The sequence below is a fragment of the Allocoprococcus similis genome, from assembly GCF_054660775.1.
In genome coordinates, this window is sequence record NZ_BAAHSG010000002.1 from 1 (window position 1) to 57,671 (window position 57,671).

55 protein-coding genes and 2 pseudogenes (1 of these 57 running past the window's edge) are annotated in these 57,671 nt (G+C 45.6%); all 57 read right to left on the minus strand.

The genetic code is table 11. The features are described from left to right. Positions 1 to 310, minus strand: a pseudogene (locus ACYQ5K_RS00840) (sugar transferase); the annotation flags it as partial. 282 nt (positions 311 to 592) lie between these two features. After that, positions 593 to 1,249: a (d)CMP kinase gene (cmk, locus tag ACYQ5K_RS00845; RefSeq protein ID WP_173688433.1), complete on the minus strand. Its 657-nt coding sequence runs from the start codon at positions 1,247 to 1,249 to the stop codon at positions 593 to 595. A 171-nt stretch (positions 1,250 to 1,420) separates the two neighbouring features. Then, complete coding sequence (locus tag ACYQ5K_RS00850; RefSeq protein ID WP_173688434.1) at positions 1,421 to 2,653, minus strand: BaiN/RdsA family NAD(P)/FAD-dependent oxidoreductase; 1,233 nt, start codon at positions 2,651 to 2,653, stop codon at positions 1,421 to 1,423. Continuing rightward, positions 2,650 to 3,549, minus strand: a complete 900-nt coding sequence (locus tag ACYQ5K_RS00855) for a MurR/RpiR family transcriptional regulator (protein WP_008369203.1) — start codon at positions 3,547 to 3,549, stop codon at positions 2,650 to 2,652. The genes ACYQ5K_RS00850 and ACYQ5K_RS00855 overlap by 4 nt, the downstream gene beginning before the upstream one ends. 183 nt (positions 3,550 to 3,732) lie before the next feature. Next, complete coding sequence (locus ACYQ5K_RS00860; RefSeq protein ID WP_022219914.1) at positions 3,733 to 5,142, minus strand: oxaloacetate decarboxylase subunit alpha; 1,410 nt, start codon at positions 5,140 to 5,142, stop codon at positions 3,733 to 3,735. A gap of 182 nt (positions 5,143 to 5,324) precedes the next feature. After that, entirely contained in the window at positions 5,325 to 6,476 is a 1,152-nt protein-coding gene (locus tag ACYQ5K_RS00865; RefSeq protein WP_173688435.1) for a sodium ion-translocating decarboxylase subunit beta, read from the minus strand. A 36-nt stretch (positions 6,477 to 6,512) separates the two neighbouring features. Then, positions 6,513 to 6,878 (minus strand): biotin/lipoyl-containing protein, encoded by a 366-nt coding sequence (locus ACYQ5K_RS00870; protein ID WP_173688436.1) that lies wholly within the window; start codon positions 6,876 to 6,878, stop codon positions 6,513 to 6,515. A gap of 27 nt (positions 6,879 to 6,905) precedes the next feature. Continuing rightward, entirely contained in the window at positions 6,906 to 7,685 is a 780-nt protein-coding gene (locus ACYQ5K_RS00875) for an OadG family transporter subunit (protein WP_459777171.1), read from the minus strand. 14 nt (positions 7,686 to 7,699) lie between these two features. Beyond that, on the minus strand, positions 7,700 to 9,136 hold the full coding sequence (locus tag ACYQ5K_RS00880) for an acyl-CoA carboxylase subunit beta (protein WP_459777172.1): 1,437 nt from the start codon (positions 9,134 to 9,136) through the stop codon (positions 7,700 to 7,702). A gap of 177 nt (positions 9,137 to 9,313) precedes the next feature. Then, entirely contained in the window at positions 9,314 to 10,552 is a 1,239-nt protein-coding gene (locus tag ACYQ5K_RS00885; protein ID WP_459777173.1) for a metal-dependent hydrolase family protein, read from the minus strand. Between the two features lie 396 nt (positions 10,553 to 10,948). Next, the gene (locus tag ACYQ5K_RS00890) at positions 10,949 to 12,028 is read right to left on the minus strand and encodes a M24 family metallopeptidase (protein WP_178025851.1); all 1,080 of its coding nucleotides are present in this window, start codon (positions 12,026 to 12,028) and stop codon (positions 10,949 to 10,951) included. Positions 12,029 to 12,039: 11 nt separating this feature from the next. Then, entirely contained in the window at positions 12,040 to 13,143 is a 1,104-nt protein-coding gene (locus ACYQ5K_RS00895; protein WP_022219910.1) for a hypothetical protein, read from the minus strand. A 43-nt stretch (positions 13,144 to 13,186) separates the two neighbouring features. After that, positions 13,187 to 14,674, minus strand: a complete 1,488-nt coding sequence (locus ACYQ5K_RS00900) for a peptide MFS transporter (RefSeq protein WP_178025850.1) — start codon at positions 14,672 to 14,674, stop codon at positions 13,187 to 13,189. Positions 14,675 to 14,961: 287 nt separating this feature from the next. Further along, complete coding sequence (locus tag ACYQ5K_RS00905) at positions 14,962 to 16,950, minus strand: 2-isopropylmalate synthase (protein ID WP_195231451.1); 1,989 nt, start codon at positions 16,948 to 16,950, stop codon at positions 14,962 to 14,964. A gap of 239 nt (positions 16,951 to 17,189) precedes the next feature. Next, a complete protein-coding gene (locus tag ACYQ5K_RS00910; RefSeq protein ID WP_459777174.1) occupies positions 17,190 to 18,590 on the minus strand; it encodes a D-alanyl-D-alanine carboxypeptidase family protein in 1,401 nt (466 codons plus the stop codon). 76 nt (positions 18,591 to 18,666) lie between these two features. Next, entirely contained in the window at positions 18,667 to 19,236 is a 570-nt protein-coding gene (gene scpB / locus ACYQ5K_RS00915; protein WP_173688444.1) for an SMC-Scp complex subunit ScpB, read from the minus strand. Positions 19,237 to 19,242: 6 nt separating this feature from the next. Then, complete coding sequence (locus ACYQ5K_RS00920) at positions 19,243 to 20,010, minus strand: segregation and condensation protein A (RefSeq protein ID WP_459777175.1); 768 nt, start codon at positions 20,008 to 20,010, stop codon at positions 19,243 to 19,245. Between the two features lie 32 nt (positions 20,011 to 20,042). After that, on the minus strand, positions 20,043 to 20,936 hold the full coding sequence (locus ACYQ5K_RS00925) for a metallophosphoesterase (RefSeq protein ID WP_173688446.1): 894 nt from the start codon (positions 20,934 to 20,936) through the stop codon (positions 20,043 to 20,045). A gap of 15 nt (positions 20,937 to 20,951) precedes the next feature. Next, entirely contained in the window at positions 20,952 to 22,208 is a 1,257-nt protein-coding gene (locus ACYQ5K_RS00930; protein WP_173688504.1) for a D-alanyl-D-alanine carboxypeptidase family protein, read from the minus strand. Between the two features lie 70 nt (positions 22,209 to 22,278). Continuing rightward, positions 22,279 to 22,563 (minus strand): hypothetical protein, encoded by a 285-nt coding sequence (locus ACYQ5K_RS00935; RefSeq protein ID WP_022219906.1) that lies wholly within the window; start codon positions 22,561 to 22,563, stop codon positions 22,279 to 22,281. A gap of 98 nt (positions 22,564 to 22,661) precedes the next feature. Next, positions 22,662 to 23,903: an aspartate aminotransferase family protein gene (locus ACYQ5K_RS00940; RefSeq protein ID WP_173688447.1), complete on the minus strand. Its 1,242-nt coding sequence runs from the start codon at positions 23,901 to 23,903 to the stop codon at positions 22,662 to 22,664. A gap of 220 nt (positions 23,904 to 24,123) precedes the next feature. Next, a complete protein-coding gene (locus tag ACYQ5K_RS00945) occupies positions 24,124 to 24,738 on the minus strand; it encodes a putative ABC transporter permease (RefSeq protein ID WP_173688448.1) in 615 nt (204 codons plus the stop codon). A 64-nt stretch (positions 24,739 to 24,802) separates the two neighbouring features. Then, a complete protein-coding gene (gene rpsU, locus ACYQ5K_RS00950) occupies positions 24,803 to 24,979 on the minus strand; it encodes a 30S ribosomal protein S21 (protein WP_004054229.1) in 177 nt (58 codons plus the stop codon). Between the two features lie 158 nt (positions 24,980 to 25,137). After that, a complete protein-coding gene (alaS, locus tag ACYQ5K_RS00955) occupies positions 25,138 to 27,777 on the minus strand; it encodes an alanine--tRNA ligase (RefSeq protein ID WP_173688449.1) in 2,640 nt (879 codons plus the stop codon). Between the two features lie 118 nt (positions 27,778 to 27,895). Beyond that, a complete protein-coding gene (locus tag ACYQ5K_RS00960) occupies positions 27,896 to 28,027 on the minus strand; it encodes a vanadium nitrogenase (protein ID WP_195231449.1) in 132 nt (43 codons plus the stop codon). 134 nt (positions 28,028 to 28,161) lie between these two features. Further along, positions 28,162 to 30,588, minus strand: a complete 2,427-nt coding sequence (locus ACYQ5K_RS00965; protein WP_173688450.1) for a homocysteine S-methyltransferase family protein — start codon at positions 30,586 to 30,588, stop codon at positions 28,162 to 28,164. 12 nt (positions 30,589 to 30,600) lie between these two features. Continuing rightward, complete coding sequence (locus ACYQ5K_RS00970) at positions 30,601 to 31,248, minus strand: vitamin B12 dependent-methionine synthase activation domain-containing protein (RefSeq protein ID WP_173688451.1); 648 nt, start codon at positions 31,246 to 31,248, stop codon at positions 30,601 to 30,603. A 15-nt stretch (positions 31,249 to 31,263) separates the two neighbouring features. Continuing rightward, the gene (metF, locus tag ACYQ5K_RS00975) at positions 31,264 to 32,130 is read right to left on the minus strand and encodes a methylenetetrahydrofolate reductase [NAD(P)H] (protein ID WP_173688452.1); all 867 of its coding nucleotides are present in this window, start codon (positions 32,128 to 32,130) and stop codon (positions 31,264 to 31,266) included. 73 nt (positions 32,131 to 32,203) lie between these two features. After that, complete coding sequence (gene glgA / locus ACYQ5K_RS00980) at positions 32,204 to 33,640, minus strand: glycogen synthase GlgA (RefSeq protein ID WP_173688453.1); 1,437 nt, start codon at positions 33,638 to 33,640, stop codon at positions 32,204 to 32,206. Positions 33,641 to 33,706: 66 nt separating this feature from the next. Further along, the gene (gene spo0A / locus ACYQ5K_RS00985) at positions 33,707 to 34,492 is read right to left on the minus strand and encodes a sporulation transcription factor Spo0A (protein ID WP_173688454.1); all 786 of its coding nucleotides are present in this window, start codon (positions 34,490 to 34,492) and stop codon (positions 33,707 to 33,709) included. Between the two features lie 117 nt (positions 34,493 to 34,609). After that, entirely contained in the window at positions 34,610 to 35,680 is a 1,071-nt protein-coding gene (spoIVB, locus tag ACYQ5K_RS00990; RefSeq protein ID WP_459777176.1) for a SpoIVB peptidase, read from the minus strand. An 80-nt stretch (positions 35,681 to 35,760) separates the two neighbouring features. Then, positions 35,761 to 37,437 (minus strand): DNA repair protein RecN, encoded by a 1,677-nt coding sequence (recN, locus tag ACYQ5K_RS00995; protein ID WP_459777177.1) that lies wholly within the window; start codon positions 37,435 to 37,437, stop codon positions 35,761 to 35,763. A gap of 12 nt (positions 37,438 to 37,449) precedes the next feature. After that, entirely contained in the window at positions 37,450 to 37,902 is a 453-nt protein-coding gene (gene argR, locus ACYQ5K_RS01000) for an arginine repressor (protein ID WP_173688457.1), read from the minus strand. Positions 37,903 to 37,905: 3 nt separating this feature from the next. Beyond that, entirely contained in the window at positions 37,906 to 38,742 is an 837-nt protein-coding gene (locus tag ACYQ5K_RS01005; RefSeq protein WP_173688458.1) for an NAD(+)/NADH kinase, read from the minus strand. A 6-nt stretch (positions 38,743 to 38,748) separates the two neighbouring features. After that, on the minus strand, positions 38,749 to 39,582 hold the full coding sequence (locus tag ACYQ5K_RS01010) for a TlyA family RNA methyltransferase (protein ID WP_173688459.1): 834 nt from the start codon (positions 39,580 to 39,582) through the stop codon (positions 38,749 to 38,751). 6 nt (positions 39,583 to 39,588) lie between these two features. Then, positions 39,589 to 41,469, minus strand: coding sequence for a 1-deoxy-D-xylulose-5-phosphate synthase (gene dxs, locus ACYQ5K_RS01015; RefSeq protein WP_459777178.1), 1,881 nt, complete (start codon positions 41,467 to 41,469; stop codon positions 39,589 to 39,591). Positions 41,470 to 41,483: 14 nt separating this feature from the next. Continuing rightward, positions 41,484 to 42,374, minus strand: coding sequence for a polyprenyl synthetase family protein (locus ACYQ5K_RS01020; RefSeq protein ID WP_173688460.1), 891 nt, complete (start codon positions 42,372 to 42,374; stop codon positions 41,484 to 41,486). Continuing rightward, positions 42,364 to 42,600, minus strand: coding sequence for an exodeoxyribonuclease VII small subunit (xseB, locus tag ACYQ5K_RS01025; RefSeq protein WP_173688461.1), 237 nt, complete (start codon positions 42,598 to 42,600; stop codon positions 42,364 to 42,366). The genes ACYQ5K_RS01020 and xseB overlap by 11 nt, the downstream gene beginning before the upstream one ends. Positions 42,601 to 42,604: 4 nt before the next feature. Then, the gene (xseA, locus tag ACYQ5K_RS01030) at positions 42,605 to 43,867 is read right to left on the minus strand and encodes an exodeoxyribonuclease VII large subunit (RefSeq protein ID WP_173688462.1); all 1,263 of its coding nucleotides are present in this window, start codon (positions 43,865 to 43,867) and stop codon (positions 42,605 to 42,607) included. Between the two features lie 12 nt (positions 43,868 to 43,879). Further along, positions 43,880 to 44,272 (minus strand): transcription antitermination factor NusB, encoded by a 393-nt coding sequence (gene nusB / locus ACYQ5K_RS01035; RefSeq protein ID WP_173688463.1) that lies wholly within the window; start codon positions 44,270 to 44,272, stop codon positions 43,880 to 43,882. Positions 44,273 to 44,285: 13 nt separating this feature from the next. Continuing rightward, the gene (locus tag ACYQ5K_RS01040) at positions 44,286 to 44,669 is read right to left on the minus strand and encodes an Asp23/Gls24 family envelope stress response protein (protein WP_008369274.1); all 384 of its coding nucleotides are present in this window, start codon (positions 44,667 to 44,669) and stop codon (positions 44,286 to 44,288) included. A 194-nt stretch (positions 44,670 to 44,863) separates the two neighbouring features. Next, positions 44,864 to 46,456, minus strand: a complete 1,593-nt coding sequence (locus tag ACYQ5K_RS01045; protein WP_195231290.1) for a peptide chain release factor 3 — start codon at positions 46,454 to 46,456, stop codon at positions 44,864 to 44,866. Positions 46,457 to 46,524: 68 nt separating this feature from the next. After that, on the minus strand, positions 46,525 to 47,160 hold the full coding sequence (locus tag ACYQ5K_RS01050; RefSeq protein WP_195231292.1) for a SpoIIIAH-like family protein: 636 nt from the start codon (positions 47,158 to 47,160) through the stop codon (positions 46,525 to 46,527). 26 nt (positions 47,161 to 47,186) lie between these two features. After that, positions 47,187 to 47,717: a stage III sporulation protein AG gene (locus ACYQ5K_RS01055; RefSeq protein WP_179963128.1), complete on the minus strand. Its 531-nt coding sequence runs from the start codon at positions 47,715 to 47,717 to the stop codon at positions 47,187 to 47,189. Between the two features lie 2 nt (positions 47,718 to 47,719). Continuing rightward, positions 47,720 to 47,989 carry a stage III sporulation protein AF gene (locus tag ACYQ5K_RS01060; protein ID WP_179963124.1) on the minus strand — a complete coding sequence of 90 codons (270 nt, stop codon included), beginning with the start codon at positions 47,987 to 47,989 and terminating at the stop codon, positions 47,720 to 47,722. A gap of 10 nt (positions 47,990 to 47,999) precedes the next feature. Continuing rightward, positions 48,000 to 49,214: pseudogene (locus ACYQ5K_RS01065) on the minus strand (stage III sporulation protein AE). A gap of 12 nt (positions 49,215 to 49,226) precedes the next feature. Continuing rightward, entirely contained in the window at positions 49,227 to 49,613 is a 387-nt protein-coding gene (locus ACYQ5K_RS01070; protein ID WP_173688468.1) for a SpoIIIAC/SpoIIIAD family protein, read from the minus strand. A 12-nt stretch (positions 49,614 to 49,625) separates the two neighbouring features. Further along, on the minus strand, positions 49,626 to 49,820 hold the full coding sequence (gene spoIIIAC / locus ACYQ5K_RS01075; RefSeq protein ID WP_008369289.1) for a stage III sporulation protein AC: 195 nt from the start codon (positions 49,818 to 49,820) through the stop codon (positions 49,626 to 49,628). A 13-nt stretch (positions 49,821 to 49,833) separates the two neighbouring features. Continuing rightward, entirely contained in the window at positions 49,834 to 50,352 is a 519-nt protein-coding gene (locus ACYQ5K_RS01080) for a stage III sporulation protein AB (RefSeq protein ID WP_173688469.1), read from the minus strand. Next, complete coding sequence (gene spoIIIAA, locus ACYQ5K_RS01085) at positions 50,343 to 51,260, minus strand: stage III sporulation protein AA (protein WP_173688470.1); 918 nt, start codon at positions 51,258 to 51,260, stop codon at positions 50,343 to 50,345. The genes ACYQ5K_RS01080 and spoIIIAA overlap by 10 nt, the downstream gene beginning before the upstream one ends. Positions 51,261 to 51,364: 104 nt before the next feature. Further along, positions 51,365 to 53,452, minus strand: a complete 2,088-nt coding sequence (locus tag ACYQ5K_RS01090) for a polyribonucleotide nucleotidyltransferase (RefSeq protein ID WP_195231296.1) — start codon at positions 53,450 to 53,452, stop codon at positions 51,365 to 51,367. A 331-nt stretch (positions 53,453 to 53,783) separates the two neighbouring features. Then, complete coding sequence (gene rpsO / locus ACYQ5K_RS01095) at positions 53,784 to 54,050, minus strand: 30S ribosomal protein S15 (protein ID WP_008369295.1); 267 nt, start codon at positions 54,048 to 54,050, stop codon at positions 53,784 to 53,786. 254 nt (positions 54,051 to 54,304) lie between these two features. Further along, on the minus strand, positions 54,305 to 55,237 hold the full coding sequence (locus ACYQ5K_RS01100) for a bifunctional riboflavin kinase/FAD synthetase (RefSeq protein WP_173688472.1): 933 nt from the start codon (positions 55,235 to 55,237) through the stop codon (positions 54,305 to 54,307). A 12-nt stretch (positions 55,238 to 55,249) separates the two neighbouring features. After that, positions 55,250 to 56,179: a tRNA pseudouridine(55) synthase TruB gene (truB, locus tag ACYQ5K_RS01105; RefSeq protein ID WP_173688473.1), complete on the minus strand. Its 930-nt coding sequence runs from the start codon at positions 56,177 to 56,179 to the stop codon at positions 55,250 to 55,252. Continuing rightward, complete coding sequence (locus ACYQ5K_RS01110) at positions 56,176 to 57,138, minus strand: DHH family phosphoesterase (RefSeq protein WP_173688474.1); 963 nt, start codon at positions 57,136 to 57,138, stop codon at positions 56,176 to 56,178. The genes truB and ACYQ5K_RS01110 overlap by 4 nt, the downstream gene beginning before the upstream one ends. Position 57,139: 1 nt before the next feature. Beyond that, positions 57,140 to 57,511, minus strand: a complete 372-nt coding sequence (gene rbfA, locus ACYQ5K_RS01115) for a 30S ribosome-binding factor RbfA (protein WP_008369305.1) — start codon at positions 57,509 to 57,511, stop codon at positions 57,140 to 57,142. Between the two features lie 13 nt (positions 57,512 to 57,524). Continuing rightward, a protein-coding gene (gene infB, locus ACYQ5K_RS01120; protein ID WP_173688475.1) for a translation initiation factor IF-2 crosses the window boundary here: on the minus strand, positions 57,525 to 57,671 show its 3' end. It continues 2,478 nt past the right edge of the window; 147 of the gene's 2,625 nt are visible here — the last part of the coding sequence; its start codon lies beyond the right edge, outside the window — the gene reads right to left on this strand; it ends in the stop codon at positions 57,525 to 57,527.

The following is a 57,671-nucleotide window of genomic DNA, read 5'->3' on the forward strand; positions in this document are numbered from 1 at the left end:
CAAGAACTTTGATTATCCACAAATAGACAATCACACACACTGTCACGATGATCGCGTGCTTTGCGACTGCCTTAGCCTCCAACCAGTATCCTCTCCTCAAGATTCCTCTGTAGCTTCCCATCGTCAGACCAACAACCAGATCAATCGCCGCAATCGCAAAAAATACATTCCGATAAAGCGGTGCTTCTCTGTAATATGCAGATCCATGGCGTAGCCACTGGGCAAGTAAATAAGATACTTCCAACAATATTAAATCTAACAAAATAAAATCCCAGTGTTTTAACCAACTGGAAGTTTTCTTTCTGTACATAATTAAACCCAACCCTCTTAAACATTACTTTCGTAATTTGTCTCCTCTAACATTTATAACATATTTCGCACAAAAGGTAAAGCAATCCCCCTGTATAATTCTCTTTTTTGACATTTTTTCAACTTTTCGCACAAAAAAGTCATTAGTTTTGTATACTTTTTTTCTTAAAACTAATGACTTTTTAATTATTTATCGATTATTGCATTTTCAATTATAGCTTTTTACCCTTCCCATACAATAATCACCTTTTTTTCTGCTGCAATCTGATTTCTGACAGATTTTCTACTTTTTCAATGCAATGATTGCTTTCACTACATCCTCAATTCCCATCTCAGAGCTATCGATCAGTACTGCATCGTCTGCCTGTTTGAGCGGTGCGATCTCTCTTGTCATATCGCGCTCGTCTCTTTCCTGGATATCCTGCTTGATCTTTCCAAAATCACAGGCTTCTCCTTTTCCTTCCAGTTCTTTGAAACGGCGCATTGCACGGCATTCTACGCTTGCAGTCAGATACACCTTTACATCCGCATGCGGAAGTACATTGGTTCCGATATCTCTTCCGTCCATAACGACATCCTTTTCTTTTGCAAGATTTCTCTGCAGATCCAGAAGCTTTGCTCGTACTGTCGGTACTGCCGAGCTTACAGATGCCATATTTCCAACAGCTTCCTCTCGAAGCTCTCCGGTGATGTTCTCTCCATTTAAATAAACCTGCTGTACACCATTTTCATAACCAAGCTCTACCTTTGCATCCTCGCATGCTGCCTCGATCTTCTCTACTTCTCCCGGTACGATCCCTTTTTTCAGAAAATGTACGGCAAGTCCGCGGTACATTGCCCCGGTATCTACATAGATGAATCCCAGTTCCTTTGCAACCAGTTTTGCGATCGTGCTCTTTCCGGCACCTGCCGGTCCGTCAATTGCGATATTATATCCCATTTTGTATCCTCCCTGTTTCACTCACATTTTGCTGTTCCTGTCCAGATCTGACCGGTTTCTTTTTCCGGCTTTCCGCTGATATTCTCGTCCTCAGCTTTTCTCGACTTCCATCCGGATCATTTCCTGTTTATGCCATCTCTGGATTGTTATGCGATTTCTATATCCCTAAAACTACCAGATATTACTTCCTGCCGCAAATGCAGTCGACCACGCGATCTGCAGGTTGAATCCACCGGTCAGTGCATCCAGATCCAGCACTTCCCCTGCAAAATACAGTCCCTGTACCAGCTTTGATTCCATCGTAGATGGATTGACTTCTTTGACTTTTACACCACCCCGTGTAATAATTGCCTCTTTGAAATCCCGAAGCCCGGTCAGTGTCACAGTAAAATGCTTGATCAGATGGACAAAATTCATCCGCTCTTCTTTTGTGATCACATTGACCTTCTTCTCCGGATCAATGCCGCTTAAGTGGATCATGACCGGAAGTAATTTTGCCGGGAAAAGTCCGGTGACTGCATTTTTAAACTGTTTGTTATGGTTCGCATCAAATTCCCGCAGCACTCTTGCATCCAGCTGTTCTTCGGAAAGTGCCGGTTTCAGATCGATCACCAGCTTTAACTCATGCTTTTTCTGCAGGATTTTACCTACATAGGCACTCGCACTGATGATCAGTGGCCCGCTGACTCCAAAGTGGGTGAATAACATTTCTCCGAAATCACTGTACAGCTCTTTCTTCCCATCATAGACCGTTGCCTGGACATTCCTGAGGGAAAGCCCCATCAGTGCCGGAATATACTCTTCTCTGACATTCATCGGAACCAGTGACGGTGCAGGCTCGGTGATCTTGTGTCCCATCGCTTCTGCGAAACGGTAGCCATCACCGGTTGAACCTGTTGTCTGATAGCTGACACCACCGGTTGCGATAATACAGGCATCCCCATCTTCTCTGCTTCCGTCTGCCATCACAAGGTGGGAGAATCTTCCATCCTCTGCCACAACCTTGTCCACATTGGAATAAAGATGGATGTGCACACCGTTTCGCTTCATTTCCATCTCCAGTGTGCGGATCACATCCGAAGAATGATCCGACTGTGGAAATACACGGTTGCCACGCTCAGTCTTCAGACGCAGACCTGCATTTTCAAAGAAATCCATCACATCCTGATTGGTAAATCCATAAAAACTGCTGTACATGAATTTCTCATTGGATATCATATTCTGGAAAAGCTCTTCTACATCACAGGCATTGGTGACGTTGCATCTGCCTTTTCCTGTGATAAAAAGCTTCTTCCCAAGTTTTTCATTTTTCTCAAATACGTGGACTTCATTGCCATTTTTCGCCGCAAATATGGATGCGAACATACCGGCAGCTCCGCCCCCTACGATCAGTACTTTACTCATTTGATCCTTACCTCATCTTCTACAGGCTCCAGCTCATCTCTGGAATAAACCTGATATTCGTCCCAGATGTCCTCCAGTGTCTCCAGCGTCTCGATGACATCATCCTGCTTCTTCATACAGAGTGCAACCACCAGTGCATTGATCACACTGAGCGGTGCAACCAGGGAATCTACGATGGATGCCATATCACTCTTGGCGATCAGGTTGCAGGAGGAATAGAGATTCATCGGAGAATTCACGCTGTCGGTCAGGGTGATTACCTTTGCTTTCCGGTTGCTGGCAAATTCCAGCGCTTTTAAAGTACGCATGGAATACCGCGGAAAACTGATCCCGATGATCACATCTTCTTCCCCGATCCGGATCAGCTGCTCAAAAATCTCGCTGGAACTGTTGGTATCGACCTCTACCACATCCTCACAGATCAGATTCAGATAGAAAGTCAGGAATTTCGCCAGCGGTGCACAGCTTCGGATTCCAATTACATAAACCTTTTTTGCCGCAAGGATCGTATCCACTGCCAGCTCAAATGCATGATTGTCCACGGATTCCAGTGTCTGCTTGATCTTCTCGATATCAGACTGCAGAACCGTCGCCAGAATCTCACTCCGGTCGATCCGTCCGTAGGTCACTTCCATACGCTGGATGGAATTCAGCTTGGTACGAACCAGCTCTCCCAGTGCTTTCTGGAATTCCGGATAGCCTTTGTATCCAAGCTGTGTCGCGAAACGGACAACCGTTGATTCGCTGACACCAACTGCCTCTCCCATCTTTGCAGCCGTCAGGAAGGCTGCTTTATCATAATTTTCTTTGATGTAATCCGCAAGCCGCTTCTGTCCTTTGCTGAACTTCGGATATCTCTCATCAATTCTTATCAGTAACTCATTTTTTGTGCTCACAATTTGCCTCCAAATAAGAAACGTGCCTTTTTATAAAATCATTTACTTCTATTATAAATAAGGTCACAACCCTTTTTATTATAAGCAAAAGAGCCATAAAATTCAACTCGAATTTTATGGCTCCTGAAGTTACGTTTTGCTCACAAAATACTGTCTGTAACAGCTTTCGTCAGTTCGTCGCTATTATACCGGATAACTTCCGTCTTTTGCAATTGTAGCATCTACTTTCTTCTCCTGTGCCTCGCGGTATTTGAAGAAGTCTGTAGCTACCTGCGGGAAGAGTGCGTAGCTGAGTACGTCTTCATCCTGCTCTTTGTACTGTTCCATCTCTTTTTCAAGAGTAGCAAGTTCATCCGGGATCAGATCTGCCGGACGGCATGTGATAACTTCCGGATTGTCTCCAAGTACTTTCTTAACAACATCCGGGTTGAACGGTTTAACAGTTGCACCGTATTTTCCGCTCAGGATGTCTTTTGTCTCTTTTGTTGCCATCTTGTAGCGTTCGCCCATCAGGACATTGAATACTGCCTGTGTACCAACGATCTGTGATGACGGAGTAACCAGCGGTGGTTCACCAAGGTCTTTACGAACTCTCGGTACTTCTTCAAGTACGTCGTAGAACTTGTCTTCTGCTCCCTGCTCTTTGAGCTGAGAAGTAAGGTTGGAAAGCATTCCGCCCGGTACCTGGTACAGAAGAGTCTTGATGTTAACACCAAGGTTCTTCGGATTGAGAAGTCCGCTGTCAAGTGCTTCGTCACGGATCGGACGGAAGTAATCAGCGATCTCAGCCAGAAGACTCTGGTCAAATCCTGTATCATAAGGTGTTCCTTTGAAAGTCTCAACCATAACTTCTGTTGCTGGCTGGGAAGTTCCAAGTGCGAACGGTGAAATAGCAGTATCGATCACGTCTACACCGGCTTCAACTGCTTTTAAGTATGTCATTGAAGCAACACCTGATGTGTAATGTGTATGCAGCTGGATCGGGATATCAACAGCTTCTTTCAATGCTCCGACAAGTTCTGTTGCCTTGTACGGAAGAAGAAGTCCTGCCATATCTTTGATACAGATAGAGTTTGCACCCATATCTTCGATTCTCTTGGCGATGTCTACCCAGTAATCTAAGGTATAAGCATCTCCAAGTGTATAAGAAAGTGCGATCTGTGCTTCTGCTTTCTCAGCGTTAGCTGCTTTTACTGCTGTCTGAAGGTTTCTAAGGTCATTCAGACAGTCAAAAATACGAATGATATCGATTCCATTTGCAACAGATTTCTTAACGAAGTATTCTACTACGTCATCTGCATATGGACGGTATCCAAGGATGTTCTGTCCACGGAAGAGCATCTGAAGTTTGGTGTTCTTGAATCCGTCACGGAATTTACGAAGTCTTGACCATGGATCTTCATGCAGGAAACGAAGGGATGCATCAAATGTAGCTCCGCCCCAGCATTCTACGGAATGGTATCCGACTTTGTCCATTTTATCTACGATCGGAAGCATCTGTTCTGTGGTAAGTCTTGTTGCGATCAGGGACTGATGCGCATCACGCAGAACTGTTTCCGTAATCTTAATCGGTTTCTTTTCAATTGCTGCCATTATATCTTCCTCCAATTATTATAAGGTTTATTACGCTCCAGGATTGTTATCTCACTGTCAGATACGCGCTGCTCGCAGCGCTAAGGGAACCTGACGGTTTCCTTCTGTGCCTGATGGCACAGTCTGACATTTCGATAGCAACCGCGATTTGCCCTTGCAAGCAAGCAAATCGCTTCCTGTTGCTACATAACTCCGAAAATTGCCATAAATGTTCCGGCTGCTACGGCTGTTCCGATAACTCCGGCTACGTTCGGTCCCATTGCATGCATCAGAAGGAAGTTGGTCGGATCTGCTTCCGCTCCTACTTTCTGGGATACACGGGCTGCCATAGGTACGGCAGATACTCCGGCTGAACCGATCAGCGGGTTAACTTTGCCATGCGTAGCGACGCACATAAGTTTTCCGAACAGGACACCTGCTGCAGTACCGAATGCAAATGCGATAAGACCAAGTACTACGATCTTCAGTGTGCTGACATTCAGGAATGCTTCCGCACTTGTTGTTGCACCTACAGATGTTCCAAGCAGGATAACTACGATGTACATCATTGCGTTGGATGCAGTCTCTGTCAGCTGTCTTACAACACCGGATTCCTTGAACAGGTTACCAAGCATCAGCATACCAACCAGCGGAGCTGTTGTCGGAAGGATCATACATACAACGATTGTTACGATGATCGGGAACAGGATCTTCTCAAGCTGTGTAACCGGACGAAGCTGTCCCATTTTGATCTTTCTTTCCTTCTCTGTTGTGAGAAGCTTCATGATCGGCGGCTGGATGATCGGAACCAGTGACATGTACGAGTACGCCGCCACGGCGATCGGTCCCATCAGAGCCGTCTGCTGGAGCTTACCTGCAAGGAAGATGGATGTCGGTCCGTCTGCTCCACCGATGATGGAAATAGCAGCTGCTGCTTTATCAGAGAAACCAAGAGCCATCGCACCAAGATAAGCTGCGAAAATACCAAACTGTGCTGCCGCACCGAGGAGGAAGCTCATCGGGTTGGCGATCAGCGGTCCGAAGTCAGTCATCGCACCGACACCCATGAAAATAAGTGACGGGAGAATAGACCACTCATCCAGCTGGAAGAAGTAATACAAAAGTCCGCCCGTTCCGTTTGCCGAATCTTCTGCATGAAGCATGATATCCGGGTAAATATTTACCAGGAGCATACCAAATGCAATCGGTACAAGCAGAAGCGGTTCAAACCCATGCTTGATTGCAAGATAAAGGAAAAAACATGCAACTGCGATCATGATGTAGTTACCCCAAGTCAGGTTGAGGAACGCAGTCTGCTGCACGAGGTTTCCCAGTGTGTTAGTGATATATTCCATGTTATAACCTCCTGTTTTTCAAAAGGATGTTGCTCCTTAGTTCAATGTAGCCAGTGTCTGTCCTGCTTCTACTGCATCACCTACTGCTACATCGATACTTGCAACTGTTCCGTCTTCCGGAGCTACAACAGGAATTTCCATCTTCATTGCTTCTACGATAAGAACTGCATCACCGCGGGATACTTTCTGTCCTACGCTTGCTTCGATCTTAAATACTTTTCCGGCTGCACCAGCTTCTACTTTGATGCTTCCTGCTCCGGCTGCTGCTTTCGGAGCTGCCTTTGGTGCTGCTTTCGGAGCTGCCTTTGGTGCTGCTGCAGGTGCTGCAGCTGCTCCGTTTCCGTTTTCTTCTACTGTAACATCATATACGTTGCCGTTAACTGTGATTGTATAGTTTTTCATCTTTAAATCCTCCTGATTCTATTCGCACTATGCATTCCATTTGTTTGATTTTCTTCTCTTGATAGAACGTACTACAAATCCGTCTGTAGTAGTTCCTTCTGCTGCCGCGATCGCTGCTGCGATAACTGCAACAAGTTCGGTATCATCCATTTCTTCTGCTTCTTCTACAGCTGCTGCCACTGCCGGAGCCGGTGCTGCTTTCGGAGCTTCTTCTTTTTTCTTCTTGGATGTACCGTTAAGTAATGCAGGAACGTATTTGATCAGGGAAATGATGAAGCTCATGAAAATAAGCATTACGAATACAGTTCCCATACCAAGTAATGTGTTAAGTCCCGCTTTTTCAAGGATTTCGCTCATACCATAATGAGCATTGACTGTAAATGATTCCAGAGTCATATCTTCATCGAATACGAATTCCAAATCTGCACTTCTGTCAGAAAATGTAGCCGGTGCAGTTACTGTAACTCCTGTAGAAGTTGCTTTGAATTCATAGTCTTTATGACTTTCATAATCGCCGCATTCTTCCAGGGATGCTTTCCATCCTTCCAGTGCAGTTGCAAAATCATCTGCTTCCATCATTACACCGGTCTGGCTTTCAAACTGTGCCATCAGATATCCCTGGTTCCAGTCAGACATCTCTGTGATCTGGTCACTTGAGATGGATCCGCTCTGAATGATATCAAAAACAGAATCACAGGACTGGCTCAGTGTATCTTTATCGTAGCTGACGGTCTTTGCATTTCCGCAGCCTGCAAGGCCGAGCACAAGTACCAGAACTGCGACTATTAAACTAATCTTTTTCTTCACTTCGCTTCACCTCGCTAAATTGTTCCGTGTTTTTTGGATGGTCTTTCTTCCCTTTTTGTAAATAACATCTCAAATGCACCGATCACATATTTTCTTGTATCTGCCGGTTCGATGATGGTATCTACATATCCTCTTCCTGCTGCTGAGAGCGGGCTTGACTGAAGTGCTTTGTATTCTTCTGTCTTTGCTTTTAATGTGCCTGCATCTGCATCTGTGTACATGATCTTAGCTGCCATATCTGCTGCCATCATTCCGATCTCAGCTTCCGGCCATGCGTATACCATGTCTGCACCGATGGCTTTGCTGTTCATGGTCACATATGCACTTCCGAATGCTTTGCCTGTGATCACATTGACTTTCGGTACAGTTGCGTCTGCAAATGCATAAGTGAGAGCTGCCATCTCTCTTGCAAGGTTCTTTTCTGAGCATGCAGATGCCTTAAGTCCTTTTACATTTGTAAGTGTCAGTACCGGAATTCCGAATGCATCACAGAATTTAACGAAAGCGGTTGCTTTCTTGCATCCCATTGCTGAGAGTGTGCCATCGAATTCTTCTGCTGTGTTTCCTTCTTCATCATATACTTTTGAGCGGTTGGCAACAGCGCCTACTGTCATTCCGTTCAGACGGATGAAGCCTGTTACCATATCTTTTGCATATGCTTTCTTTGTCTCAATGAACACACCATTGTCAGAGATCATAGAAAGAGCAAGTGCTGCATCTTCTGCTGCGTTCTCAAGATCTGCACATACTCTGTTCAGATCGTCTGTGCATTCATCGTATGCATCGTTGTCTTCGTTGTTAGCCGGAAGAATTGCTACGAGTGAGCGGATCTCGTCAAGAATTTCTTCTTCGCTTCCCACACCGTCAACGATTCCGGATTCTTCACTCTGGAATTTTGCGCTTGCTGTATCGCATTTGTCCGCGGTGTTGCCCGGAATGGTGTTCGGAGAGTTTACGAATAATTTTCCGTTCTCTGCCATGAATGTAAAATCAGAAAGTGCTGCTGCCGCTGCCAGTCCACCACCGCAATTGCCGAATACTGCTGTGATCTGTGGAATTACGCCAGAAGCCATAGCCTGTTTGTAATAGAAGCTTCCGAATGCGTTCAGTGCGTCAGTTGCTTCCTGAAGACGAAGTCCTGCGCAGTCGATCAGACCGATCACCGGTGCGCCCATCTTCATTGCCATATCATAAATGTTCGCAATCTTCTTTGCGTGCATCTCGCCGATGGTTCCGTTCAGTACAGATGCGTCCTGGCTGTATACATATACCAGGTTTCCATCGATCACACCGTAACCTGTGATGACGCCATCTGTCGGAGCTTTTTTCTCCTGCATGTTGAAATCTGTTGCTCTTGCAGTTACCTGTCCACCGATTTCAACAAAGCTTCCCTCATCGAGCAAATTGGCAATTCTTAAGCTCGCCGGGTTTGATGATGTTGTGTTGCTCATAAATCTAGCCCTCCATTTTTATAAATTTAATAATTAAATCAAATTTTCTGCCGTGTATATTATACTTGCTTTTTATGCAATACGCAACTGTTTTTGATAAGTTTTCTCTTATTTTGTTAAATTTTCGACAAGTAACTTTTACGTGCAAAAAAGCCTCTGCAACGCAGAAGCCTTTTCTTACATAAACATATTCCCTGTTCCAACATAACGGATACCGTCTTCAAAGACTCTCTTTCCGCCAAGCGTAACAAATTTTACATCTTTTAATCTGGTGATATCCCGGCTTAAGTCACCGCCAACTACCAGAAGATCTGCATCCAGTCCTTCCGCAACAAGTCCGCGTTCTTTTTCCACACCCAGTACCTTTGCCGGGTTGGAGGTTGCCACCTGTACTGCCTGCACCGGTGTAATTCCGTATTCCACCATATATTGCAGTTCTCTCGGAAGCGGCAGGAGCGGAGAATGATACATCACCATATCGGTGCCGGCAAGAACCGTCACACCCGTATCATAAAATTCTTTAAAATGATCCCGGTACGCTTTGTATGCCGGTTCAAAGAATTCATAATTTGCCATCTCTTTTTGCATGACAGGATCGCTGACCGGTGCATCGCCATTCTTCTCGATATTTTCCTTGCACAGTTTATAGAGATAAGTATATGCCATGATTGTCGGTGTCCAGGCAATACCTTTTTCTGCCATCTGCTTAGCATGATCCAGCGTCATAAAGGTTCCATGTTCGATCGTGTCAAATCCGGCATCAATGCACATCTGAATCCCCGGATTGGTCCCGGCATGCACGCCACACTTGATTCCTCTTCTGTGGCACTCATCCACCGCCGCATCCAGTTCTTCCTGGGTAAACTCCGGATATGGTTCCCGGTTGGTGGTCAGGATCTTCACCCATTCCGCTCCGTCACGCACCTGCTTACGGATCTCTTTGCGGATTGCCCACGGACCGTCCATTTCCTCTACCTCTTCCCAGGCATGCCCGCCTGTCATGCAGATTCCAGTATCCGTATGCACGATTCTCGGGATCACGATAAATCCCTTCTTTTCTGCCAGTTTCAGATTCTTGCATACACCATGTGCAGAAGACATATCCCGCACCGTGGTGATCCCTCTTTCAAATGCAGACTGCGCATGCTGCAACGCATATAACATGATCAGCTGTGGTCCATAATTAAAGCTGTCCGGCTGGGAATATCCATAAGCCAGATGCGCATGCATATCCATAAGTCCCGGAAGAAGTGTCGCATCACCATACTCCTTAACTTCCTCCTGCGGAAATTCTTTCAGCAACTCTTCTTTCGGTGCGATTTTTCCGATCTTTCCATCCTTTCCAACATAGACTGCCTTATCCGTAAGAACGGTCTTTCCATCTCCTGTAATCAGATATTTCGTACTGATAATCATCCCTTGATCCCTCTTTAATTCCTTTATTTTTCAAATACACGCAGCCCTTTCATGCTGCCTCTCTCCCGTTGCATTCATTCTTTAACATTTTAAAGCGCAACCATCTTGAAGTGTATTATACTTGTTTTTTCAAGCCGGCGCAACCGTTTTCCACAGAATCTATTAAATATTTTGCAATTTTTAATCCGTTTTACGTCCAAAACTTTATACGGATACACTTGCACTTTTCATTTTACTCACAACATCGTTTGACAATCAATATTAAAATTTTGCGATTCCCAGGTCTGTGTCTAAAGATTACAGCGCAGATTTAAAAAAAGAAAACCCTTATCCGGCAAACCACCAGATAAGGATTTCCTCTATTCTTTATACTTTATTAGGATGACAACATTTTTATTACAGTGTGATCAGCGCATCTGTAATATTCGTAATTCTGCGGTATCCATCTTCTGTGATCAGGAAATCATCTTCCTGACGGACACCACCGATTCCCGGAATGTAAATTCCAGGTTCGATCGTATGAACCATTCCCGGCTGAAGGACCACTTTACTGCCGGTGCAGATATACGGCTGTTCATGAATATCCAGTCCGAAGTTGTGTCCCGGACCATGTGGAATATGATAGCCTGCATCTTCCACTACATTCACGATGATATCTCTGAGCTCGCCCATAACCATTCCCGGTTTCAGGCTGTTCTGTCCGGCATCCTTTGCTTTTCTGACTACGTCAAACATCTTGTAAAGCTCCGGATTCTTGGCTTTTCCTACTGCAACAGTACGGGTAATGTCCGAGCAGTATCCGTGATAATAAGTTCCGAAATCAATCGTCACAAAATCACCAAGCTGGATTTTTCTGTCGGATGCCGTCGCATGACAGTTTGCTCCGTTATCCGGACCAGATGCTACGATCGTCTCGAAGCAGAATCCTGAACCGCCACAGCTTCTGAACTGATATTCCAGTTCATTTGCAATATCGATCTCTGTAACGCCCGGTTTGATCACATCAAGCAGTGCATAGAAAGATCTCTCTGAGATCCGGCATGCCTGTTCGATCGTCTCGATTTCTTCCGGTGTCTTGATCGCACGTAAAGGTTCTACATAAGAGCCTTCGGAAACGAATTTTGTATCAGGAGCCTGGCTTACCAGATCCTGATAATCGTCAAACGTAAGATCTGCTCCACAGATTGCACACTGTTTTACTCCTGCTTCTGCCGCCAATTTACCGGTCTGGCTGAAGTAATTCAGTCCTTCACCATAGACAACAACTTCAAATCCTTCTGTTTCCTGTGCGGCCTGGAATTCAAACCGACCGTCTGTCACAAAATAATTTTTCTGTTCTGTCAGAAGCAGGACTGCAACTCCATATTCTCCGGTAAAGCCGGTCAGATACTTGATGTCGCTGCCTTTGCTGATCACAATTCCGTCATGACCGTTTTTCTTTGCAGCATCTACAATTGTCTGAATGCGTGTATTCATTGTTCCATCTCCTACTGAATGAAATCCCAGTTGAATTTCATATTTTCATCATATGATTTGTATGGTTTTCCATCAATATCATAGATATTTACATTATAATGCCAAGGTTCCGGAAGTGTCTTCTCCGGATAAATGTGCTTCATCAGCTCATATCCTTCCGGATCATAGACCTTCAGTTCCTCTCTTGTATTGACCGGTCCGCGGATACCATCCCATCGTCCGTCAACACCTTCCTGCATAACATTGAACCAGACAGTACTTAAGGTTGCAAAATACTCTTCGTAATTGCTGATCGCATAAGTGTCCGGCCACAAACCATTGTCGCTGGCATGCTGATATGCTTTCCGGATCATGTCTGCAAGCGTCTGGTCTTTCAGACCATTCATTCCAACCAGATGGATCGCATGTCCGAATTCATGGACAAGGATCATCTCATTTGGATAACTGGTTGCATATCTTCCGGTTCTGAGACGGATCACATTTGCCTCAGAAATAGAGGATGCCGGATTCGTCATCTCGCCGCCGTAACCTGCCACATGGCGGGTTGCAAGCAGATATCCCATTCTGTGTTCCGGGACATCATAAGCATTCTCAAGCAGTCCGAACACAGATACCTCTGCGCCTCTGCGGACAAGCTCTTCTGCTACTTCCGGGATCTTTTCAAGCATCATATCAATAATTGCAAGTGCTTTATCCACTACGGCCGGTGTTGTTTTTTCTCCGGCTTTTACTACAATGCCGGAGGTTCCTTTTTTGCGGACTACATAATATGGCTGATACACGGTCTGGTAAACCTTTTCATTGTCTGCCGGTCTGTCTTTTACATCAGTCAGCTTTCCGACAACCTGTACGGTAACCTCTCCTGCACATTCCGGATCAACCGGATGAACCAGGGAAAGTGTGGTGCGCATGGATTCTTTCTGGTATACCGTACCATAATCCCATGTCATATCACTGGTCCAGTGTACCAGTTCCTGTACTTCCCCTTTGTATTTTACCAGATAATCGTTTTCATTATCAGCACGGCGCATCTGTTCGCCCCAATAAATCTCAATTCTTCTGTCATCGATCAGAATGACTTTTTCGACCGGTGCATAATTACAATTCTCTGACATTTATTTTTCATCCTCCTGAAACATAAACTTATTTTCTGATCTTTTATGCTTCTGCGTTCTTGTCCAGTCCCATTCCGACTGCAAGTTTTTTACTGAAGATTGCTACAACCGCACCAACTGCACATACACCCAAACCGATTGCTACGAAGAACGGAATTTCGCTTCCTTCTTTGTAGAAGTTTGTGAGCAGCGTGTTAAGAGCAGCTCCTGTAGACTGTGACATTGACCAGATTGTCATCATCTGTGTCATGAATGCCTTCGGTGCTGCAACAGCCGTGATCGAGTAACCGATCGGGCAGGTAAATCCTTCACCAAGCATCAGGATTGCGTAGAATAATACGATCCACCATGCGCTGACTTTTGCATCTCCAGGATAGATTACATAGAGGAGTGCAATGATTAAAGCTCCAACTCCCCAGAAGATTGTTCCGATACCCATCTTTGTGGTTCCATATGGCTGTTTCTTTCCGAGTTTTGTCCATACTGCTGTCAGGATACTTCCGATGATAACTGCAAATACTGCAGGGATTGTCTGCATAGATGCTGCAGGCACTTCAATTCCGAACAGTACACGGTTAACCTTTTCTTCATAGAAGATTGCAAGGATTGAAATTGTCTGTGTCCAGATCAGCAGGGTAACTGCGTTACAGATGAACGGTGGAACCAGGCAGAGGATTTTTTTCTTCTCATGTGGCTCTGTCTTTTTACTTCTGTAAATAACTACCAGGTATGCGATCGGGATAATGATCGATACAGTACTGATTACATTTGAGAATACAGAAATACTTAATGTTCCTGTTGCAAAAAGCGTTGCAAGAACAACTGCGCAGATAACAAGTACAACGATCATCTTTGTGATGAAAGAACGTTTCTTATCATCCGGAAGCGGATCATCCGGTTCAATACCGATATTACCGAAGAACGGTTTGTATGTAACTGCATATACAACGATACCCAGGAATGCAAGGACTGCACATGCCGCGAATGCTACATGGTATCCGAGTGCTGCTGCGATTGCGCCGGAAAGTACCGGAGCTGCTGCACCAATGTTGGAAATTACATAAGAAATCGTATAAGCGCTGTCACGTCTTCCATCGGATTCATCATAGAATTTTCCAAGAAGAGCATCCAGACATCTGCCACCGAACATCGGTCCGATTGCCAGACATCCCATAGCGATTCCATAACCAGGAACGCCAAGTGGTAATGCAAGGCATACATATCCAATAAACGAAAGTGATCTTGCTATAAATAAAGACTTCCGGCATCCTAAGATACGGTCGCAGACAAAGCTTCCGACAATACCTGTCAGTACGACAACTGTTGAATATAAAGAGATCAGCTGTGCTGCATTTGCCTTGCTGAATCCAAGTCCTTCCGGTGCATTTGCGTATAAGTAGTAAATCAGTACCGCACTCATCGCATAGTTTGCGAAAGAGTTACAAAGCTGCATAAAGCTCAGGGTTCCCACACCCTTTGGCTGTCCTAAAAAGGCGGTTTGTTTTCTTAACGCCTCATCATGTTCGTTCATTATTTTTCCCTCCAAAATAACCTTTTGTATTCTATTCATCCAACAAAAAACAATCGTTAATTGTTTCCCCATCCTCAGATGTCTTCACTCCTCCTTTTTTCATAATTTTTAACCTTTGTTTTTTATTATGAACATACAAGTATCTTACTTTTTTTGTTTACTTTGTCAATATTTTTGCCTATAAATATGAATTTATGTTCATATTTATAAACATTGATAAAAAAAGAACGCAAAAAACGTCTTTTTACCCGTTTTTGCGCCCTTTTTTCGTCATTTTTATGTATTATTTATTTCTGGTTGCGGAACTGTACCGGTGTGATATTGTACGCCTTCTTGAAAAGTCTGTTGAAATGCTCTACATTCTGGTATCCAACGGTCAGTGCAATATTTTCAACGGTCATGCTGCTGCTCTTTAACAGGGCACGTGCCTTTTTCATTCTGACTTTTTTGACAATATCCCCGAAAGTCATTCCGGATTTTTCTTTGATATATTTGGAAAGGTATGGTTTGGACAGGAAGAATTTCTCTGCAAGATCATCCAGAGATACATCCAGATAATTTGCCTGGATATAGTTCATGATCTCTACCATTCTTTCATCTTTACATTCATTCGCATTCTTCAGTTCATCGATCTTGTTGACGGCAACTGTCAATGCTTCAATAGAAGCTTTGATGATATCGGCATCAATTCCGACTCCCCAGTAGGTCTTTCCATTGCAGATGACACCTACATAAGCACATGCCTTGGAAGAAGAACCACGTGTCAGGGAATGTTCTTCGTAGAAGCTCAGTTCATAGCTGATACCAAAGTACTGTTTGATCGCATTGCTGACTGCGTCAAGACGTCCGTTACCGCCTGCTGTTACCACACGTTTTCCATTTGCATGGGAAATGGTTGCATCTGCCATAATACCATCTTCCTGTTTGAAGTGGCATTCATCGATAGAGAAGATTCCTTTGTAATTTACATAGTGATCTTCAAAAATGTGGTATACCCAGTCCGGAGTCAGCTCTTTGTGTGCTTTATCGGATACATCTTTTACCATGTAGCCGACTTCTTCACGCATTTCTTTCGGAACGCTGATTCCAAAGTTCTGCTTCAGAATGTAGCTTACACCGCCTTTTCCTGACTGGCTGTTGATACGGATAACATCTTTATCGTAAGTTCTTCCGATGTCCTTCGGATCGATCGGCAGATACGGTACGGTCCAGTGATCTCTTTCTTCTGCTTCACGCCATGCCATACCTTTTGCGATGGCATCCTGGTGGGAACCGGAGAATGCGGTAAATACCAGATCTCCTGCATATGGCTGTCTTTCATAGACATGCATTCTGGTCAGACGTTCATAGATCTCACGGATTTTAGGAATGTCAGTGAAATCCAGTCCCGGATCTACACCCTGCGAGAACATATTGAGTGCCAGTGTCACGATATCCACATTACCGGTACGTTCTCCATTTCCAAATAAGGTTCCTTCGATACGGTCTGCGCCTGCAAGAATACCCATCTCAGCAGTTGCCACACCACATCCACGGTCATTGTGCGGGTGAAGGCTGAGTACAACCCCGTCACGGTATTTCAGGTTCTTGTCTACATATTCTACCTGCCCTGCAAATACATGCGGCATTGCGTTTTCTACGGTTGTCGGAATGTTGATGATGACTTTTTTATCTTTTGTCGGCTGCCATACATCCAGTACTGCATTGCAGACATCCACTGCATAGTCCACCTCTGTTCCTGAAAAGCTTTCCGGACTGTACTCGAAAGTAAAGTTTCCTTCTGTCTGATCAGCAAGCTGTTTCAACAGTTTTGCTCCGTCGATGGCGATCTGTTTTACCTGTTCTTTATCTTTTTTGAAAACCTGTTCTCTCTGTGCAACAGAGGTTGAGTTGTACACATGGATCACAGCATGTGGTGCTCCCTGTACGGCTTCGAAGGTACGTTTGATGATGTGCTCTCTTGCCTGTGTCAGTACCTGGACAGTCACGTCATCCGGGATCATGTCTTTCTCGATCAGGGTACGCATGAACTGGTATTCTGTCTCAGATGCTGCCGGAAATCCGACTTCGATCTCTTTGAATCCCACATCGACTAATAACTGGAAGAATTCCAGCTTTTCATCCAGACTCATCGGCTCGATCAGTGCCTGGTTTCCATCACGCAGGTCAACGCTGCACCAGATTGGCGGTGCGTCTACATAATCTTTTTTCACCCAGTCATATTCAAATTTCGGAGGCATGAAATATTGTCTCTCGTATTTTTTACAGTTTTCCATTTTGTTTCTCTCCTTTTATTTAACGGGAAAGGGCGGCATCTGCTTTTTCTTCTGTTCATATGAAAAAACAAGGAATTTTTCATAAAAATCACACAATTCGCCTTATTCCTGACTTTTCACAAATATCCGTCAACTTTCTTGTCTTATTTTGTTGTCTAACTTATCCTAACATATCTTATCGTGAAAGTCTATTGATGAATTTAAGCAATTTTCTTGATCTATTTTATTCTTCTCGTGTTTTAAAAATTAAACTGGTAAAACATTTCACACATTTTCATGGCTATCCAGGTAAATGTTCTCCGTCTGACTGTTTCTTTTACAACTGCCTGGCAGCTCCCCCATTTCTCCCCGTTTAAGAGATACGTGATCTGTCCGACCGGTGTTCCGCTTTTCACCGGCGCATCCAGTTTTTCCGGTACTTCTGTCTTTTCTTCTGCCACGTCATCTTCTCCTACCAGAATCTTACCCGGACTTTCGTTTCCTTTGATTTCCAATTCCACTGCTGCTTTTCCAAACAAACCATTTTGGGAAACACCGTTTTCCACGGGTATTTTCGAAAGCTCCGGTATTTTCCACACTTCAGCATAACGATAATGCGCCATTCCGTACTCCATCAGTTTTCTGGTATCTGCCCATTTATAATTCTTGTTGTTTGGCCAGCCACAGGCAAGCAGTGCCACCACGAATGTACGCCCCTCACTCTGCAAAGCTCCCACATAGCAGTATCCGGCATCCCCGGTAAACCCTGTTTTCCCGGAAATCGCCCCATCCATCATCTGAAGAAATGCATTGTGGTTATTGCAGCTAAAATTCCCCTTCCCTTCAGCATCAGAAAAGCTGTATGCCGGTGTTTGCGTGATCGCAAGAAATTCTGCGGCTTTGGGAGAATGCAGGACACAGTAACTCATGATTTTCGCCAGATCTGCGGCTGAAATGCTGTGCACACCGTCCGCGTCCTCTCCATCCAGTCCGTTTGGCGTAACAAAATGTGCCTCCGTGCATCCAATCTCTTCTGCCTTTTCATTCATCCACCTGGCAAATTGCGGAACGGATCCTGCAAGGTGTTCCGCGATCGCCACTGCAGAATCATTATGGGATTCCAGCATCAGGGAATATAGAAGATCCCCCAGATAAAACGCCTCCCCTTCGTGCATTCCCAGATGAACCTTCGGCTGTGCGACCGCATTTGCAGAGGCTGTCACCAGGTCCTTCGGATTTCCCTTTTCCAGTGCAAGAATGCAGGTCATGATCTTCGTTGTACTTGCCATCGGGCGCATTACATGCTCTTCTTTTCCGAGCAGAACTCTGCCGCTGTCCGCATCCACCAGCGCAGCGGAGCGCGCATAGAGCCGGGTAAGAAGCTGCTCCCTTTCCTGTTCACGGTTTTCTTTTTCCTGTGCAGCCTGCTCATTCGAGACCTGTTCCTTTTGCTGCGTAGTTTCCATTATCTGTGTCCGTTCATTTTCTTCCGCAAGCACTTTCCCAGACAGAACCTTACCCCGACTTTCTTCTGCGGATTCTCTCCATAGCATCTTTCCTTGAAAAATCTGCAAACTAAAAAAGAATACCATGCACGCTGCCAGAATTCCTCTTCTGCTCCGTGCCGGTATTCCATTCTTCTTCTTTTCTTTCTTTTTCATGCGCCCCGGTCTCCCTCCTGTTCTTTTCTGTTCCATTTTATGAACAGGGACGGACGTTTATACTATGGATTCCATTTTAAATATTCAGCCGGATCTGTGCTTCATCTTCCGCTTCTTCTTTGAAGGTTTCCAGCTTCTCCGGTTCAATGCCCGGGAGATCATCTAAGGACTGCACACTGAATCTGCGCAGAAATTCTTCGGTTGTTCCAAAAAGCAGCGGACGTCCCGGTGCATCAAGGCGTCCAAGCTCGCAGACCAGATTGTACTCGATCAGCTTGTTTACCGCATGATCCGATTTGACCCCACGGATCTTCTCAATCTCCAGCTTGGTGATCGGCTGACGGTAAGCAATGATTGAAAGTGTCTCCAGCATGACATCTGTCAGGACATACTTTTTCGGCTGCTTTGCGATCCGGATCAGATACTCATACATCTCCGGTTTGGTACAGAGCTGATATGCATGATCCAGTTCAATGATCCGGATGCCACGCTCCTCTTTCTGATACTTGTCCATCATATTATGGATAAGTTTCTCCGTCGTCGGCACGTCCTGCTCGATCGCGGATGCGATCTTACTCACCTCGACCGAATCTCCCATAGTGAACAGGATTGCCTCTATGATACTCTCCAACTGTTTTGTTCTCATTTTCTTCTATACTCCTTGCCGCAGTCCCTCGTCCGATGTAATGATGATATCATCAAACGTATGTTCCTGATATACCTGTATCTCTCCTGTCTTCATCAGCTCCAGCACCGCCAGGAAGGTGACAATGATCTGCACCCTGGATGCCTGCTTTTTCAGGAGATCCCGGAAACTGAATCTATGATGTACCTTTGCATACTCATAAACATATTCCAGTTTCTCCGGAAGCGTAACCTCTTCTTTCTCGATCTTACCGAACTTACTTCGGATCGGATCCGTCTTATCTGCCTGTCTTTTCAGGATATCCTGAAAAATATCATTCAGCTTCGTCAGTGTCAGCCCGTCAAGAAGCGTATCCAGATCTACCGGTTCCTCGTATTCCTTTACTTCATCCGGAATGGTCGCTCCCTTGTAGAACAATTTTTCCCCGTCCACCTGACGGTCACGCAGTTCATAAGACATGTATTTGTACATCTTGTACTGCAAAAGCTGCTCTACCAGTTCCTGACGCGGATCTTCTTCCTCTCCCTCTTCATTGATTTCCTTTGGAAGAAGCATCTTGCATTTGATGTCCAGAAGTGTCGCCGCCATGACCAGGAACTCACTCATGACATTCAGGTCTTCTCTGTCCATCGCCTGGATATATTCCATATACTGGTTGGTGATCTCTACGATCGGAATATCGTAGATGTCTATTTTATTTTTATCGATCAAATGTAAGAGCAGATCCAGAGGTCCCTCAAAAACCTGCAGCTTTACCGGTATTCCTTTTCCCATAGATATCCTTTCCAGTCAAATTGTCGCTAACCTTATTTATTATACAGGAAAGCCGGGATGATATCAAGCACGACTAACTCTGCCGGATTCCAGAAGCGGAAATTGATCGTGTGGGTTCCGAGCCCTTTGCTGACCACAATATATTTCCCGTCTTTTTCATAACAGTCCCCGCTGTAGCGTGGAAACAGACGGAACTGCGGACTGATCACACCACCAAGCAGTGGAAGTCTGGCAATCCCGCCATGTAAATGTCCGGACAGCACCAGGTCTGCTCCCCACTTCCAGTAGGTTTCTGCGTAAAGCGGATGATGTGCCATCAGAATGCAGTATGCGTCTTTCTCCGCACTGCCGGCTCTCTCTTTGATTTCGCCAGTCGTAAGCGGGCACACCTTCCATCCTTTTTTATAGCATCCAAATGGAAGCTCCATTCCATATAAGCGAAGCTTCATCCCGTTTACCCGGATCTCTTCTGATCCATTCACCAGGACATGGATCCCTGCCTTTTTCAGTTCGTTCTCATAATATCCATATTCTTTGCCGTAAATCTCCGGCTGCTCATGCATTCTCTGCTCATGATTGCCATTACAGCACCAGACCGGTGCGATCTGTGGAAGTTTTTTCATCAAATCCGCTGCCGGTGTCCAGTCTCTTCCGGCTTTCCCGACCAGCATATCGCCGCCTGCCAGGATCAGATCCGGCTTTGCTTCCCTGATCGCCGAAAGCAGCTCCTCATTCTCTTTTCCATAGATATGATTATGCAGATCACTTAAGAAAACAATCCGTACTTTTCCGGCATCTCTCTTTATTTTACTGGTCCTGATCTGGTACCTTGTAATCTTGAAGCAGTGCAGCTCCCGCCATACTTCTGCAAGAACTGCTGCTGCAAAAATCACCAGTATCAATACGATAATCCCTGTTGCCTTCATCTCTTCCCTCTTTCGTTATACCATCATTTCTTCCAGTATTTTAAGGAATGCGCCACCAAATGTCAACTCCGCAACATCTTCCGTCGCATAAACCGGAACGCTTCCGATGGTTTTCTCATTCAGCCGGTAAATGACTTCTCCGATCTGGTCGCCTTTCTTTACCGGGGCAGTCTGCTTCTGCATCCGTACCTCTTTTTCCACGGCAGACAGATCTGATCCACTGGTATCCACATACCGGAAGCCCTCCGGCGTCTCTCCCTTTGCCTTCTCCTGCATTCCATGTTTCACTTCGGCATACACAATTTTTTCCAGTGCCCTTTCATCCTGGTAAATACTGCATTTTCCAAAGCCATAGTTTAACATGGCAATGGCATCCTTTACCCGTGTCTTGGAATCCGGCTCTGCCATCACAACCGCAATCATATCGATCCCGTCTTTTCTTGCCGTCGCAGACAAGCAGAACTTCGCACCGCTTGTGGATCCGGTCTTCAGTCCAGTTGCGTATTCGTACTGCCGGATTAGTTTATTGGTATTACTCAGTCCGAATTCACTGCTGCCCTTTGCCGTAGTGTGGGTAATATTTTCCATCCAGATTGTTGAGTAGTTCTCGATCTGTGGATACTTCGTGATCAGTTCCCGTGACATCAGTGCAATGTCTCTCGCTGTCGTCAGATGCCCTTCCGTGTCCAGTCCATTACAGTTGACAAAATGGGTATTCGTCATTCCAAGCCCTGCCGATCTCTGATTCATCTTTTCCACAAAAGCCGGTTCACTCCCGGCAATCTTTTCTGCCATCGCCACGCAGGCATCATTGGCACTTGCCACAGCAATACACTTGATCATCGTATCCACAGTCTGCTTCTCGCCCGCTTCCAGAAATACCTGGGATCCGCCCATCGATGCGGCGTACTCAGAAGTTGTGACCTCGGTATCCGGCGTGATCGTTCCATCTGCCAGCGCATCAAAGATCAGGAGCAGTGTCATAACCTTCGTCACACTCGCCGGTGGCTTTTTCTCATCCGCATTTTTTTCAAAGAGAACCTGCCCGCCGGAAGCTTCCATAATAACTGCGGACTCAGCAGATAGTTCCAGACCGGTCAGATTGCCCGAATTATCTCCGTTCGTCTGCTCCGGATCCTCCTGCCGAATCACATCCTGCATAGCTTTCGGTCTTTCTCCCGGCTCGAAAACATCTGCCGCCCGGACCGGAATTCCATATACGGTCTGCACGCACAGAAGCATGCCAAGCAGACCTGCCAGAAATTTGCGCATCATAAGACTCCTTTTTCCATCCATCGATACTATATAAATAAGCCTCCTGACAGGAAAATAGAACCTTTCTTTATACTTCCCGGTTCATTTTTTCTCCTTCCTCATTGAACCAGTCCATTGCCTGACAGATTCCTTCTTCTGCAAATGGGAATTCTCTCTTTGTGATCTTTTCCTGTGGGATTTTATCATAAATAAACGGTCCTTCCCAGATACTTCCTACAAGAATTGTTTCTGAATTTTCCTCATCGGTCTTTTTTTCCTCTTTCGCCAGGCGATAGTTCATTTTTCCCATGCTTCCGTTAAATTTCGCTTTTTTATAAAAATTCAGCGGAAAAAGCTGCATTCTTTCTAACATATTTTTCACCTCAAAAACCGGCACAGAAACTGGGGGATTTCTGTGCCGGTACTCTATTTTTTATACAATTATATCAATAAGTCGGAGGAATGTCTATACTATGCAGTCTTCTGATCTGCCTCATATTTTGCAGCAGCTTCGTTGATCGCATCTCTCATGATCTCGATTGCCTGATCTACGTGTTCTTTTGCAAGGATCAGTGGCGGGATCATACGGTTTACGCTGTCGCCGATCGCTGTGATCAGAAGTCTTCTTCTGAAGCATGCCCATTTTACTTCAAGAGCGATCGGAATATCGTATTCGCATCCTACCAGAAGTCCTTTTCCTCTTGCTTCTTTTACATGTGGAAGCTCTGCAAGCTTTTCTTTCATGTATTCGCCCATTACTTTTGCATTTCCACTTAAATCTCTGTCGAGGATTTCAGAAATAGAAGCAAGAGATGCGGCACATGCAAGTGGATGTCCACCGTATGTAGAACCATGTGTTCCTGATGTAAATACTGCAGCTACTTCTTCGCTTGCGCAGCATGCACCGATCGGCATTCCGCCTCCCATTGCCTTTGCCATCGTTACACAGTCAGGTTTTACGCCATATCCCATAAATGCCATTGGAGATCCTGTACGTCCCCATCCGGTCTGTACTTCATCGAGAAGGAGAAGCATGCCTCTTTCATCACAAAGCTTACGAAGTCCTTCGATGAATTCCTGTGTTGCCGGATGTACACCGCCTTCGCCCTGTACCGGCTCGATCATGATCGCGATCGTGTTATCTGTTACTTTTGCCTTGAAATCTTCAAGGTTGTTATATTCTGCGTAGGAGAATCCCGGAAGCATCGGTTTGAATCCAAGCTGACATGCGTTATCCGGCTGTCCTGTTGCGGAAAGTGCTCCGTATGTTCTTCCGTGGAAGCCATTGATTGCTGTTACGATATGGTAATGTTCCGGACCGTATTTTTCAACGCCGTATTTTCTTGCCATCTTGATCATACATTCATTGGCTTCTGTTCCTGAGTTCTGGAAGAAAATCTTATCCATTCCGATCGTGTCACAGATCTTCTTTGCGAGAAGTGCCTGTGGAATTGTGTATGGATAGTTGAATGTATGCATGATATCATCAAGCTGGTCTTTTACTGCTGCGACAACCTTCGGATTTCTGTTACCTGGTGTATTTACGGCAACTCCACCATAAAAGTCGAGGTAAGCTACCCCTTTTTCATCATAGAGATACATACCTTCTGCACGTTCTGCGATAAAATCATATCTCGCATAGGTTTCTACCATATATTTTTTTACAATGTCCTTTAATTCTTCTGCTGTAAGTCCTGTGTCTTTGAGTTTCATAAGAATCTCCTCGCTTTCCTTCTTTTGATCATATACTACTTCATGCTATTCGTTCCGGACTTCGAATAAAAATGTGTAAAAGAATGTGCCTTTTGTTTAGCAGGAAGTTTCTTCGGAATTTTCCGCCAAACAAAAAGACGCCATGTACTAACTGTACATGACGTCCTTGTCGTTTACAAGACACAGTATAGACCACAGTCTATGGTTTTGTCAACAACAATTATGCTAAAAAATTATCTTTCATTTTGTCTTTTGCTTGTTCAATCTGCTGTATCTGCTCCTCATCCGTGCTTTCCTGAAGATTTTCTTTCTTCTGGCGGTAAATCGTCGCAGAGAAATCCATAATGTATCCGATCAGGATCAGATTGCCAATTGCACGCCCTGCACGAACCGGTATCATGGCAACAAACGCTGCAACAATATTCTGCAGGAACATAAAAAGGAACAACGTATAGAATCCCCAGGCGATCGAACTTTCCAGACAGATGATCCCTCTGTAGTTAAACGGCTTCTCATGGTAATCCCACCAGATCTCACCGAAAATGCGCTTCATCACAAGTGCCGTCAGAAATTCCAGTGTCGTCGCAAGGAAAGATCCAAGGAAAAACAGCAGCATACTGTTATCACTGTACGGACGCAATATAAAAAATACCGTAAGCGCACCAAACCCGTAAATCGGGCAAAACGGACCTTTTGCAAAGCCCCTGTTCGTAATCTTATGATTACAAAATGACATATAGATGGATTCCACCAGCCATCCCATCATGCTGTAGGTCAGGAACCACATCACAACCTCATATCCATCAATTCCAAATATTATCTTATTCCACCACATAAAATTTTCCTGTAAAAATGGAGGGTTTATGAATCATAAACCCTCCATTATTGTTCTGCACATATTAGTTATATTTACGTTTTCTAGCAGCTTCAGATTTCTTTTTACGTCTAACGCTTGGTTTTTCGTAATGTTCTCTTTTGCGAATCTCCTGCTGAATTCCTGCTTTTGCACAGTTTCTTTTGAATCTGCGTAAAGCACTATCTAACGTTTCGTTTTCTTTAACGATTACATTTGACATAGTCTCACACCTAACCTCCCCTCCAGCCTGGTATTGTGCATCATACGACTGTTCGGGTATATTTATTGCACTACATTAGATTATATCATATTTTTCCTCTCAGTCAAGAATTTTTTGAAAAATAGGAAAAATATGCATAAATCTGTCATTTCCCGGCATTATTTTATCTGTTCTGCCAGTACTTCTTTGACTTTTGCAAGGGCATCCGGGATTCCGGCCGGGTTCTTTCCGCCAGCCTGTGCCATGTTCGGACGTCCACCGCCGCCACCGCCTACACAGGAAGCGATTGCCTTGATCAGGTTGCCTGCGTGAGCACCCTTCTTCATTGCTTCGTCTGTTGCTGTAGCCATCAGGCTTACCTTGCCGTTCGCGCTGGATGCGATCACGACCACGCCTTCTCCGAGCTTCTCCTTGAGCTGGTCTCCAAGGTCACGCAGTCCGTTCATGTCCATATCTTCTACGCTGACAGCAATCACTTTTACACCGGCTACTTCTTCTACCTGATCCATCACATCACCCATGGCATCTTTTGCAAGCTTGCTCTTCAGGCTTTCTACTTCACTGTGAAGTTCTTTGTTCTCAGTCTGAAGATGTGCAATCTTCTCAGATACAGTATCCGGAGTTGCTTTCAGGAGCCTGGCTGCTTCATGAAGCAACTGTTCCAGTTCTCCATAATAATCCATCAGTCCTTTGGATGTAAGTGCTTCGATACGGCGTACCCCTGCTGCCACACCACTTTCAGACAGGATCTTGAATGCTCCGATCTCGCTTGTATTGGCAACGTGTGTACCACCACAGAACTCAATAGAGTAATCTCCCATATTTACAACACGGACGATGTCGCCGTATTTCTCACCGAATAGAGCCTGTGCTCCGGTCCTTCTTGCTTCTTCGATCGGCATGTTCTTAATGACAACCTGCAGAGATCTGGAAATGCTTTCATTTACCATATCTTCTACTTTCTGCAGTTCTTCCGGTGTCATTGCAGAGAAATGAGAGAAGTCGAAACGAAGTCTCTTGTCGTCTACATAAGATCCGGACTGTTCTACATGTGTACCAAGTACGGTACGGAGTGCTTTCTGAAGCAGATGTGTCGCACTGTGGTTTCTTGCACAAAGCGCACGTCTCTGCGGATCAACAGTCAGAGTCACCTGATCTCCAGCCTTCATCATACCCTTTGTCATATGACCGATATGACCGATCTTGCCACCAAGCATCTTCTTCACGTCTTCTACAACGAATTCACCGTCACCGCATCTGATCACACCGTGATCGGCTTCCTGTCCACCGCTTGTTGCGTAGAACGGAGTCTCATCTACAAAGATGGTTCCTCTCTCACCGTCAGAAAGAGCGTCTACGATCTCATTTTCTGTGGTAAGTACCGTAATCTTCGATTCATATTCCAGATGATCGTATCCGACAAATTTGGAAGTTACAGACGGATCGATGGATTCGTATACGGTTGCATCTGCTCCCATGTAGTTCGTTGCCTTACGCGCTTTTCTTGCAGTCTGACGCTGAACTTCCATTGCAGCTTTAAATCCCTCTTCATCGATATCCATGCCTTCTTCTTCCAGGATCTCTTTGGTAAGATCGATCGGGAATCCATAGGTATCATATAATTTGAACGCATCTTCTCCGGACAGAGTCTTTGTTCCTTCTTCTGCCATCTTTTCTTTCATCTCGTTCAGGATGACAAGTCCCTGGTCGATGGTCTTCTCAAACTGCTCTTCTTCCTTGCGGATGACATTCATGATAAAGTCTTTCTTTTCTTCCAGCTCCGGATATCCGTCTTTAGAGCCTTCGATCACAGTTGCAGCAAGATCTGTAAGGAATCCCGGTGCAATGTTCAGCAGTCTTCCGTGACGGCATGCACGGCGGAGAAGACGGCGAAGAACATATCCTCTTCCTTCATTAGACGGCATAATACCATCAGAGATCATGAAGGATACAGAACGCACATGGTCTGTGATTACACGCAGAGATACGTCTGTGCTTTCATTATCTCCATAAGATACTCCTGCGATCTCACATACCTGGTCACGCAGTGCTTTTAAAGTATCAATATCGAACATAGAGTCTACATCCTGCACGATACATGCAAGTCTCTCAAGTCCCATACCGGTATCAATATTCTTCTGCTTCAATTCGCTGTAGTTTCCATGTCCATCATTGTCGAACTGTGAAAATACGTTGTTCCAGATCTCCATATAACGGTCACATTCGCAGCCTACTGTACATCCCGGTTTACCGCATCCGTATTTTTCTCCACGGTCATAGTAAATCTCTGAACACGGACCGCACGGACCTGATCCATGCTCCCAGAAGTTGTCTTCTTTTCCGAACCGGAAAATTCTCTCCGGTGCAATACCAATCTCTTCATTCCAGATCTTCCATGCTTCATCATCATCTTCATATACAGACGGGTACAGACGATCCGGATCCAGTCCAACCACTTCTGTCAGGAATTCCCATGACCAGTGGATCGCTTCTGTCTTAAAGTAATCTCCGAATGAGAAGTTACCAAGCATCTCAAAGAAAGTACCGTGACGTGCAGTCTTTCCTACGTTCTCGATATCTCCTGTACGGATACATTTCTGACAGGTTGTCACACGGCGTCTCGGTGGGATCTCCTGTCCTGTAAAATATGGTTTCAGCGGTGCCATTCCTGAGTTGATCAGCAGAAGGCTGTTATCATTGTGCGGCACCAGCGAAAAGCTTTTCATTTTTAAATGACCTTTGCTCTCGAAAAAGTCAAGAAACATGCGTCTAAGTTCGTTAACTCCGTAAGCTTTCATCTTTATCCTCCTCGCTTCTATCAGCTAAATTCTAATTATAAAGAGATTTTGATGGCTTGTCAATATAATGGAATTTAAAAAGGAACCGCATTTTCTGCGATTCCTTCTTTTTTCCATTCTACTTAGTCTCTGAATTCTTTGCGTCTTTTCTTTCGCGAAGCTTCTTGCCTGCAAAAACCCCTCCGACTGCAAACGCTCCGATAAAGAGCATCTTCAATACCGTAGAGATCAGTGTTGAAAAAAATGCCATCTTGTCATGCCTCCCATGCTATCATTTTCTTTTCTCCTTGATTTATGCACATTATAGCATATACAAAAAGTTTTTCCAAACTTTTTTAGCATTTTCACATACATTTTCGGTCTTTTGTATCTGCCTTACAGTTCCTACTCCGCCATGCCAAAGAATTTCTGCGCATAGTGTACGGACTGCATGGCATCTTTTCCATAGAAATCCGCCCCGATCATATCCGCGTAATCCTGGTTCAGAACAGCCCCGCCTACCATGACTTTACAGTCCGGTTTTTTCTCTCTTAAAAGTTTGATCGTCTCTTCCATGCTGACTACAGTTGTGGTCATCAGGGCACTTAAGCCTACCAAAGTGACATTCTCCTCAACCGCTTTTTCTACGATCGCCTCCGGCGGCACATCCTTTCCGAGATCGATCACATCAAAACCATAATTTTCGAGAAGAACTTTCACGATATTCTTTCCGATATCATGGATATCACCTTTTACGGTTGCAAGGATGATCTTCTCCTTCTTTTCTTCTTCCTGTCCGGATGAAGCAAGCACATCCTTGATAACCGCAAAAGCAATCTTCGCAGCATCTGCACTCATCAGAAGCTGCGGAAGGAACACGGTTCCTTTCTCAAATCCATCACCGACCACGTTCAGTGCCGGGATCAGCTCCTCCTGGATGATATCCAGCGGTTCCCTTGTACCGATCAGCTCGCGGGTAATATGATGCGCCTCTTCTTTGAGTCCACGTTCGATCGCATACTTGAGCGTCATCTTACCGTCTGCTGTTTTTGACGCGCTTCCTGTTGCTGTACCTGTCTGTGAGGCCTGGACAGTCACCGTTTCTGTGGTTCCCGCATAAGTACTGATATAATTCGTACAATTTTCATCAAAGCCCATCAGTGCATTATAAGAACGATAAGCCTTCATCATATCTTCTGAGGATGGATTGATGATTCCTGCCGTCAGTCCATTCTGCATTGCCATCGCATAGAAATAACTGTTGACGATCGGACGCCTTGGAAGTCCAAAGGAAATATTCGATACTCCAAGAACGGTCCTGACACCGAATTCTTCCCGTACTCTCTTCAGTGCTTCCAGAGTAACCTTTGCCCCGTCTTTTTCCGAACTGATGGTCATGGTCAGCACGTCGATCACGATATCTTTCTTGTCGATTCCGTATTTGGCTGCTTCGTTGATGATCTTACCCGCAACACGCACACGGCCTTCTGCATCCTTCGGAATCCCCTCTTCATCAATGGTCAGTCCGACAACTACACCGCCGTATTTCCGGATCAGAGGGAATACTTCGTCCATAGAAACCTGCTTTCCGTTTACAGAATTGATCATCGGCTTTCCATTGTAGATACGCATTGCGCGTTCCATAGCCTTTCCATCTACTGTGTCAATCTGAAGCGGAAGACTGGTCACGCTCTGCAGTTCTTTTACAACTTTTTCCATCATGGCAACTTCGTCAATATCCGGAAGTCCTACATTGACATCCAGAATGTGCGCACCCTTATCCTGCTGCGTGATCGCTTCTTTCAGGATGTAGTCCATATCTTCATTTTTCAGCGCTTCTTTGAATTTCTTCTTTCCGGTCGGGTTGATTCTTTCTCCGATGATACGCGGCATATCATCCAGGATCACAGCCTGTCCATAAGAAGATACGATCGTATCATGCTTTTTCTCGATCCCGCACAATGGAAGATCTTTGCATTCTTCTACCAGCTTTTTAATATGCTCCGGTGTCGTTCCGCAGCATCCGCCGATCACACAGGCTCCTCCCTTCACAACCTCCTGCATGATCCGGGCAAACTCATCCGGCTCTACATCGTAATACGTTTCCCCGTTCTTCTGCTTCGGAAGTCCGGCATTTGGCTTCACAATGACCGGAAGGGAGGTATATCTTCTTAAATCCTCCAGGATTGGAAGCATCTGTTTCGGTCCAAGTCCACAGTTCAGTCCCAGTGCATCTACGCGAAGTCCTTCCAGCATTGCCACAACAGAAGGGACATCCCCACCTGTCAGAAGCTTTCCTCTTTCGTCAAAGATCATGGTTACGAATACCGGAAGAGAAGAATTTTCTTTTGCTGCAAGAATGGCTGCCTTTACCTCATAGGTATCACTCATGGTCTCGATATGGATCAGGTCTGCACCGTACTTTTCTCCATAGCGGACGGCTTCTGCAAACGCTTCATAAGCATCATCAAAATCCAGATCTCCCATTGGTTTTAACAGCTTTCCGGTCGGTCCCATATCCAGTGCCACATAAGTCTCTTTTCCGATCTGCTCCCCTGCTCTTTTTGCATTTGCAATCCCTGCACGGATCACTTCTTCAACCGTATATCTGTCATCATGGAATTTGCAGACATTAGCGCCAAAGGTATTTGCAAGAACCACATCACTTCCTGCTTCGTAATATCTGCGGTGAATCGCTTCCACCTTCTCCGGATGCTCGATGTTCCAGGTCTCCGGAAGCTCTCCCGGTGCAAGTCCTTCTGCCTGCAGAAGAGTTCCCATTCCTCCATCTAAAAATAAAAGTTCTTTTCCCAAACGTTCTCTGATATTCATACCCTACGCTCCTTAATTTCTTCTGTAAATGCAGTCCTTCTTCTCACACACTTCGCAGCCTTTGATGTGGCATTTTTCCTGCGTATCACTGATCCCAATGAGTGCAGTCACCGATTTTGTCGGTGTGAGCATATAGCTGTCTGTCATGGTAAGTCCGATCTTCTTTGCCGTATCCAGCATCCGTAAGATATCGTCCTGATGATGGATATCAAAATCACCGTATCCCGGACTGAATCTCGGTCTGAGCCATTTATTCTGCGCTTTTAACTCTTCTTCGATCGAAAGCTGCAGATCGTCACAGTACTCCTCCAGATATGCAGCTGCGCATGCCTGCAATACGACAGATTTCGCCATATCTGTCAGTGAATAACGTTTCATCAGCATATCGACACCGGTACCGAGTGTTGCGCCAAATACAACTGCTTCTTTGCAGCCTCTGAGATTCTTTCCGAGACTTCTGCTTTTAATATTCATTTTTCCGATCGTCACCTGGTCTTCTCCTGTAACTTTACAGTCAAAAATGCGATAGACGGATTTTGCCTGCGTGGTCTGATCGAGTTCCCCGAAGGAAACATCGATCAGCGCAAGCGTCTGTTCATCTACCGCATGTCTTCCATATCCCAGATAACGAATTGCTTCTTTCGTTCTGGCATCTGTCATCTTTCTTACGTTCCTTTATTTTACGATTTCTGAAAGGTTCTGCATGATTGCAGCAGCCACTTCCGGTTTGTTCATCGAATATACGTGGATATTGCGGACTCCATTTGCGATCAGGTCAATGATCTGGTCGGTCGCATATGCAATTCCCGCCTGCTTCATCGCTGCCGGATCATCTCCGAAATAATCGACAATCGCACGGAATCTCTGCGGAACAGCAGTTCCTGAAAGGGCACAGCTTCTTGCGAGCTGCTTTTTCGTTGTGATCGGCATGATGCCCGGAAGCACCGGTATCATGATTCCCTGTTCACGGATACGATACAGGAAATTATAGAAAATATCATTATTGAAAAACATCTGTGTGGTAATAAAATCCACTCCACAATCTACCTTTTCTTTGAGATAACGGATATCATCTTTCTTGTGTTCCATCTCTACATGTCCTTCCGGATAGCATGCAGCTCCGATGCAGAAGTCTCCCGTTTTTTTGATGTCTTCGATCAGTTCACAGGCATGAGAATACTGTCCCGGAAGTGGAAACTGTCCATCCTGCGGGATGTCTCCTCTGAGTGCAAGGATATTCTCAACCCCTTCTTTCTGAAGCTGTCCGATGACCTTATGTACCTCTTCCTTTGTTGAGGACACACAGGTCAGATGTGCAAGTGCCGGAATCTTCAGGTCATTCTTGATATGACTTGCAATCTTAACCGTATTCTTACTGGTTCCACCACCGGCTCCATAGGTAACACTGATAAATGACGGGTTAAGTTCTGCGATTCCATCCGTTGCTTTTAACACGGATTCAAAGCCCGCATCCGTCTTCGGTGGAAACACTTCAAAGGAAATATGTACTCCGTCTGCTTTAATTTTGTCTATAATCCTCATAATGAATGTTTCTCCTCTGTAAAATTTTTCATTTCATGATACCATATTTTCCGGCAGATTACCAGAATGCATTTTACATATTTTCGTAAAGATCTTCGTAAAGCTTGGCTGAATTCTTCCATGAGAAGTCTTTTTCCATACCACGCTCTACGATCTTGTTCCAGTCACGCTTCTTATCATAGTAAATCTGTTCTGCATATCTTACGGTTGCAAGCATCTCATGCGCATTGTAATTGGTGAAACTGAATCCGGTTCCGGTCTTCTCGTATTCGTTGTAAGCTTCTACAGTATCTTTGAGTCCGCCTGTCTCTCTTACGATCGGCACTGTACCATATCTCAGACTCATCAGCTGGCTCAGTCCACATGGTTCAAATAACGACGGCATCAGGAATGCATCACAGGATGCATAGATCTTATGAGACATCGGCTCTGAATAATAGATCTGTGCAGATACCTTATCCGGATACTTCCATGCGAAATGACGGAACATGTTCTCGTATCTCTCATCTCCGGTACCGAGTACGACGATCTGAACCGCATCCTGGCAAAGTTCATCCATCACACAGTCGATCAGGTCAAAGCCTTTCTGGTCGGTCAGTCTGGATACGATACCGATCATCATACGGTGCGGATCTCTCTCCAGTCCGAGTTCTTCCTGCAGAGCCATTTTATTTTTTACTTTTTCCTTGCGGAAGTTTTCGACAGAGTAAGTTCTTGCAATGTTGGTATCTGTTGCCGGATTGAAATCACCGTAATCAATACCATTGACAATTCCCGACAGGCAGTTTGCTCTTGCCTGCATCAGTCCTTCCAGCTTCTCCCCATAGAACGGTGTCTTGATCTCTTCCGCATAGCTGCTGCTTACCGTTGTCACACGGTCAGCGTAGACGATTCCGCCTTTCAGATAGTTGGCATCGTCATATGCTTCCAGCTTATCCGGTGAGAAATAGTATGCCGGAAGTCCGGTGATATCCATAACCGTCTTCTTATCCCAGACACCCTGGAATTTGAGGTTATGTATGGTGATCACGGTCTTGATTCCACGGAAAAACTCATTGTTATAGCGGAAATTATCCAGATAAATCGGAACAAGCCCGGTCTGCCAGTCATGGCAGTGAATGATATCCGGTCTGAAATCCAGAAGCGGCAGTGCACTTAAGGCTGCTTTTGAAAAGAATGCAAACTTCTCAATATCGTATGCAATATCACCATATGGCTTCGGACCATTAAAATAATATTCATTGTCTATGAAATAAAAAGTGATTCCTTCATGCTGAAGTTCGAGAATCCCTACATACTGCTGTCTCCAGTTCAGATCCATATAGAAATGAAGTCTGTAAGAAAGTTTATCTTTCCATTCATCTTTCATGCACATATACTTTGGAAGCATAACACGTACATCGTATTTGTTCTTGTCAAAATATTTTGGAAGTGATCCCACTACATCGGCTAATCCCCCGGTTTTGATAAACGGAACTGATTCAGATGCCACAAATAATACTTTTTTCATTTAACACCCTCCTTACTCTCGCGGCTTATTTATAATTATACCGCAATTTCGTTCGTTTGAAAAGAATTATCTGCGCTTTGATTTCAGTCTGATCGTGTCTGCGACCAGAGCAATAAATTCAGAATTGGTCGGTTTTCCTTTCCCGTTACTTACTGTGTAACCGAAAAGAGCTTCTAAGGTATCCAGTTTTCCCCTGCTCCATGCAACCTCGATCGCATGGCGGATTGCCCGTTCAACACGGCTCGATGTAGTCTGGTTCTTTTTCGCGACTGTCGGATACAGAATCTTTGTGATCGCATTTAAAACTTCCATATCGTCAATCGCCATCAGAATGGAATCCCTCAGGTAATGATATCCTTTGATATGTGCCGGGATTCCGATTTCATGAAGCAGTTCTGTCACCTGTGTTTCCAGGTCCTCCTCAGAAGGTTCCGCATATACGGTATAATCTGTGTAAGGTGCTACATTCTTTTCCGCATGTCCGGAGCTTTTGATCCGCTGAAGGATCGTTTCATTGCGAAATGGTTTCAGGATGTAGAAAGCTGCTCCTTTTTCAAAGGCATCTTCCGTGATCCTCTCCTGTCCAATCGCAGTTACAATAATAAAATTCGGCTGTTTCTTTACTGTTTTATCTGCGCCTATCATTTCCATCACACTGATTCCATCTATTTTCGGCATGATCAGGTCAAGAAGTACAACATCAGGCTCTTTATCTCTTATAATGTGATAAATGTCTTCTCCGTCCATGGCTTTTCCCACCAGTTTCAGGTCTTTATCACTTTCTACAATTTCTCCTAGTAAATTCAACATTCTTTCGTTATCGTCAGCAATCGCTACATTCAGTTTTTCCATAAAACCTTTCTCCTCCTTAAAGTGACAATTTGCACTGGAATGGAACCTATTATAGCCTTCTTCGTTCTGCAAATACAAGCAAATGGTGTCGCAGCAATCTGACATGATTCGCACATCTCAATCTTTTTTCAGATTTTCCAGCATGTTTTCGATAAATATTCCGTATCCCTTTGTCGCATCCTGTACGAAAACATGTGTTACTGCTCCTATAATCTTTCCATTCTGCATGATGGGGCTTCCACTCATTCCCTGCACAATCCCACCGGTCAGTTTAAGTAACCGTTTGTCAGTAACCTGAATTTCAATCCCCTTGTTCACCTCCCTGGCATCCAGGTCAACTTTTGTGATTCTGACTGTATAATCTTCTGGCTTTCCGCTTACCGCACAGCGGATACACGCCTCTCCGACCTGAATTTCTTCCTTTGCCGCAGCCGGATAAGCTTCTTTGCTGTCAAATATTCTCTCAATCCTGTCTAATTTCCCATAAATCCCTGTCTCTGTGTTTGTGGTAATCGAACCTAAAATGTTGTAATGATTGTAGACAATGATCCCTTCCATCCCTCCGGGATTTCCGTTCTCACCTTTTTTGATATTCTGAATGCTGGTATCATATAATCTTCCCGTTGACATTTCGATCAGCTTACCGGTATCTACATCATGTATTCCATGTCCCAACGCACCGTATTCACTATCCGCATTCAGAAAAGTGATTGTGCCGAGTCCCTGCGCGTTATCACGCACCCAGATTCCAAGTTTATATGCCCCGACTTCATTCTTTGTCGGATGAAGTTGTACATCAATATACACTTTTTTTCGACGAACATGTAAAATTACTGACTTATTCGATAAGTTTCTAACCCGTTCGATAAGTTCGCTTTTATTGTCGATCCTTTCAGAATCCACCCCCACAATATAATCGCCCTCCTTAACCAGATGCTTCGCCGGATTCACAACAATCCCGTCTGCTCCCCTGATCTCCTGCGTCCCCAGAACCATCACGCCATCCGTTTCCATATAAATCCCCACCGGCATCCCTCCCGGAATCAGAAGATCCCCAGAAAGCTCACTGACCGAAGCCTCCCTCTCCGCTTTCCCAGCCCGCCATTCCCTGTAGCAATAGCTGCCTCCTATAACCACAATTACCGCTAATAACACACTTAACATTTTCCGATAACTTCTAACCGACATCGCACACCCCTTTTTCCTCCCTGAAATTTCGCAAAAAATAAGGCAGGATTTTTTCTCCTGCCTCTAGTATGTGCTCAATCTTATTTTTTCAAACCGGATGCCAGAATTTTCATCTCCCGTGCGTTTTCCAGCACCGCATCCGTAATCTTTGCGCCTCCAAGGATCCTTCCCAGCTCCTGCACAGATTCTTCCCCGTCAAGCTGCCGGATCCTGGTCTTTGTCATCTGATCTTCCACCCGTTTTTCAATCAGGTAATGGGTATCTGCCATTGCAGCGATCTGTGCCAGATGCGTAATGCAGATCACCTGATGTTTCCTGCCGATCAGGCACATCTTCTCGGAAACCTTCTGTGCGGTACGGCCGCTGATTCCTACATCGATCTCATCAAAGATCAGTGTCTCGATCTCATCTTTATCCGCCATGACTGCCTTGATCGCAAGCATGATCCGGGAAAGTTCACCGCCGGATGCCACAGCTGCAAGCGGTCTTGTCGGTTCGCCCGGATTCATGGAGATCATAAATTCCACCTCATCCGTCCCTTCTGCTGTGTACCCGGAAGTTTTTGAAAACCGGATTTCAAAACAGACATCCAGAAAATTCAGATCCTGGAGTCCTTCTGCGATCTTTGCCTGCAAAAGCTTTGCCTCTTTTTTACGGACCTTCGACAGACTCTCGCATTCTTTTCGCAGACGTTCCTCTGCTTTTTTCAGTTTTCCCTTTAATTCATTTAAATATTCATCATAATTTTTTAAAATCAGGAGGCGCTCCTCGTCATCTGCCTTATGCTGCAGGATCGCCTCTGCCGAATCTCCGTATTTGACCTTCAGATGATTGATCTGGTTCAGCCGGCTCTCCGTCTCATAGAACTGTTCCGGTTCAAAAGAAAGGCTGTCCAGATAACCGCGAAGCTCGCGCCCGGAATCCCCGATCAGATTCTCCACTTCGACCAGCTGTTCATACAGCTCTCCCGATTTGTCATCATGTTCTGCCGCCACAGCTGCCGCGCGTACTGCCCGTCCGATCGCTTCTGACGCACTTATACCGCCTTCTCCTGCTGTATACAGATACGCCTCTTCCAGATTCTCCGCGATTCTTTTCCCCTGCATCATCCGCCGGTAATCTTCTTCTACCGACTGGCATTCTGCCGCAGTGATTCCAGCATTTTCAATTTCATCGATCTCAAATTCAAGAAAAGAAATCTCTTTGGCTCTCTCAGCCTCGTCTTTATCGGCTTCCTTAAGTTCTTTTTCCAGCCGGCGGTATTCCCTGTATGAATCCGCCACTTTTTTCTTCCATTCTCCGGCTTCTTTTGCAAATGCATCCAGAATTGCCAGATGATTCTTTTTATATAACAGTGACTGATGCTCATGCTGTCCGTGAATATCGATCAGAATCTGGGCTGCTTCCTTTAGTCGTCCCAGCGTCACAGTCTCTCCGTTGATCCGGCTCACACTTCGGTTTCCGTTAAACCGTCTGGTGATAATGATCTGCCCTCCGTCCGGCGAAAGATCCATCTCTTCCAGCTTCCGTACCGTTTCCGGATTATCCACATAAAAGGTCAGTTCTACAAGTCCCTTATCGGCTCCCTTACGAAGCATATCTGCGGAATATCTTCCGCCCAGGGCAAGACTGACACTCCCCAGGATAATTGATTTTCCGGCACCGGTTTCCCCGGTCAGGATATTGAGTCCACCAGAGAAATCCACTTCCGCCTCATCGATCAGCGCCAGATTTTTTACATGCAAATTTTGTAACATTCTTTCTCCTGTCTATTGTTCCAGTAGTTTCTTGATCTTTTCCATCAGAAGGATCGTATCATCCACAGTCCGCACAGCGCACATGATCGTATCATCCCCGGCAATACAGCCAACGATCTCATTCCAGTTCATCGCATCCAGTGCCGCAGCCACCGCCATCGCCATACCAGATACCGTTTTCAGTACCAGAATGTTCTGAGCCATATCCATAGAGCTGAATCCATCCCGCAAAATGCGCACATATTTTTCAGTCATTCCGTTCTGTGCACCCTGGAGTACCGCATATTTCTGCCTTCCGTTTTCTGCCGGAACCTTGGTGAGCTTTAAGTCGCGGATATCTCTGGATACCGTTGCCTGCGTCACTTTAAATCCCGCTTCATTCAGATACTCGGCAAGCTCATCCTGTGTCTCAATCTGATATTTGTTGATCAATTCTACAATTTTGGCATGTCGGTTTACTTTCATCTTCTAGTTTCCTTTCATCTTTTCACGTAATGTTTCCAGAAAGCTCACTTTGCTGAGTTTTACGATTTTCGCTGTCTCCCACGCCTTTTTGATCCGGATCCGGTCGCCGGTATGAAGCGGGACTTCATCCGCACCATCATATGCGATCACTGCTTCCTCGATCTGATTCTCCCGTTTTGCACCGATCTCGATCACGATCTCATCTTTGTCTGAGAAAACGATACTGCGGGAATTGAGTGCATGCGAGCAGATCGGTGTCACAACGATCAGAGACGCTGTCGGCTCCACGATCGGTCCTCCTGCAGACAGATTGTACGCAGTAGAACCCGTCGGTGTGGACACGATCAGCCCGTCGGCATCATAGGAGTTCAAAAACTCTCCGTTAACATAGAGATTAAAATGAACGATCTTCATGCTGCCGGATCTCGTCATAACAATATCATTGAGTGCCACATCTCTTACATTGCGGTATGCAGCGGATCCATACAGCATCATCCGCTCTTCAATCGTATATTTGCCCTCTACGAGCTGTTTTACAGCCTCTTCTACATTCTGCACCTCTACCTCAGTCAGATAGCCAAGGGTGCCCATATTGATTCCAAGCATCGGAAGATCCCGCCCGAACAGACGTCTGGATGCCTGGATAAAGGTTCCATCTCCGCCTACCGTCAACACACAATCAATATCCTTCGGAATCTTGATCTTTGAAAAATTTCCTTCTTCCGGCTGCTCTTCCAGGTAACATTTCTTCCCGTAGGATTCAATGCATTTTTTTATTTTCACGGTGATCTTCCGGTTTGCATCCTTCATATCATTCGTGATAATGTAAAACTTTTCCATATCTTTTTATTTCTTCTCCTCAGCCGGATCCTTTTTCGCAAGTGTGTCAAAAGCAGCATCGACAGTCCCCCGAATGTCTACGCTCTCCACAATCTTTGCCTCTTCCTCCGGGCATTTTTTCAGATGTACCAGATACTCGATATTCCCTTCCGGTCCTTTGATCGGTGAAAATTCAAGTGCTGCTACTTCAAAGCCGATCGATACAGCATAATCGGTTACTTTTTCAATGACCTCGATATGGGTACTCTTTTCCCTTACCACACCTTTTTTCCCAACCTTCTCACGTCCGGCTTCAAACTGTGGCTTGATCAGTGCAACGATCTCTCCGTTCTCTTTCAGGTAATTACGGATTGGGAGAAGTACCTTCGTCAGCGAAATAAAAGAAACATCGATCGATGAAAAATCAATCGGTTCTCCCAGATCTTCCGGCTGTACATAACGGATGTTGGTCTTTTCCATGCAGACCACTCTTTCATCCTGACGTAATTTCCAGTCCAGCTGACCATGTCCCACATCAATGGCAAACACCTTGACTGCTCCATTTTGCAGCATGCAGTCTGTAAAGCCTCCTGTCGAAGATCCCACATCGGTACATACCTTTCCTTCCATGGATACATCAAAATTCTTCATCGCCTTTTCCAGCTTGAGTCCTCCGCGGCTGACATACGGAAGTGCATGTCCACGGACTTCGATCTGAACCTCTTCCGGAAAGGAAGTTCCCGCTTTATCCTCTCTCTGTCCGTCCACAAATACATTGCCGGACATAATGATCGCTTTTGCCTTTTCTCTGGAGGATGCCAGATTTCTCTTTACAAGTAATACATCCAACCGTTCTTTCATTCTCTATCAATCCCTCCTGCTCTCTTCTGCTATATATGCAGTGATAATCCTGGCCACGCAGGATTCCACATCCAGCATCACCTCACTGCGAAGTAGGTCTACACTTCCGTGTTCGATATAGTCATCCGGCAGTGCCAGATTCAGAACCTCTGCGTCTGTCTCAAGACCTGCCAGATAAGCAGTCACAGATTCTCCGAATCCGCCTCTGCGGATATTCTCTTCCAGTGTCACGATCAGCCGGTGTTCCACCGTCAGTTTCCGGAGCATCTCCTCATCCATCGGCTTTACAAACCGGGCATTAATCAGGGTACAGTTATATCCAATCTCTTTCAAACGCTTCCGAACCTGAACTGCCTGCTCAAACATATGTCCGACACTGATGATCGCAATATCCTCTTCTTCATAGACCGGCTCACTCTTTCCATACTCGATCGGTGCTCTGTATTCACGGAATCCGTCAAATGCGCTGCCTCTTGGATAGCGCACTGCTGCCGGTACTCCAAGTCTCACCGCAAACCGCACCATGTCCGCCAACTCCCATTTATTTTTCGGAGAAAGGACGGTCATATTCGGGATCATTGACAGGTAAGAAAGATCAAAGATCCCCTGGTGGGTCTCCCCGTCGCTTCCCACAAGTCCTGCCCTGTCCACTGCAAATACGACCGGAAGCTTCTGCAGACAGACATCATGAATCATCTGGTCAAACCCTCTCTGTAAAAACGAAGAATATACAGCAAATACCGGATGCAATCCTGCCGCGGCAAGTCCTGCCGCAAAGGTCACGCCATGCCCCTCTGCGATCCCCACATCAAAAAAGCGGTCCGGATAGTATCTGTGAAATGCTGCCAGACCGGTTCCGTCTTCCATTGCCGCCGTGATCGCTACCAGTCTGTCATCTTTTTTTGCCAGATCCAGCATAACCTTGGAAAACACATCTGTACAGGAATCCGTTCCACCTTTGGAAATCGGCTCTCCTGTCTGGATATCAAACGGACCGGTTCCATGGAAACGGGAAGGGTTTTCTTCTGCCGGAAGATAGCCTTTCCCCTTTTTTGTCAGTACATGGACAAGCACCGGTCCTTTTACCCTTTTTGCCTCGGTAAATGCACGGCGCAGTGCCTTCAGGTCATGCCCGTCCACCGGTCCTAAATACTTGATTCCCATATCTTCAAAGAACATTCCCGGAACCAAAAGCTGCTTGATGCTGCTCTTGGTGCGCTTAATATGCCGCACCATCTTTTCACCGCCAAACGGAATACTGCCAAGTACATTTTCCACCGTATCCTTCAGGTCGGTATAGGCCTGGGCAGTGCGCAGTTCTCCGAGATAACTGGACATTCCGCCGACATTTTTGGAAATAGACATATGGTTATCGTTGAGTACGATGATGAAATTCGTCTTCATCTCCGCAGCATTATTCAGTGCTTCATATGCCATTCCTCCGGTCAGGGATCCGTCCCCGATAACAGAGATCACATAATAATCCTGCCCCAGGATATCCCTTCCTCTGGCATAGCCAAGTCCGGCCGAAATCGAAGTGGAGCTATGACCGGTATCAAAGGCATCACAGTCACTTTCTTTCCTCTTCGGGAAACCGCTCATCCCGCCATATTTTCTCAGATCATCAAATCCTTCTTTCCTTCCGGTCAGAATCTTATGCGTATAAGACTGATGCCCTACATCCCAGATCATTTTATCTTCTGGAAGCTGAAAGCTGAGATGCATCGCCATGGTAAGCTCTACGACTCCAAGGTTGGAGGCAAGATGACCACCGGTCTTGCTGATCTTCTCAACAAGAAACGTGCGGATTTCTTCTGCCAGTCCTGTCAGTTCCCGTTCATTTAATTTTTTGATATCATTTGCTTCGTGAATCTGCTCCAGATACACTTCATCCACCCCGCTTATTTTTTCCTGTGTATCAGTTCCTGTATCAGTTGTGTCAGATACGGATTTTCTCTGTCCAGTCCGGCAAGCAGATCCAACGCCTCCTGTGAAATAGCTTCCACATCTGCTGTCGCCTTTTCCAGACCTTTTAATGTGACATAGGTTGTCTTTTCATTCTTTTCATCACTGTGCACCGGCTTGCCAAGTTCTTCTGTGGTGCTTGTCACATCCAGAATATCGTCCTGGATCTGGAACGCGATTCCTACATCCGATGCGATCTTCTGTACCTTCTCAAGTTCTGCTGTATCTGCACCCGCAAGAAGTGCTCCAATCATCATGGAACTTTCGATCAGTGCTCCCGTCTTCAGCTCATAGATAAAATTCAGCATGCCTTCATCCAGTCCCACGCCACAGGATGCCACGTCTACGACCTGACCGCCTACCATTCCGTAAATACCGGCTTTATCCGCAAGGATCTTCAGGGCTTTCCCGATCAGAAGACTCTTCTCCGGCGCGACCTCAAACGCCCTCACTGCCGTTTCAAATGCATAGTTCAGAAGGGCATCTCCTGCAAGGATTCCCATTGCCTCCCCATAGACGATGTGAGTAGTCTTTCTTCCCCTGCGGTATTCATCATTGTCCATCGCCGGAAGATCATCATGTACCAGGGAATAGGTGTGGATCATCTCAATTGCCGCCATAAACGGCTCGATTTCTTTTCCTTCCCCTCCAAACAGGCGGTATGTCTCCTGCATCAGCATCGGACGGAGTCTCTTTCCGCCTGCCATCACACTGTACTCCATCGCTTCCATGATCTGGCTCTGATAGCCTTCTGCTTTCGGCAGATATTTTACAAGAAGCTTTTCAATCGCTTCTGTTCTTTCTTTCATTTCTTCTTTAAAAGTCATGTATTTCTCCATTTTCTTCCAGCACCTGCACTTTTTTCTCTACGGTATCGATCTTCTCATTGCAAAGCTTCAGCATTTCCATGCCCTTCTGATACAGTCCGAAGGACTCTTCCAGCGAAGTATCTCCTGATTCCAGCTCCTTTGCCACCTGATCCAGCTTTGCAAAAAGCTCCTCCAGAGATTCTTCCGGCATTTCATCTGCAAGCTCTTTTTTCTTATCTGCCATATTCTTACTCCTTCTTCGTCTCTGTCACCTGTGCCTCGATCTGCCCGTCTGTCACATAAATCCGGATCCGGTCTCCCGTTTCTACATCGGAAATCTTTTTTACCGTACCTTTCTCTCCCTGTACATAGGAGAAGCCCTGATTCAGCTTGGCGAGTGGGGAAAGTCCCTTCATCCGTTCGATCCGGATTGCAAGCTGCTGACGGCTTTCCCGCAGATTCCGCTCCATCAGAAGTGGCAGCATCTCCTGCACTTTGCGGGTTCTCTCCCGTTCCTGTTCCAACCGCTGATGCATGGCTTTTGGGATCTGCTCCTCATAATCTGCAAGCTGCTGACGCATGGACTTAAGTTTCCCCGACGGACTTAAGTAACGGAATTTTTCTGCATACCGCGCTGTATGAAGCGATGCGACTTCCAGCTTTCTCATCATACTCCGGTGCATCCTTTCCCGTTCTGTCCGGATCGTTTCCAGAAGTTCCCGGTAATCACAGATTGCAAGCTCTGCCGCAGCAGAAGGCGTCGGTGCACGAAGATCCGCCACATAATCTATGATCGTCGTGTCTGTCTCATGTCCTACTGCCGAAATAACCGGTACACTACATTCAAAAACTGCACGCGCAACATTTTCCTCGTTAAATGCCCACAGATCTTCAATAGAGCCTCCGCCTCTGCCAACGATCATCACATCGACCTTTGCTTCCTCCAGTGCACGGATCCCCCGCACCACACTTTCAGACGCGCCATCCCCCTGTACCAGTGCCGGATACAGAAGAATCTGCACATACGGATTTCTCCGCCTGGTAATGTTGATAATATCGCGCACTGCCGCTCCGGTTGGTGCCGTTACAACACCGACTGTCCGCACATATTTCGGAATCGGCTTTTTATATTCCGGCGCAAACATTCCCATTTCTTCCAGCTCTTTTTTGAGCTTTATAAATTTTTCATAGAGAAGTCCCGCACCATCCAGTACGATCTCCTTTGCATAAACCTGATATCTGCCATCTCTTTCATAGACGCTGACGCTTCCAAGCACGATTACCTGCTGTCCTTCCTGCATACGAAAAGAAAGCCCGCTGCGCTGCCCGGCAAACATAACACAGGCAATCGTTCCGGACTCATCTTTCAGTGAAAAGTACAGATGTCCTGAAGTATGGTACTTACAGTTTGACACTTCCCCTTTGATATAAATTCGATTCAACATAAAGTCTTGCGTAAACATATTCTTAATGTACGCATTGACCTGTTTTACAGTATATACATTTCGCATGATCTCTGATTCTTATGCAAGCTTTCCGAGTACACCGTTGACAAATGCCGGTCCCTCATCTCCTGAAAAGTTCTTTGCCAGCTCAACTGCTTCATTGATCGCTACTTTGACCGGCACTTCGTCATCCCACTTCATCTCGTATACAGCAAGACGAAGGATGGAAAGGTCAACTTTGTTCATACGTCCGGTTTTCCAGCCGGTTGTATGTTCATTGATCATCGCATCGATTTCTTCTTCATGTGCTGCGATATCTTTGACCTTTTTGCGCATGTATCCGCGCTCTTCCTCACTCGCTTCTTCTACCTGCTCCAGATACAGTTCGATCTGTTCGTCTGCATCAGCCGCATCAAATCCGATGCTGAAGAGCATTTTAAATATATGTTCTCTGACTTTACTTCTTCGCATGTTCCCTCTCCAATTATTCTTCTTCCGGCATGTCCACACCTGCAACACGGATGTTTACGTCTGCAACGGTAAGACCTGTCATATTCTCGATTGCTGCCTTTACTTTTTCCTGTACCTTTAAAGTAGTATCTTTGATACTGCTGCCATATTTGAGGTTCAGGGCGAGGGATACGGTAACGATACCTTCCAGCACGTCTACCTTTACACCTTTGGAAAGGCTCTTCATTCCAAGCTTTGCGATCAGTTCTCTGGTTGCATTTCCTGCCATGGAAGATACCCCTTCTACCTCCATTGCTGCAAGTCCTGCAATAATTGCAACTACTTCATCAGCAATCTGTACTTCTCCGAGGTTCTCATCTGATTCTATCTTATAGGTATTTCTCTCTTCTTTACTCATTATAAGTCCTCCTGTCTGCGGTTTTTCCGCTCCTCGCGCTCATCTCGGAACCTCCGGTCCCTCGATGTTCGTTGCACTCACATAGGTCTGGGCTGAAAGTGATTCGTCTGCTAGCAGCCGATCACTTTCTTCCCTTCCCTGCGCTCGTCGCTATGCGTTCATTGTAACATAAAAGATCTCTATTGGAAAGTTTTTTAGGAACGTCCGAATTCGGAAAGTTTCAGTCCTTCGTTTCGTTCCAGTACCATACGGATGCTCCAGCTGTTGACGAACAGAAGCAGTGGTCTGTCTTTCAGGTCCTTGATCTTCTTCATATCGGATGTGCCGACCAGCTTGTCCATCTCGATCTCTTCATTCTCGATCCAGCGGATGTGTTCGTATGGAAGCGGCTCCAGACGGATCTCCACGTTATATTCATTTTCCAGACGGTATTTTAATACGTCAAACTGCAGGACACCGACTACACCGACGATGATTTCTTCCATACCGGTGTTGAATTCCTGGAAGATCTGGATCGCGCCTTCCTGCGCGATCTCGTTGATTCCCTTGATGAACTGCTTTCTCTTCATCGTATCCACCTGGCGTACTCTGGCAAAATGTTCCGGTGCGAAAGTCGGAATTCCTTCGTATGCAAACTTTTCCGGTGAATTGGTCAGTGTATCCCCGATGGAGAAGATACCCGGATCGAATACACCGATGATATCCCCGCCATATGCGGTATCGATCATGTGCCGTTCACTTGCCATCATCTGCTGTGGCTGGGACAGACGGACTTTTTTGCCTCCCTGGATATGGAATACATCCATGCCCGCCTTGAACTCACCGGAACAGATACGCATAAATGCGATTCTGTCCCGGTGTGCCTTATTCATATTTGCCTGGATCTTAAACACAAATGCGGAGAAATCTTCCTCCTTCATCGGATCGATCAGTCCTTTGTCGGACATTCTCGGAAGCGGTGAAGTCGTCATCTTAAGGAAATGCTGAAGGAAGGTCTCCACACCGAAGTTGGTCAGAGCTGATCCGAAAAATACCGGAGAGAGTTCTCCTTTGCTGACCATCTCCTGGTCAAATTCTGCACTCGCTCCATCCAGAAGCTCAATCTCTTCTTCCAGCTGTGCAAACTGTGCTTCACTTACGATGCTCTTTGCTTCCTCACTGTCGATGGAAACCTTCTCAACTTCCCCGATCGAGGTTCCTTTCTTGGTATCTGAGAAAATCTCCAGCTCTCTGCTGTTCCGGTCAAATACGCCGCGGAATTCTTTTCCGGAACCGATCGGCCAGTTGATCGGACAGGTAGCGATTCCCAGTTCCTTTTCAATATCATCCAGTAATTCAAAGGTATCCATCGCTTCACGGTCCATTTTATTGATAAATGTAAAAATCGGAATATGACGCATGACGCAGACTTTGAACAGCTTTCTTGTCTGTGCCTCCACACCTTTTGATCCATCGATCACCATAACCGCCGAATCGGCCGCCATAAGAGTACGATAAGTATCTTCCGAGAAATCCTGATGTCCCGGTGTATCCAGAATATTGATGCAATAACCGTCATACTGGAACTGCAGGACAGAAGATGTTACCGAAATACCTCTTTCTTTTTCAATCTCCATCCAGTCTGAAACCGCATGTTTCGCTGTTGCCTTTCCTTTTACAGAACCTGCCTGATTGATCGCCCCGCCATATAACAGAAACTTCTCTGTCAGGGTAGTCTTACCTGCATCCGGATGGGAAATGATCGCAAATGTTCTTCTTTTCTTTATCTCATTCGTAAAATCTGCCATGTTATTCTACTCCTACTATTTTCTCAATGTCACTCAAATTCTTATTATATGGTATTTTTGCTATAATATCAATCCCCTGATTCACTCGTATTTGTACTTTCATGGATCGGTGTGATCACCACATTTGCAGCATTTACCTCTGCTTTGCGTGTGACAATATCCTCGATCTGTGCCCGTTTTGCATCCGACAGATCCGCCACATCAACGACCACATCTGCGGAATCTTCGGTAAGACTTACCACCGCATCCTGAAAGCCTTTGCTGGCAAGCAGAGTCTCAATTGCGACCTCCTGTTCGGCGCGCTGTGTCATCTCCACCATCTGCGCAACTGCATCTGCTTTCTGGTCTTCTGCAATATCTGCATTATCAATGATCGCCTGCAGGGTTTCTTTGTTTTTTGCCCGCACCTGCTCCCGGTTCACTTTTGCCTGTGCCACAAGCGCACTGGCCGATCCGTTTGTCAGCACCGCCTCTCCCGGATTCCCGTCCACCTGGTCGTCATTCGCTGTCTGGAGGGAACTGTCACTTTCTGTATCTTGATCCGAAATATCCAGAAGCTCCTTATTTGCCATCTCGCTTCCCGTCTCTGCTGTTTTGTTTTTCGAGCCAAAAATTTTTCCGGAATAGTTCAGATATCCTGCCGCTGCGATCATCACCGCAAGAACCGCAATCACAATCTGATTTTTCTTAAATACTTTTTTCACTAGCCTTCCTCCTATAAGATTCTTTTTTAGTTATGTTTCATTACTTTTATCTTATGCGTGTCTACTCCGAATAATGCCTGCACAGCCTCTGTGATATTTTCAATCACGACGGCATTATCTCCGCCTTCTGCAATTACGAGAACCCCTTCTATCCGGGGACTTAATTCCTGTTTCACATATGGCGTTTCTTCTCCATTTCTGTTTGCATAAACTGCCGTCTCTGAAGAACTGGTATTTTTCCCTCCGCTCTCCCCTTCCTGCACCTCACTTGTCATCTCCTGGTCCTTTTCCACTACCTTTTCCGAGGAAGATGCCAGGGTGATCATCACCTTGACATTTCCAACTCCTTCTACTTTTGCCAGTGCATTTTCCAGCCGTGTTTCCAGTGCATCTGTATAAGTATCCTCCGATGCATTTTCCACCTTCTGCATCTGCTGTTCATCCTGTGTCTGATCTGATTTTATATCGGAGACAGGCATCGCGATCACAACCAGAAGCAGTCCGACAAGCAATATGATCAGCCACTTGTCTTTTTTTATTTTCCGGATTTCAAACATCTTCACTCACCGCCCTTTTCGAGCAAATCCGCCGCATGCTCCATCTCTTTTACCATCTGCTCATACTCCGCCGTCCGGTACAGCTCCGTCACCTGTCCGGCTGCCCCCATAAGGTTCAGAACCGGCTGGGCAAGCAGAACCGTCAGAAGAAGTCCACAGAAAAAACGGACATATTTCCGGTAGCTGTTCTCTGGAAGTGCCTGCAAGAATGCGGTTACAAGAATCATATAAACGGCGAGATTCTGCATCCACCTGTAAACCAGCTGTATCATTTTATCCCTCCTACGAAGCTGCCGATGCCGCAACTGCAAGTGTCACCAGAAACAGGACCGCCGTCGCAAGCACCGTCTTTAGCAGCATATGATAACCTTCCCCGGTAAAACTGATGGCCTCCACGATCCGTTTATCAGACACCGGCTGGATAAGTGCCGCCGTTCCTTTGTAAAGAATCGTCAGGATTCCCATATTGATGACCGGGATCATCACAACTCCCGTTACAAGCAGTGCCCCTGCAATTCCAACTCCATTTTTTTAAAGAACCGCACTTCCAAGCACGACTTCGCTTGTCCCGCTGACTATATCACCGATTCCCGGAATCATTCCCACGCCTTTTGTCCAGGCACTCCTTTTCACCTGATCTGCCGCCGGACTGATGATCCGCTCGATAAACCCGATCCCCGTCACCAGGGCAAGCAGACTTTTCAGACTCCATCCGATTATAAGTCGCAAAAGTTCCGCTGCCTTAGAAAGAAATTCCTCCTCTGTCAGATTGTTCAGGATTTCCATCAGAAGTGCGATCTGGATCAGTGGAACGATCCATTTCAAAATCACAAGTTCCACAAGAAAAATCAGGAAAAGCGCCAGATTGTAAAATGCGATCGCAGAAATACTTCCCACTGCGACCGCCATACAGACAAAGTAGACCGGACAGAGCACTCGCATAAAGAGGATCAGATTTTCGAGTCCCTGCTGTACCTCCCCGGCTGCCACCTGAAAATTCCGTATGCCGACTGTAATCACAGACAGGTATACCAGAAAAAAGGCGGTCTGTGATATCTGACGGTTCTGGAACACTTCCGAAAAACTGGAAAAAACCGCTGCGATCAGCACCAGAAAAATGATAGATGCAAGCACCGGTTTATTGACCTTCAGCACATAGAAAAACTGATCCGTCACAAAGTTTCTGATCTGCCCGGCAGACAGGTTCTCATCCTGCCGGATCACAGACTCAACAAGATCCTGAAAATGCAGTTTTTCTTCCGGGAACAGTTTCCGGATTGCCGTATCCAGATCCTTTACTTCTGTCAGATCCCAGATTTTCTGCTCCGTTTCCTCCTGTGTTTTTTCCAGATCCGTTTCTGTCATATTATCTTCTGTCCGGCTGTTTGCCGAAGAGGAATCTTCCCCTGCCGCAAATACCTGTACCGGCAGTATCAGTACGAAGATTACAAGTCCGATCATGCATGCTATGCCATATTTCTGAAAATAATGTTTCATTTTTCTTCCCTTTTACTGTCCAAGTTCGCGGATTGCAAGAAGCAGTGCTTTTAATATCGGCATTCCGATTGCAAGTATACTGAGCCTTGCAAAGACCTCGATCTGTCCGGCGATCGTCTGATAACCGGCATCCTTGCAGATTGTTGCCGCAAATTCCGCCAGATAGGTCACACCCAGAATTTTCAGCATTGCCGTCAGATATACCGCATCAATCTTTACAAAGCTGCCAACCAGCTCCAGCGTCTCCCGGATCACCGACAGATTCTGGCTCATTCCGAGAAAAAGGAAAATGCTGACCGCAATCCCCAGATAGATCCCATATTCTTTTCTGGAATTTTGAAATTGCAATGCCAGGAAAGTCCCTGCGATCCCGATGCAGACTGCCTTAAGGATACTCATCTTTTCCCTCCTTTACAGAGCAAAGAGCCGTCTGATATCGTCAAACAGATCTGAAATATAAGGAAGGATCCAGAACAAAACCAGGAGCAGTCCTGCAAGACTGGTGAGAAATGCCTGCTCTTCTCTTCCACTGTGTTTCAGCACCTGTCCCAGGACAGAAACCAGAATCCCGACTGCCGCAATTTTAAATATCAGATTTACACTCATGTTCCGCTCCTATTTACAGAATCAAAATTGTCAGGAAAAGTCCTGCTGTAACACCCAGGAGATTACAGAGCCTCCGCTTTTCCTGAATTTCTTTTAAAAGACTGCCTCTTTTTTCTTCCAGAAATTCTGCATACTGCAAGAAAATCTGTGTTTCCTGCTTTTTATCCAGGCTGCCAAGCTGCATCCCAAGCTCCTGCAGACGTACCCTTTCCTCCCTGCCAAGGAGCAGACATTCAAGATCGCTTTCACAGCACCTCTCCCAGATTATTGCAAGACTTCTTGACGGCATCTCCAATTCTTTTGCCAGATGTTCCAGCCAGATCCTGTAGTTCTGACCGCATCTTCGTGAAACAGAAGCGCATACCTGGGCGAGTGGTGCATAAGTATACTCCATTTCTCCCGCAAGCTGCCTGATCACTCTTTGCAGTTCTCCGGTATCCGTGATCTGCCTCTGATATTCCATTCCCCTGCTGTATCCATAGCCGGATGTCGCCGCCACAATTCCCAGGCATCCGACCATTTTCAGATACACAGTTTTTCTCCCCGTTCGTTATAAATCCCTTCAATTTCTCCTACATGTTTCCCGGATTTCATCACAACATATCTGGCAAAAGACCTTTCCTTTACCAGATTGCTGACCAGCGGCTTTTCGCGGATCTCATCCATACCGGAACCATGCACCGTCGTCAGCATGGTTGCCCCGCAGTGCATGGCGTACTCGATCGCCTCTACATCCTTCGCTGTCCCGATCTCATCCGCCGCAATCACCTCCGGCGCCATGGACCGCACCAGCATCATCATTCCTTCTGCTTTCGGGCAGTTGTCCAGAATATCCGTCCGCATCCCAAGCTGGTTCTGTGGCACGCCACGGTAGCATCCTCCAATCTCTGAACGTTCATCCACCACGCCCACATTTCTTCCTTCCACCCAGCGGTTTCCATCCGAAATCTGCCGCACCAGATCCCGCAAAAGCGTAGTCTTTCCCCCACCTGGCGGGGAAATGATCATGGTATGGCAAAGTCTTCCCTTTTCAAGGATCACAGGAAACAGCTTATTCGCACAGCCTGTGATCTCATGGCAGATTCGGATATTGATCGATGTAATATACTGAAAATTCCGGATCTGTCCCTTTTCCGGAATAATTTTCCCGGAAATTCCCACCCGATGCCCTCCTTCAATCGTCAGAAACCCCTGGCGCAGTTCATTTTCATATGCATACAGGGAATAATTGGATACATATTCCATCGTTTCACGCAGTTCTTCTTTTGTCACCCGATGGGTGAAAAGTTCTTCCTTTCCTTCCTTTTTCACTGCAAGCGGCTGTTCTTCCCGAAGCCGGATCTCCTGGATCTTCTCAAAATCCAGTCCATGATTCAGCAGGATCCCACGGATTTTCTCCGGAAGCACCGCCAGAATCTGATCTTTCTTTTCTCTTCTCATCTTGTCCACCTCTCTTTAAAGAATGTATATGGAAAGCGGGAGAAAAATAGAACTAAAAAAGGACTCTACCGATACTGGTAAAGTCCTTCTGATTTTATAAAACTCTATTCTGCAACATCTTTGATGCTGAAGCTCAAACGTCCCATCTTGTCTTTTCCAAGGCAAACCACTTTGACGTGATCTCCGATAGAAAGAACATCTTCTACATGATCGATTCTCTGCTTAGCGATCTTGGAAATGTGTACCATTCCTTCTTTGCCCGGTGCAAATTCGATGAATGCGCCGAATTCTTTGATGCTTACAACATCACCTTCAAGAACCATTCCTGCCTCGAAGTCTGTTACGATGGTAGCGATCATCTTTCTTGCCTGTTCCATGCTGTCTGCATCTACGCCACAGATAGATACACTTCCTTCGTCTGTGATATCAATCTTAACGCCTGTCTTTTCGATGATTGCGTTGATGGTCTTTCCTCTCTGACCTACAACTTCACCGATCTTAGCCGGATCAATGTTCATCTGGATGATCTTCGGTGCATACTTGCCAACCTGTGCTCTTGGCTCAGCGATTGTCTTAGCCATAACTTCATCCAGGATGTAAAGTCTTGCTTTTCTTGTACGCGCAATTGCTTCTTCGATGATCGGTCTTGTCAGTCCATGGATCTTGATATCCATCTGGATCGCTGTGATACCTTTGTGTGTACCTGCTACCTTAAAGTCCATATCTCCGAAGAAATCTTCCAGTCCCTGGATATCTGTAAGTACCAGATAATCATCATCAGTAGCACCTGTTACCAGACCACATGAGATACCTGCAACTGCAGATTTGATCGGTACACCGGCTGCCATAAGTGACATAGAAGATGCACACACACTTGCCTGAGATGTAGAACCGTTGGATTCAAATGTCTCAGATACAGTACGGATCGCATACGGGAATTCTTCCTCTGACGGAAGTACCGGTACGAGTGCTCTCTCTGCAAGTGCTCCGTGTCCGATCTCACGACGTCCCGGTCCTCTTGAAGGTCTTGTCTCACCTACAGAGTATGACGGGAAGTTGTAGTGGTGCATATATCTCTTGGATGTTTCTGCTTCATCAAGTCCATCTACTTTCTGTGCTTCAGAAAGTGGTGCCAGAGTTGTAATCGTACAGATCTGTGTCTGTCCACGAGTGAACATTGCAGAACCATGTACTCTCGGGATCAGGTCAACTTCTGCAGCCAGCGGACGGATCTGTTCGATCTCACGACCATCCGGACGTTTATGATCTTTCAGGATCATCTTGCGGACAACTTTCTTCTGATACTGATATACAGCTTCACCAAGTTTGGCAAGCCATTCTTCATTGTCGGCAAAAGCTTCTTCCAGCTTTTCTGTGATCTTGCGGATGTTCTCTTCTCTTGTCTGCTTGTCATCTGTAAATACAGCAACTTCCATCTCTTCCGGAGTTACAACCTCCTGGATTGCTGCGAAAAGTTCTTCCGGTACAGCAAAGCTTACATAGTCATGTTTTGGTTTTCCGCATTCTGCAACGATCTGGTCGATGAATGCGATGACTTTCTGGTTCACTTCATGTGCTGCAAAAATAGCTTCGATCATCTTATCTTCCGGTACTTCATTTGCTCCTGCTTCGATCATGATAACCTTTTCTTTTGTAGAAGCAACTGTAAGTGCAAGATCTGATTTTTCTTTCTGCTCTGCGGTTGGGTTGAATACCAGTTCTCCGTCAACAAGTCCTACCTGGGTAGAAGCTGTCGGTCCGTCAAACGGGATATCCGAAATAGCGGTTGCGATTGCTGATCCAAGCATAGCAGTAAGCTCCGGTGAGCAGTCCTGTTCAACAGAAAGAACCAGGTTCTCCAAAGTTACATCATTTCTGTAATCTTTCGGGAAAAGCGGTCTCATCGGACGGTCGATCACACGGCAGGTAAGAACAGCATTTTCAGATGCTTTTCCTTCCCTCTTGTTGAATCCTCCCGGGATCTTTCCTACTGCGTAAAGCTTTTCATTGTATTCAACACTGAGTGGGAAGAAATCAATTCCTTCTCTTGGTTTGTCGGATGCAGTTGCTGTCGAAAGTACAACTGTATCACCATAATGCATAAGTACTGCGCCGTTCGCCTGTTTGGCAACTCTTCCAACATCTACGCGGAGTGTACGGCCTGCAAGTTCCATTTCAAACTTTTTGTACATAAATGTTCTCCTTTTTAATCTGTTTATCTGACGGGTAAAATCTCCGAAACTACTGAAAAATACACTTCTCAAAATATACTTTTCAGTGGTCTCGGACACAATCTCTACCCACAATCTTTTATATTATATCATATCCTTACATCTCTTGCAAGATTCTATATAACTAACTTTAGAATGGGGCAAAACGCGGGTTACTGGTCACTCCCGTGTTAATCACTATGCTGATTGGCATGGAGGATGCACGTTGTACCGGTTCGGCTCATTGTTTGCGAAAACAAACAGGGAGCGAAGACATCCATCCGATGCCTTTCGCTCCCTGTAAAAATATGTCTTACTTTCTTAAACCTAATCTTTCGATCAGTGAACGATATCTTTCAATGTCATTCTTCTTAAGGTATGCAAGAAGTCCTCTTCTCTGTCCAACCATCTTAAGAAGTCCTCTTCTTGAGTGATGATCCTTCGGATTAGCTTTGAAGTGATCTGTAAGATCATTGATTCTAGCTGTCAGAAGAGCTACCTGTACTTCCGGAGATCCTGTATCTCCTTCTGTTCTTCCATATTCTTTGATAATCTGTTCTTTCATTTCTTTTGTGATCATTTGTCACTACCTCCTAAATATACTGTTAATTGCCTGATATTAAGCAGTGGTTGGAGAATCCATCTGCCGAACATCGGTTTTTCATACTTGCCTAGTGTACCATATGCCCCGGATCCTGTCAAGCAGGTTTTTCTGCATCTGGCAGGTTTTTCTGCATCTGGCAGGTTTTCATAGTTACTGTTCACAGTATCTGTGACCAGCAACGCAGGCCGCCTGTAAATGACCGCATTTCCTGAGCTTTTTCACCGGCTCTGTTATTTCTTATGATGATAACGGAAAAATTCTTTTGCGTAAGCAATATCCTGATCAATCTGCGCCTTCATTGTTTCTACCGATTCAAACTTCTGCTCCGGTCTTTTAAAATGATAAAGCTGAATTTCTACGTCTTTTTCGTATGCATTACCGCTATAATCAAAAAGATTGCTCTCGATCAGCATACGTTTATCACTTGATACCGTCGGTTTGAATCCAACATTTCCGATACCATTATACCAAATTCCGTCAATCTTCACGCTGTCCAGATAAACTCCGTTCGGTGGAAGGAGCTTATCTTTAGCCGGATGCACATTAAGAGTCGGAAATCCCAGTTTTCTGCCAAGCTGCTGTCCATACTCTACTTTCCCCCGTACAGTATATGCATATCCAAGCATATCATTCACCGCTTCCATGTTACCTTTGCGAAGTTCTTCACGAACATAGCTGCTGCTGATTTCCCTGTCTCCATACATCTCTTTTTCAATCACAAAAAGTTCATATCCATACACACCCGCATATTCTGCAAGCATTTTTGCATCGCCACGCTTGTCATGCCCAAAGTGGAAATCCGTTCCGATCACAATATACCGGGCATGAATTTTTTCAATCAGGATCTTCCTGATGAAATCCTCTGCCGACATACTTGTGACATCTTCGGAAAACGGACATTCCAGCAATACATCTACTTTCCCGTCCAGAAGACATCTGCGCTCCTCATTGGACATGATCCCTTCTCTTGATTTTCCAAGCTTTTCATAAAGCGGATTCATATCAAATGCAAACACAACAGAACGAACGCCTTTTTTTGCCTTCAGCTGACATACTTTTTTGATCAGCTTCTGATGTCCTCTGTGAACTCCATCAAATTTACCGAGTGTGATTGCTGCCTCTCTGGAATCCTGATAGGCTTCCAGACCTCTGATATAGTCCATGTTCTTTCCTCTTTAATTACTTTTTTCATTTCCATCAAAAAACATTTTAACAATCTTGAAGAGATCGTCTTTCCTGCAGTAACAGTAAATCGCAATAAACTGATGGGATTCATCGTACACACGGACTCTCTCTTCGTTCTCATACTCCTTTAATGCTGTTTCCTGTGAAATCTCTCTTCTTCTGAAACTATTCCCGTTCCGTACTGCCGCAGCCGTTTTCGGTGGCAGTACGACCTTTGCATACGCCGGAAACATTTCATCTATCGCGATGATCTTCTCCTCCAGAATCCCTTCTTTCTGAAGCTGTTCGATTTCACCGAGCCGGATACTGTCTTGAAGTTCAAACCGCTCTACACGTGTTCTCAAAAGCTCTTTCATGCATCCGCCACAGCCAAGCTTCTGACCGATATCATGACACAGCGTACGGATATACGTTCCCTTTGAACAGGTCACTTCCAGTTTTACCTCCGGAAGACTGATCTCCAGGATCCGGATCTCATGAATCGTGATTCTCCGTGCTTTCCGCTCTACTTCTTTGCCCTCTCTGGCAAGCTCATAAAGCTTTTTCCCGTTAACTTTGAGTGCCGAATACATCGGCGGAATCTGATCGTATTCCCCCTCAAAGCTGCGGATCACATTTTCCACTTTTTCATTGGTCAGATCTTCTGTACTGTGCTTTTCCAGAACCTGACCGGAAGTATCCTGTGTATCCGTCACCTGACCAAGAAGAAGAACCGCCTGATAGGTTTTATCTTTATCTGTCAGCAGGTCACAAAGCTTTGTTGCTTTTCCAAAGCAGACCGGAAGTACTCCTTCGGCATCCGGATCAAGGGTTCCGGTATGCCCGATCTTTTTCTGCTTTACGATCCCGCGCAGCTTTGCAACCACATCATGGGACGTATAACCTTTTTCTTTATATACATTCAGTACGCCATGTATCATTCCGCTTCGCTCCCACTGTTAAACTGAAGTTCCAGTCTTCTTGCCAGATTGTTGATGATATCATGCGGTGTGGCAGTCATGGAGAATCCGGCTGCCCTTGCGTGTCCGCCGCCGCCAAAATAGCTTGCAACTACACTTACATCTATCTTTTCACTGGATCGCAGACTTACCTTAAAGGTTCCATGTTCAAGCTCATACATAAAAATTGCAACATCGATATCTTTTGTGAGTTTCAGCTGGCTTACGATTCCATCCAGATGTTTCGCTTTTACCTGGTAGAAATCCATCTCTTCTTTTGTGACGTAAGATACAATACATCTTCCGTCCATAAAAAGAAAGCTTTCCAGCAATGCTCGCCCCAGAACCTGGTTCTGTGCATAGGTCTTTTCATCAAAAGTCTCTGTAATGATCTTTGTAAAATCAATCCCTTTTTCCATCAGTGATGCTGCCGCGCGCATGGTCGACGGATGGGTACAGGAATAACGGAACACACCGGTATCATGCACCATTCCCGTGTAAAGGCACTCGGCAGTCTCCACAGACATCTTCCCATAATCCAGCAGATCGTAGATCAGCTCACTTGTCGAGCTTGCATCCGGCATGATATAGTTCTGGTCTGCAAAACTCTGGTTGCTCACATGATGATCTACGCAGAATCTTACTGCCGCTTTTTTGAAAAGAACTGCTGAAAATCCAAGTCTTCCTATATCCCCGCAATCCAGTGCGATAAACAGATCATAGGTTTTTTCTTCCGTCACTTCATGCCGGATCTTATCTGTATTTTTCATGAACTTCAGTGTATTCGGAAGCTCTTCCAGATAAACATCAATCTCTTTTTCAGGAAAATTCTCTCTGACATAGTTATACAATCCCATGCAGGAACCTGCGCAGTCCCCGTCCGGGCGGACATGTCCGCCCAGTGCGATCGTCCCGGCTTTTGAAATTGCATCTAATAACATACTAATCATCCTCTTCCCGTAAATCTCTGGTTACATCATCAATTTTCTTTGACATCCGGACACCATATTCAATGGACTGATCCAGTACGAACTTGATCTCCGGTGTGTTACGCATATTCAGTGTATGAGCAAGTTCGCGGCGGATATAGCCTTCTGCGCTCTGTAATCCCTTCAGGGTATCAGCCTGGGCTTTTTCATCGCCCAGGACACTGATATATGCTTTGCAGGTTTTAAGATCCGGAGCAACCTCTACCGCTACAACCGAAGTCATCGGTGCAACACGCGGATCCTTGATTCCTCCGCGCAGAATAGTACTCAGTTCACGCTGTACCTCTGCGTTTACTCTTGTATTCTTAATGCTGTTTTTTCTCATTTTCTACCCTTCTTTATCTAGGAACTTCCACCATCTTGAATGCTTCTACCTGGTCTCCTTCTTTGACATCGTTGAAACGTTCAAATACGAAACCACATTCATATCCGGCTTTAACTTCCTTCACATCATCTTTGAAACGCTTTAATGAAGCAAGCTTACC

Coding starts and splice junctions, on each gene's coding strand:
- cmk (WP_173688433.1), bottom strand. CDS start 1,249: ATGGGATATAATATCGCAATTGACGGACCGGCAGGTGCCGGAAAGAGC.
- ACYQ5K_RS00850 (WP_173688434.1), bottom strand. CDS start 2,653: ATGAGTAAAGTACTGATCGTAGGGGGCGGAGCTGCCGGTATGTTCGCA.
- ACYQ5K_RS00860 (WP_022219914.1), bottom strand. CDS start 5,142: ATGGCAGCAATTGAAAAGAAACCGATTAAGATTACGGAAACAGTTCTG.
- ACYQ5K_RS00865 (WP_173688435.1), bottom strand. CDS start 6,476: ATGGAATATATCACTAACACACTGGGAAACCTCGTGCAGCAGACTGCG.
- ACYQ5K_RS00870 (WP_173688436.1), bottom strand. CDS start 6,878: ATGAAAAACTATACAATCACAGTTAACGGCAACGTATATGATGTTACA.
- ACYQ5K_RS00880 (WP_459777172.1), bottom strand. CDS start 9,136: ATGAGCAACACAACATCATCAAACCCGGCGAGCTTAAGAATTGCCAAT.
- ACYQ5K_RS00885 (WP_459777173.1), bottom strand. CDS start 10,552: ATGATTATCAGTACGAAATATCTGATTACAGGAGATGGAAAGACCGTT.
- ACYQ5K_RS00890 (WP_178025851.1), bottom strand. CDS start 12,028: ATGAATACACGCATTCAGACAATTGTAGATGCTGCAAAGAAAAACGGT.
- ACYQ5K_RS00895 (WP_022219910.1), bottom strand. CDS start 13,143: ATGTCAGAGAATTGTAATTATGCACCGGTCGAAAAAGTCATTCTGATC.
- ACYQ5K_RS00900 (WP_178025850.1), bottom strand. CDS start 14,674: ATGAACGAACATGATGAGGCGTTAAGAAAACAAACCGCCTTTTTAGGA.
- ACYQ5K_RS00905 (WP_195231451.1), bottom strand. CDS start 16,950: ATGGAAAACTGTAAAAAATACGAGAGACAATATTTCATGCCTCCGAAA.
- ACYQ5K_RS00910 (WP_459777174.1), bottom strand. CDS start 18,590: ATGAAAAAGAAAGAAAAGAAGAAGAATGGAATACCGGCACGGAGCAGA.
- scpB (WP_173688444.1), bottom strand. CDS start 19,236: ATGAGAACAAAACAGTTGGAGAGTATCATAGAGGCAATCCTGTTCACT.
- ACYQ5K_RS00920 (WP_459777175.1), bottom strand. CDS start 20,010: ATGGGAAAAGGAATACCGGTAAAGCTGCAGGTTTTTGAGGGACCTCTG.
- ACYQ5K_RS00925 (WP_173688446.1), bottom strand. CDS start 20,936: ATGAAGGCAACAGGGATTATCGTATTGATACTGGTGATTTTTGCAGCA.
- ACYQ5K_RS00930 (WP_173688504.1), bottom strand. CDS start 22,208: ATGCGCAAATTTCTGGCAGGTCTGCTTGGCATGCTTCTGTGCGTGCAG.
- ACYQ5K_RS00935 (WP_022219906.1), bottom strand. CDS start 22,563: ATGTTAGAAAGAATGCAGCTTTTTCCGCTGAATTTTTATAAAAAAGCG.
- ACYQ5K_RS00940 (WP_173688447.1), bottom strand. CDS start 23,903: ATGAAACTCAAAGACACAGGACTTACAGCAGAAGAATTAAAGGACATT.
- ACYQ5K_RS00945 (WP_173688448.1), bottom strand. CDS start 24,738: ATGTGGTGGAATAAGATAATATTTGGAATTGATGGATATGAGGTTGTG.
- rpsU (WP_004054229.1), bottom strand. CDS start 24,979: ATGTCAAATGTAATCGTTAAAGAAAACGAAACGTTAGATAGTGCTTTA.
- alaS (WP_173688449.1), bottom strand. CDS start 27,777: ATGAAAGCTTACGGAGTTAACGAACTTAGACGCATGTTTCTTGACTTT.
- ACYQ5K_RS00960 (WP_195231449.1), bottom strand. CDS start 28,027: ATGGCATTTTTTTCAACACTGATCTCTACGGTATTGAAGATGCTCTTT.
- ACYQ5K_RS00965 (WP_173688450.1), bottom strand. CDS start 30,588: ATGAATATCAGAGAACGTTTGGGAAAAGAACTTTTATTTTTAGATGGA.
- ACYQ5K_RS00970 (WP_173688451.1), bottom strand. CDS start 31,248: ATGACAGATGCCAGAACGAAAGAAGCAATTCGTTATCTGGGATATGGA.
- metF (WP_173688452.1), bottom strand. CDS start 32,130: ATGAGGATTATAGACAAAATTAAAGCAGACGGAGTACATATTTCCTTT.
- glgA (WP_173688453.1), bottom strand. CDS start 33,640: ATGAAAAAAGTATTATTTGTGGCATCTGAATCAGTTCCGTTTATCAAA.
- spo0A (WP_173688454.1), bottom strand. CDS start 34,492: ATGGAAAAACTGAATGTAGCGATTGCTGACGATAACGAAAGAATGTTG.
- spoIVB (WP_459777176.1), bottom strand. CDS start 35,680: ATGTCGGTTAGAAGTTATCGGAAAATGTTAAGTGTGTTATTAGCGGTA.
- recN (WP_459777177.1), bottom strand. CDS start 37,437: ATGTTACAAAATTTGCATGTAAAAAATCTGGCGCTGATCGATGAGGCG.
- argR (WP_173688457.1), bottom strand. CDS start 37,902: ATGAAAGTAAACCGACATGCCAAAATTGTAGAATTGATCAACAAATAT.
- ACYQ5K_RS01005 (WP_173688458.1), bottom strand. CDS start 38,742: ATGGAAAAGTTTTACATTATCACGAATGATATGAAGGATGCAAACCGG.
- ACYQ5K_RS01010 (WP_173688459.1), bottom strand. CDS start 39,582: ATGAAAGAACGGTTGGATGTATTACTTGTAAAGAGAAATCTGGCATCC.
- ACYQ5K_RS01020 (WP_173688460.1), bottom strand. CDS start 42,374: ATGACTTTTAAAGAAGAAATGAAAGAAAGAACAGAAGCGATTGAAAAG.
- xseB (WP_173688461.1), bottom strand. CDS start 42,600: ATGGCAGATAAGAAAAAAGAGCTTGCAGATGAAATGCCGGAAGAATCT.
- xseA (WP_173688462.1), bottom strand. CDS start 43,867: ATGCGAAATGTATATACTGTAAAACAGGTCAATGCGTACATTAAGAAT.
- nusB (WP_173688463.1), bottom strand. CDS start 44,272: ATGCGAAGAAGTAAAGTCAGAGAACATATATTTAAAATGCTCTTCAGC.
- ACYQ5K_RS01040 (WP_008369274.1), bottom strand. CDS start 44,669: ATGAGTAAAGAAGAGAGAAATACCTATAAGATAGAATCAGATGAGAAC.
- ACYQ5K_RS01045 (WP_195231290.1), bottom strand. CDS start 46,456: ATGGCAGATTTTACGAATGAGATAAAGAAAAGAAGAACATTTGCGATC.
- ACYQ5K_RS01055 (WP_179963128.1), bottom strand. CDS start 47,717: ATGTTTGAAATCCGGAAAATAAAAAAAGACAAGTGGCTGATCATATTG.
- ACYQ5K_RS01060 (WP_179963124.1), bottom strand. CDS start 47,989: ATGATACAGCTGGTTTACAGGTGGATGCAGAATCTCGCCGTTTATATG.
- ACYQ5K_RS01070 (WP_173688468.1), bottom strand. CDS start 49,613: ATGAGTATCCTTAAGGCAGTCTGCATCGGGATCGCAGGGACTTTCCTG.
- spoIIIAC (WP_008369289.1), bottom strand. CDS start 49,820: ATGAGTGTAAATCTGATATTTAAAATTGCGGCAGTCGGGATTCTGGTT.
- spoIIIAA (WP_173688470.1), bottom strand. CDS start 51,260: ATGAGAAGAGAAAAGAAAGATCAGATTCTGGCGGTGCTTCCGGAGAAA.
- ACYQ5K_RS01090 (WP_195231296.1), bottom strand. CDS start 53,452: ATGTACAAAAAGTTTGAAATGGAACTTGCAGGCCGTACACTCCGCGTA.
- rpsO (WP_008369295.1), bottom strand. CDS start 54,050: ATGATCACAAAAGAAATGAAAGAACAGATTATCAAAGAATATGGAAGA.
- ACYQ5K_RS01100 (WP_173688472.1), bottom strand. CDS start 55,237: ATGGACTATATCAGAGGTCTGGAAGCCTATCAGGATTCCAGAGAGGCA.
- truB (WP_173688473.1), bottom strand. CDS start 56,179: ATGATACATGGCGTACTGAATGTATATAAAGAAAAAGGTTATACGTCC.
- ACYQ5K_RS01110 (WP_173688474.1), bottom strand. CDS start 57,138: ATGTTATTAGATGCAATTTCAAAAGCCGGGACGATCGCACTGGGCGGA.
- rbfA (WP_008369305.1), bottom strand. CDS start 57,511: ATGAGAAAAAACAGCATTAAGAATACAAGAGTAAACGCAGAGGTACAG.